The following is a 57,455-nucleotide window of genomic DNA, read 5'->3' as shown; positions in this document are numbered from 1 at the left end:
GCGCCGCATACGAGTGGACGAAGTAGAAACGAGTGCCGGGATCGATCCCGGCGAACAGCGTGCTGTTGCCGGGTGCCTCCACGGTGTTCCAGCCCATGTGGGGCAGCACGTCGGCCTGCAGGCGCTCGACGGTGCCCGGCCACTCGCCGCAGCCCTCCGCCTCGACGCCGAATTCGACTCCGCGTTCGAAGAGGATCTGCATGCCGACGCAGATTCCGAGGACCGGCCGACCGCCGGCCAGGCGCTGACCGATGATCCGTTCGCCGCGGACGGCGCGGAGTCCTTCCATGCAGGCCGCGAACGCGCCGACACCGGGAACGACGAGACCGTCGGCCGCGAGCGCGACCTTGTGGTCGGAAGTGACCTCGACGCGCGCGCCGGTCCGGGCCAGCGCGCGGGTGGCCGAATGCAGGTTGCCGGAGCCGTAGTCGAGGACGGCAATCGTGGAGACGGTCATGGCACAACCTTATCCGGCGGGTGAACGGCGCCCGAGGGCGCGGCCGACGACCGTTCCGGCGGCGGGGACCACCGCGACCGCCGTCGCCGCGACCCCGAAGACCCAGGAATACCCGGCCGCCGAGGCGACGGCTCCGAGCGCGAGGGAACCGAATCCGGTGCCGGCGTCGAACCCAATGTTCCATCCCGCGCTCGCCGAGCCGAATCGGTCCGGTCCCGCGGCGGTGAAGATCATGACGAGCGACTCGTTCTGCACCGCGCCGAAACCGAATCCGAATGCCAGCGCCGCGCACACGAGCAGCGGTGCGGGCGCCGCCGTCGCCGCGGCGACGGCGAACAGGACCAGGCCGAGGCACACGAACGTCAGGGCGGGCACCAGGGCGCGGCCCACCCCGAGCCGGTCGGAGAAGGATCCCGCCGCGTACCGCCCGACCAGCGTCGCACCGCTGGAGACGGCGAGGATCGCCCCGGCGAGCGACGCCCGCTCCGAGATCGCGATCGGCAGCAGGCTGGACAAACCGCCGAATGCGGCCGCCGCGATCGCGATCGCGAGCCACGGTGTCAGCACGGCGGCAAACGGAATACGGCTCGATGCGGTGCGCTCCGCGGGGGCGTGGATGGCCGGCAGCCGCGTGATCGCGAGCACGGCGAGCGCCGGGATGACCGCCCCGATCACGAAGACGGGGGTCGCGGACCAGTGCTGCATGATCGCGAGACCCGCGGGCAGCCCGACCATCTGCGCGGCGGCCACCGCGATTCCCTGCGCGCCCGTCGCCCTGCCGAGCAGCTCCCGGGGGACCAGTTCCGCGACCAGGGCACTACTGGCGACCGTGAGCATGCCGAAGCCCGACCCGCGGACCGACGAGACGGCGAGCACCGGGATCGCGTCGGTGGAGAGCAACAGGAGCAGCGACGGCGGCCCGAGCAGGAGGCAGCCGGCAGCGAGCACCCACCGATGCCCCCACCTGCGCAGGAGCCGGGGCACCCAGAGTTGCGTGATCACGGTGGCGGCCATGAACACGGCCGTCACACTGCCGGCGAGGGTGTCCGAGCCGCCGGACAGTGACACGATCAGCGGCACCACCGGCAGGAGCACTGCCCAGCCGCCGAACGCCGCCGCGCCCATCACCATTGCGGCGACCATGCCCGGTGTGCGGAGCAGGCCCCGGCGAGCCTCCACGGCGACCGGCATTACACCAGCCTGAGAATGCCCGCCACGGCCGCCAGCACCGCCAGCGCCAGCAGTATCCCCGCGGCCAGTTTGTTGAACTTCCACATGGAGTACGCGCCGCCCGCCGCGATGCCCGCCGCGATGAACAGGACGTAGACGAGGACGACGCTCACGGCCGCGCCCGAGTCACAGGCTGCCCTTGGTGGACGGCACGCCCGTGACGCGGGGATCCGGCTCGACGGCCTCGCGCAGTGCCCGGGCGACGGCCTTGAACTCGGCTTCGGTGATGTGATGCTGGTCGCGCCCGTACAGCACGCGCACGTGCAGGGCGATGCGCGCGTTGAGCGCGATCGACTCGAACACGTGGCGGTTGATCACCGTCGCGTACGGCACCCCCGGGTACCCACCGATCACCGAGTGCAGCAGGTGTTCCGGCTCGCCGGTGTGAACACAGTACGGACGGCCGGACACGTCGACGGACGCGTGCGCGAGCGTCTCGTCCATGGGGATGAACGCGTCACCGAACCGTCGGATGCCCTTCTTGTCGCCGAGGGCCTGCCCCAAGGCCTGACCGAGCACGATCGACGTGTCCTCCACCGTGTGGTGCGCCTCGATCTCGATGTCGCCCTTCGCGTGGACGGTGAGGTCGAAACTCGCGTGGGAACCGAGCGCCGTCAGCATGTGATCGAAGAACGGGACACCCGTGGAGACGTCGACGATGCCGGTGCCGTCGAGGTTCAGTTCGACGGTGATGCTGGATTCCCTGGTGGTGCGTTCCACGCGGGCGATGCGGTCGGTCATCCTCGATCTCCTGAGCTGGTGAGTTCGGTCGCGGCGATCTCGTCGCTCGCCACGATGAAGGCGTCGTTCTCGGACGCCAGGCCGACGGTGGCGCGCAGGTATCCGGGGATGCCGACGTCCCGGATCAGCACTCCGCGGTCGAGGTAGGCCTGCCAGGCGTGCGCACTGTCGGTGAACTCACCGAACAGGATGAAGTTGGCATCGCTGGGGATGACACGGAAGCCGGTGTCCTCCAAAGCCTTCGACACCCGAACCCGCTCCGTCGCGAGTGCGTGCACGCTGCCGAGCGTCTCGTTCGCATGCCGCAGCGCCGCGCGGGCGGCGGCCTGCGTGACCACCGACAGGTGATACGGCAACCGGACCAGGAGCAGCGCCTCGATGAATGCCGGTGCCGCCGCGAGGTATCCGAGCCGGCCCCCGGCGAACGCGAACGCCTTGCTCATCGTCCGCGACACGACGAGCTTGGAGGGGTATTCGTCGATCAGCGTCAGGGCGCTGGGTGCATCGGAGAATTCGGCGTACGCCTCGTCGACGATCACGATGCCCGGGGCGGTGTCGAGGACCCGGCGCAGTTCCGCGATACCGACACTGTGCCCGGTCGGGTTGTTGGGGCTGGTGACGAACACGACGTCCGGCCTGCGTTCGGCGATCGCCGCGACCGCGGCGTCCACGTCCAGCGCGAAATCGGCGCGCCGGAAGATCGGCAGCCACTCGGTCTCGGTGCCGTCCGCGATGATCGGATGCATCGAGTACGACGGCACGAAGCCCATCGCGCTGCGACCCGGACCGCCGAACGCCTGCAGCAACTGCTGCAGGATCTCGTTCGACCCGTTGGCCGCCCACACGTTGTCGACCGTCACCGGCACACCCGTCTGGCGGGCGAGGTACGCGGCGAGGTCGGTGCGCAGCGCGACCGCGTCACGGTCCGGGTAGCGGTGCAGTTCCCGCGCCGCCTCCCGGACGGATTCCGCGACGTCGTCGACGAGCGCCTGCGTGGGCGGGTGCGGGTTCTCGTTGGTGTTCAGCTGAACGGGGACGGTGAGTTGCGGGGCGCCGTACGCGGACTTGCCGCGCAGATTGTCCCGGATCGGCAGGGCGTCGACCCCGATCGAGGAACCCGGCACGTTCGACGCGGTCACCGCAGCGCCTCGAACCGCAGCCGCACGGCCTCACCGTGTGCGGGCAGGTCCTCGGCGTTCGCGAGCGTGATGACGTGGCCGGAGACCTCCTTCAGCGCGGACTCGGAGTAGTCGACGACGTGGATGCCGCGCAGGAACGTCTGCACGCTCAGGCCGGACGAGTGCCGGGCACAGCCCGCGGTGGGCAGAACATGGTTGGACCCGGCGCAGTAGTCGCCGAGGCTGACTGGCGCCCACGGTCCGACGAACACCGCGCCCGCGCTGGTCACCTTCGCGGCGACGACCGTGGCGTTCTCGGTCTGGATCTCGAGGTGCTCGGCGGCGTAGGCGTTGACCACCCGCAGCCCGGCATCGACGTCGGAGACCAGGACGGTGCCCGACTGCGTGCCGGACAGTGCAGCGGTGACGCGCTCCTTGTGCTTGGTGATCTCGAGTTGCGCCGCCAGGGCCGTGTCGACGGCGTCGGCGAGTTCGACGCTGCTGGTGACGAGCACGCTCGCGGCCATCACGTCGTGCTCGGCCTGGCTGATCATGTCGGCCGCGACGTGCACGGGGTCGGCCGTGTGGTCGGCGAGGATCGCGATCTCGGTGGGGCCCGCCTCTGCGTCGATACCGACGAGGCCGCGGCAGAGGCGCTTGGCCGCGGTGACGTAGATGTTGCCGGGGCCGGTGATGAGGTCGACGGGGGCGAGTTCGGCGCCAGTCGTGTCGGTGCCGCCGTAGGTGAGCAGGGCGACCGCCTGACCGCCGCCGACGGCCCATACCTCGTCGACGCCGAGCAGGGCTGCCGCGGCGAGGATGGTCGGATGCGGCAGACCACCGAACCCGGACTGCGGCGGCGACGCCACCACGAGGGACCGGACACCGGCGGCCTGCGCGGGGACGACGTTCATCACGACGCTGGACGGGTAGACGGCATTACCGCCGGGCACGTACAGCCCGACCCGGTCGACGGGCACCCACCGCTCGGTGACGGTGCCGCCGGGGACGACCTCGGTGGTGGTGTCGGTGCGGCGCTGGTCGGCGTGCACCTTGCGGGTGCGTTCGATCGCGACCTCGAGGGCCGTGCGCACGGCCGGATCGAGTTCGTGGAGGGCACGGTCCAACTCGGGCTGCGGCACCCGCACCTGCGCGGGACGGACGCCGTCGAACTTCTCGCTGAACTCCAGGGCCGCGGCGGCGCCGCGCTCCCGGACCGCCTCGACGACGGGGCGAACCTGATGCAGGACCGCGTCCACATCCACTCCACCTCGAGGAAGTGCGGCGCGAAGTTCGGCCGTGGAAGGGGTACGACCACGAAGGTCGGTGCGGGCGAGCATGAGAGGTCCTCTCTGCGACTGTCGGGACACGGTGTCTCGGACGAGCGGACTGCTCTGCGGAGAACAGGGCTCGACACCGATTATCCAGGATAGGCGCACCCCATTTTCACCGGTCGGCGGCCGACCGGGTTTCCGTCGCCGCCGGTACCGGCTCGTCCCACACCGGCGCGGGCCGGATCAGCGAGTGGATGAACCGCATCTTCTCCAGCACCGCGGCCGGAAGCACGAACGGATAGAGGTCATGGTGGCCCATCGACCTGTTCATCTGGTTGAGCGCCCACGACAGCGGCAGCCACCAGTCGATGATCTGGTCGAATCCCACGTCGCCACCGAGTTCACTGCTCGTCGTCGCTCCGGAGGGCGCCATAGCGAAGGCCGCCGCGGTGTCCAGGGCGTCGCGGATATGGAGATAGTGCGCGAAGGTCTCCGCCCAGTCCTCGGCGGGGTGCATCGTGGCGTAGGACGACACGTAGAGGCGGCCCCAGCCCTCCGGCGCGCCCTCGCTGTAGTGACGCTTCAGCGCCGCCTGGTAGTCGAGGTCCGGATCCCCGAACAGGTCCTCGAACCGGGCGCGCTCGACGTCGCCCCGGATCAGCATCAACTGGTAGTAGTGCCCGATCTCGTGCCGGAAGTGCCCGACGAGCGTGCGGTAAGGCTCGTCCATCGCGACGCGCAACTGTTCCCGGTGCACGTCGTCGCCCTCGGCGAGGTCCAGGGTGATCACCCCGCCGGCGTGCCCGGTCACCACCGGGGTCCGCGCACTAGACAGGAGGTCGAAGGCCAGCCCGGTTGCCGGGTCCTCGAATTTCGGGACGATCGGGAGTCCGAGCTCGTCGAGTTCGAGTACGACCCGCCTCTTGTTGGTCTCCGCGGTCGCGAACGCGGCCATGCCCTCGTCGTCACCGTCTGCCGGACGCGTCCGCGTCAGCCGGCACGACGTGCACAGGCTCTGGACGTCGTCCTTCCGAACGAGCCAGTTGCACTTCGCCGTGCCGGCATTCGCGCACCGCACCCAGGTCTCGTCGTCCACCTCCGCCCGGTCCGCGCCGTCGAGGACGACGATGGACCGGCTCGGCAGGTGGAACCCCAGAGCGCTGTCACATTTCAGGCAGAGACTGTTCTCGAACGACAGTCGTTGGCCGCATCTGCGACACATGAAGCTGCGCACTAATATTCCCTCGGCTCGTCCCGCCGGTGTCCGAGACACCGGCGGGCGCCACGCTGATGTGCGCGTCTCCTCGGAGAATACCGCCGAGCCGAGGCCCGGGAACCCGACGGCTAGAGGCGGGTGGACTCCAGGAACCTCCTGGCCAGGTTCTCCTCGGTGGACGCACCAGGCGTCCATTCGGTGATCCACGGACCGGTGCCCTCGCTGGGATCGACTACTCCCTGCTCGAGCCACGCGTACCGTCCCTCGAGGATCGAGCGTGCGACCTGCTTGTCCACTTCGTCGGTGTTGTGCCACAACCCGTCGAACAGCTTCTCGACCCGCAGCGCCGCCTGCCGGCAGAACACGTCGGCGAGTTCGTACGCGGCCGCGCCCTCGGCCTCGTTCTCCTCGCGCTGCATCTCCGCCTTGACGCACGTCGCGGACATCGCGAACAGTTCGGCGCCGATGTCCACGACCCGGCCGAGGAATCCCTGCTGCTTCTCCAGCGCCGCCTGCCACCGGGCCATCCCGTAGAACGTCGAACGCGCCAGCTTCCGGGAGTGCCGTTCGACGAACCGCAAGTGCTTGGCGAGGACGCCGAACTCGTTGTACGACGTCGGCACCTGCCCCTTGCCCGCCACGAGTTGCGGCAGCCACTTCGCGTAGAACCCGCTCGCCTTTGCGGCAGCGCGGGCTTTCGCACCGGTGTCGGCATGCGGGTCCGCGAGGTCTCCGGCCGCCGTGAGGTGCGCGTCCACGGCCTCGCGCGCGACCAGCAGACGCATGATCTCGCTGGAGCCCTCGAAGATCCGGTTGATGCGCAGGTCGCGGTCCAGTTGTTCGACCGGCACCGCCCGTTCTCCGCGCGCCGCCAGCGACGCCGCCGTCTCGTATCCGCGACCGCCGCGGACCTGGATCAGTTCGTCGGAGATGACGCAGGCCATCTCGGACGACCACAGCTTGGCGAGCGCCGCTTCGATCCGGATGTCGTTGCGACCCTCGTCGTTCATCTGCGCCGACAGGTCCACGACCGCTTCGAGGGCGTACGTGGTCGCGGCGATGAACGACAACTTGTTCGCGACGGCCGCGTGCTCGCCGACGGGCTTGCCCCACTGCACGCGCACACCCGACCATTCGCGGGCGATCTTCAGCGACCACTTACCCGCCCCGGCGCACATCGCCGGAATCGCCAGCCTGCCCGCGTTGAGCGTGGTGAGCGCGATCTTCAGTCCGTCGCCTTCCCGGCCGATCAGGTTCTCCGGGGGTACCCGGACGTTGTACATCCGGGTGACGCCGTTCTCGATTCCGCGCAGTCCCATGAACGCGTTGCGCCGTTCGACGGTGATGCCGGGTGTGTCGGCCTCGACGACGAAGGCGGAGATGCCGCCGCGGTGGCCTTCGGTCTTCGGTACGCGCGCCATGACGACGAGCAGTTCCGCGACGACGCCGTTGGTCGTCCACAGCTTCACACCGTTCAGTTCGTACGCGGCGCCGTCCTCGATGGGTGTCGCCGACGAAGCCAGCCGCGCGGGGTCCGACCCGACGTCCGGTTCGGTGAGCAGGAAGGCCGAGATGGCGCCGCGCGCACATCGCGGGAGGAATTCGCGCTTCTGCTCGGGAGTGCCGGCGAGCTTGAGCGGCTCGGGGACGCCGATCGACTGATGCGCAGACAGCAGCGCGCCCAGGCTCGGATGCACCGAGGCGACGAGCATCAGCGCCCGGTTGTACGCGACCTGCGAGAGCCCGAGGCCGCCGTACTCCTCGGAGATCTTCAGACCGAAGCATCCCAGGTCGGCGAGGCCGCGGACGTATTCGTCGGGAATACGCGACTGGGATTCGATGACGCTGCCGTCCATCTCCTCGCAGTAGGCGCGGAGTCGGACGAGGAATTCCTCGGCCTTGGCGGCGTCGTCCGCAGCCGGCCGGGGAAACGGATGAACCAGATCCAGCCGGAACCGTCCCAGAAACAGTTCTTTCGCGAAGGAGGGTTTGTCCCAGCCGGATTCCCTCGCCTCCTCTGCGACCGCTCGTGCTTCTTCTTCGGTGACCTTCGGAGCTGAGGTGTCGACCATGACGCGCCTCCTACTGGCGGGTAGTCCTACTCGCCAGTATCCCCCAATCGCCGCGCTCGGGACAGCATTTCCGCTAGTCTTCGGCCGATGCGGACTCCCTCGCGACTCCTGGGTGCCGGCGTGATTCTCCTCTGCCTGCTGGCGCCGTCCGCCGTGGCGCACGCCGCCCCGCTCCCCGACGACTTCCTGTGGGGCGTCGCGACGTCCGGGTTCCAGTCCGAGGGTTCCTCACCCGACAGCAACTGGCGGCGGTACTCCGACTCCGGCCGGACCCACGACGCGATCGGGAACTCCGTCGACTTCCGTCACCGATACGCCGAGGACATCGCCCGCGCCGCGGACCTGGGTGTCGACGTGTTCCGGTTCGGCGTCGAATGGGCGCGGGTGGAGCCGGCCCCCGGTGTGTGGGACGAGACCGCACTGCGGTACTACGACGACGTCGTCCACGAGATCACCCGCCACGGGATGACCCCGATGATCACGCTCGACCACTGGGTGTACCCGGGGTGGGTCGCCGATCAGGGTGGATGGGCCGACCCGGACACCGTCGACGACTGGCTCGCGAACGCGCAGACGGTGGTCGAGCGCTATTCCGGTCTCGGCGCCCTCTGGATCACGATCAACGAACCCACGGTGTACGTGCAGAAGGAACTGACCCTCGGCGGCATCGACCCCGACCGGGCCCCGCAGATGCTCGACCGGCTCGTCGAGGTCCACCGCCGCGCGTACGACCTCATCCACGAGAACGATCCCGGCGCCCGGGTGAGCAGCAACCTCGCGTACATCCCGCCCGCGATGGACGCGCTCGACGCCACCTTCGTCGACCGCGTCCGCGACAAGCTCGACTTCCTCGGCGTCGACTACTACTACGGCCTGTCCCTCGACAACCTCACCGCGGCGAACGCCGTCACCGACGCCTTCTACGACATCAGCCCCCAACCGGACGGCATCTACCACGCCCTGATGCGGTACACCCGCACCTTCCCCGGACTGCCGCTGTACGTCGTCGAGAACGGCATGCCCACCGACGACGCGAAACCCCGACCGGACGGTTACACCCGGTCCGACCACCTCCGCGATCACGTCTACTGGATGGAGCGGGCGCGGGCGGACGGCGCCCCGGTGATCGGATACAACTACTGGTCCATCACAGACAACTACGAATGGGGCACGTTCCGTCCCCGGTTCGGCCTGTTCACCGTCGACGCGCTGATCGATCCGACCCTCACCCGCCGACCGACCGACGCGGTCACGACCTACCGGGACATCGTCGCGAACGGACTCCCCTCCGGCTACGCACCCGCCCGGCGCACCGGTATCTGCTCCCTCGTCGATCCGCCGCTCAGCTGCCTCGATCCCCCGTAGACCGGTCGCCGACGGAACGCGTCGTACCATCACCTGGTGGCGTGGCAGATGTGGTGTGCAGTGCTCGGGGCGTCGTGCGTGATCAGTCTGTCCCCGGGGGCGGGCGCGATCGCGTCGATGGCCACGGGGATGCGGTGCGGGTTGCGACGCGGCTACTGGAACATCGCCGGTCTCCAGCTGGGGCTGCTGCTGCAGATCGCAGTCGTCGCCGCCGGACTCGGCGCGCTGCTCGCCAACTCGACGCTCGCCTTCACCGTGATCAAATGGTTCGGCGTCGCATACCTGGTGTATCTCGGCATTCGGCAGTGGCGGGCGAGCGCGACCGACGTGTCCGGAGTCGACGACGCTGTCGCCGAGACGAGCGGTCCTGCGATGACGCTGCGTGGTTTCCTGGTCAACGCCAGTAACCCGAAGGCCGTCGTCTTCATGCTGGCGGTGCTCCCGCAGTTCATCACCCCGTCGGCACCGCTGCTCCCCCAGTACCTGATCATCGCCGCCACCATGGTCGCGGTCGACGTCGCGGTCATGACCGGCTACACGGGGCTGGCGTCGAAGGTCCTGCGGCTGATGCGCTCACCGCGCCAGCAACGGGCCACGAACCGGACGTTCTCCGGGTTGTTCTTCGTGGCGGCCACGTTCCTCGCGACGATTCGCCGCGCCGTCTGACCCGTGAATACTTGTCGACCGCGCGGGAGGTCGACAAGTACTCATGGGTGAGAATCACATGTCGAGGCCGAGATCCAGCACGGTCACGGAATGGGTGAGCGCACCGACCGCGAGGTAGTCGACACCGGTCCCGGCGTAGTCGGCCGCGACGTCCAGCGTGAGACCACCCGACGATTCCAGCTTGGTGGCGGGCGCGGCGGCGTCGCGGCGTTGCACGGCGATCTGCGTCTGCCACAGCGGGAAGTTGTCGAGCAGCACCAGCTCGACGTTCTCGGCCAGCACCTCGTCGAGCTGCGAGAGGCTGTCGACCTCCACCTCGCATTCGATGTCCGGTGCCGCGGCGCGCACGGCCCGCAGGGCCGCCACCACCGATCCGGCCGCCGCGACGTGGTTGTCCTTGATCAGTGCCGCGTCGCCGAGACCCATCCGGTGGTTGACGCCGCCGCCCACCCGGACGGCGTACTTCTGCAGCGCTCGCAGGCCCGGCAGCGTCTTGCGGCTGTCGCGGATCTTCGCCCCGGTGCCGTCGACCGCATCCACCCACGCGGCGGTCGCGGTGGCGATGCCGGACAGGTGGCACACCAGGTTCAGCATCGTCCGCTCCGCGGTGAGCAGCGCCTGGGTCGGCGCAGACATCGTCAGCACGGCCTGCCCGGGGGCGACGCGGGTGCCGTCGGCGACGCGGTCGAGGACCTCGTAGCGACCCGACCCGATCACCTCGTCGAGCACCAGCAGTCCCACGTCGAGACCGGCGACGGTGCCGTGCGCGCGCGACACCACGGACGCCTTGGCCACCGCATCGGCCGGGACCGTGGACGACGACGTCACGTCCGGTCCGTATCGCAGGTCCTCGTCGAGGGCGAGACGCACGAGGGTGCGCACCTCGTCCGCGTCCAGACCGTCCGGAAGAGCGTGGTCGGCCATCACAGCACTCCTGTCAGTTGGGGTTCGAGAAGCTCGAGTTCGCCGTCGCGCAGGCGCACGTGCGTGCTGCGGCGCCACTCGTCGGACGTCTCGGGGTAGTCGCTGCGGGTGTGACATCCGCGGCTCTCGGTCCGCGCACCTGCGGCGAGCACGAGCGCGGTCGCCGCGAGTGTCAACGCGGCGTCCTCGAGCGCGGTTTCCCCCGCCGGCACCGTGCGGGGAGAGGCCGCCAGGGAGGCGGCTACCGCCCCGAGGCCCGCACCGTCCCGCACGACGGACGCGTTGTCGGTCATCCACTGCTGCATCAGTTCCCGCGGCGCGGTCGGGAGCGCACGCTGCACGGGGTCGGACGCCTCCACGCGGACGCCGGCCCGCTCGACGGCCGCGGCGCCGACACGCTCGCCGACCACCAACCCCTCCAGGAGACTGTTGGAGGCCAACCGGTTGGCGCCGTGCAACCCGGTCCGGGCCACTTCGCCCGCCGCGTAGAGGCCGGCGACCGCGGTGCGTCCGTGGACGTCGGCGACCACTCCGCCGCACGAATAGTGCGCGGCGGGTGCGACCGGAATCAGTTGCTCGCGTGGGTCGATTCCGGCGTCCAGGCAGGACGCGGTCACGGTCGGGAACCGCTCGGCGAACCCGGGCAGGCGACGAGCGTCGAGGTAGACGTGGTCGTGCCCCAGTTCGCGCAGCCGGGACGCGATCGCCCGCGACACCACGTCGCGGGGCGCCAGGTCGCCGCGCGGATGCACCCCGGCGGTGACGGACTCACCGTGTGCGTCGACGAGGATCGCGCCCTCGCCGCGGACGGCCTCGCTGATCAGCGGGCGACGGCCGAGACCGCCGGGCGTGAACAGCACGGTCGGGTGGAACTGCACGAACTCCAGATCGGCGACGGCCGCCCCGGCGTCCAGTGCGAGGGCGATGCCGTCCGCGGTGGCTCCGGGCGGGTTGGTGCTGCAGGCGTACAGCTGCCCGAGACCGCCGGTCGCCAGCAGAACGGCGGGCGCATGGATCACACCGAGTCCGCGCGGGGAGTCCACGAGTACGCCCGTGACCCCGCGCGCATCGGTGAGCACCCGGACAGCGGACGCACCGAACAGGACCGGGAGCCCGGCCGCGCCCAGCGCGCGCTGCACCTCGGCGCCCGTGGCGTCGCCGCCGGCGTGGATGATCCGCCGGGTGCTGTGCCCGCCCTCGCGGGTGCGAGAGACGGTTCCGTCGCGGCCGCGGTCGAACACCGCACCCAGGTCGGTCAACGCGGCCACCGCGTCGCGGCCGCCCGCGACGATCGACCGAACGGCCTCCTCGTCGCACAGACCCACACCGGCCTCACACGTGTCGGCGACGTGCGACTCCACCGAATCGGTGACGGCGTCACCCACCACCGCGATGCCGCCCTGCGCGTACTGCGTCGCGGTGTCCGCCGGCCCTCCCTTGCTGACGGTGAGCACGGTCAGCCCGCGCAGCGAGGCGGTGCGCGCGGCCGTCAGTCCGGCCACACCCCCGCCCACCACGACGAGGTCGGCGTGCTCTTCCCAGGAAATCCCCCGGGCCGGGCTGCTCACTCGCCGCCGCCCGGGTTTCCGATCTCGATCATGCGCTGCACCGACTTACGGGCCCGCTCCGCGGTTTCGAGGTCGACGTGAACCTCGTCCTTGCCTTCGAGCAGGCAGCGGAGGAGGGCAGCGGGGGTGATCATCTTCATGTACGGGCAGGACGCGCGGTCGTTGACGGCCTGGAAGTCGACCTCCGGCGCGGCCTTGCGCAGCTGGTGCAGCATCCCGACCTCGGTGGCCACCAGAACCTGCTTGGCGCCGGTCGCGCGGGCGGCGTCGAGCATGCCGCCGGTCGACAGGATCTTCACCTTGTCCTCGGGCACGAACCCCTCCCCGGCCAGGTAGAGAGCCGAGGTGGCGCATCCGCACTCGGGGTGCACGAACAGTTCGGCGCCGGGGTGCGCCTTGGCCTGCGCGGTGAGCTCATCGCCGTTGATGCCGGCGTGGACGTGGCACTCACCCGCCCAGATCTGCATGTTCTTGCGCCCGGTGACGCGCTTGACGTGGGCGCCGAGGAACTGGTCGGGAAGGAACAGCACCTCGCGGTCGGGGTCGATCGACGCGACCACGTCGACGGCGTTGGATGACGTGCAGCAGATGTCCGTCAGCCCCTTCACCTCGGCGGTGGTGTTGACGTACGACACGACGACGGCGTCGGGGAACTCGGCCTTCCACTCCCGCAACTGGTCGGCGGTGATCGAGTCGGCCAGGGAGCATCCCGCGCGCTCGTCCGGGATCAGCACCGTCTTGGCCGGGCTCAGGATCTTGGCGGTCTCGGCCATGAAGTGCACACCGCAGAACACGATCGTGTCCTCGGGCGCTTCGGCCGCGATGCGCGAGAGCGCCAGGGAGTCGCCCACGTGGTCGGCGACGTCCTGAATTGCGGGCAGCTGATAGTTGTGCGCGAGGAGGGTCGCCCCCCGCTCCCGTGCCAGCCGTTTGATCTCGGCAGCCCACTCTTCGCTCGCCTCGACGCCCGCGTATCCGCCGGGACCGTCCTGAATCTGCGGGTTGGTACCCGCCCACAACGTCGTGGTCGTCATGGCTTGCTCCTTCACCGTGGACTCGGGCGGGCTGGCCCGAATTTCCGAAATCGAGGTTTTCGACTTAGGGTCGAAAACATGCCCAATAGTAACACCACGCATGAAGTGCTCACCGCGGTGTTCCAGGTTCGCCACTTTCCGGACCACATCACCGCAGGTCACGGCGGTGATCTGCGTCACGCGGCCGGCACCGGCGAGCTTGCCGTACTGCTGTGGCAGCGAGCCCTCGACCCCCAGGCCGGAGCGTGGTCGCTGCCCGGCGGACTCCTCCGTGAAGACGAGGACCTCACGACGTCCGCGCGGCGCCAGCTGGCCGAGAAGGTGGACGTGCGGGAGGTCTCCCACCTCGAGCAGCTGTCGGTGTTCAGCGACCCGCGCCGGGTGCCCGGCCCGCGCACCATCGCGTCGACATTCCTCGGGCTCGTCCCCCTCCCCGCCGACCCGACACTGCCCCCGGACACCGCGTGGCACCCGGTGTCCGCACTCCCGGACATGGCGTTCGATCACGGCACCGTCGTCCGGCACGCGCGCACCCGCCTCGCGGCCAAACTGTCGTACACCAACATCGCATTCGGACTGGCCCCCGACGAGTTCTCCATGTCCACACTCCGCGAGATCTACTGCGCGGCACTGGGTTACCAGGTGGATGCCACCAACCTCCAGCGTGTCCTGGGTCGGCGCGGGGTACTGACGCCCACGGGAAACACGGCACCGTCGGGACGCACCGGCGGGCGCCCGGCCGCGCTCTACCGGTTCACCGACTCCACCCTGCGGGTGACGGACGAGTTCGCCGCCCTTCGGCCGCCGAGCTGACCCGCACCATCAGGCCGCCGCGTTCCCCCTGAGATGCGGTGCGGCGCCGCCACGCCGACGCGACGGAGGACTCGGCGCCGAGCACCGAATCGATCCGGCCGAAGCGTGCGAGGACGCGGTCGAGCAGCGTCTCGACCGCGTCCAGGTAAGCGCCGGTACTCGAAACTGCGGCGGGAGCACGCTGTGAGATCGCCGGGAGTGGGCGGCGTCAGGCCGGGGCGAGGCCCCGCCAGAACGTGTCCGATGCGGCGGTGACCACTTCGTCCACCGGCGCGTCGTCGAGCATTCCGCCGGCGGCGAGGGTCGCGATCCCGTGAAAGGTCGCGAACGCGACGAGGGCGATGCGTGACGCGTTTCCGGGCCCGATCTCGCCCGATTCCTGGGCATCGGCGACGATCCGCACCGTCAGGTCCATAGCAGCGTGGCCTGCGTCCACCAATTCGGGGGCCGCCCCGGGTGCATGCTTGCTGCCGTACATGAGCGCCAGCAGCTCGCGGTGGCCGAGCGCAAACGTCACGTACGCGTCGGCGAGCGCGGCGAAGCGGGCGCGGGCGCGGGGTTCGGCCTCGTCGACCGCACGTTCCAGCGCCCGCGTGAGACGAACGAAGCCGGATTCCGCGAGCGCTTCCAGCAACGCCCGGCGGTCCCGGAAATGCTTGCTGGGTGCGGCGTGGCTGACCCCGGCCTCGCGGGCGAGCCGGCGCAGGGAGAGTCCGTCGACGCCGTCCTTCTCGAGCGTGTTCTCGGCGCGAGCGAGCAGCACCTGGCGAAGGCTTCCGTGATGGTAGGGCTGTTCGGCGACGGACATGCCGTCAGCCTAACAAGAAGTTGTCGTTGACTACATAGATGACACTGACTACATTCGGATGCACCCCACCGCTAGGAGCAGACATGTCCTTCGACGTATCCGGAACGACCGTCCTCATCACCGGCGCGAGCGCGGGCCTCGGCGTCGAGTTCGCCCGCCGATTCGCGGAGCGGGGCGCCGACCTCGTCCTCGTCGCCCGTCGCGCCGACCGACTCGAGCGACTCGCGACCGAACTCCGCGACAGGCACGGCGTGTCCGTCACCGTTCTTCCGGTCGACCTCGCCACTCCCGGCGCCGGCGAACGACTGCGCAGCGAACTCACCGCCCGCGGCATCCGCGTCGACTCTCTGATCAACAACGCCGGCTTCGGGACGCACGGAGATTTCGCGTCCGCCGATCTTGCTCGGCTCACCTCCGAGATCCAGCTCAACGTCACCACGCTGGTCGATCTGTCGCACACGTTCCTGCCCGACCTGCTCCGGGGACACGGCGCGCTCGTGAACGTGGCGAGCACCGCCGCGTTCCAGCCGACACCGGGAATGGCCGTCTACGGGGCGACGAAGGCGTTCGTCCTCAATTTCACGGAGGCGTTGTGGGCCGAGGCGAGGGGTACCGGCCTCACTGTGCTCGCCGTCTGCCCGGGCGCCACCCGCACCGAGTTCTTCGACGTGGTCGGTTCCGAGGACGCCGCCGTCGGTCGCATGCAGACGCCGGACCAGGTGGTGACGACGACGTTGCGCGCACTGGATCGACGGAGCACGCCGCCGAGCGTCGTCTCCGGGGTGATGAACTGGGTGTCGTCGATCAGCACGCGATTCGCGACGCGCCGCATCGGCGCCCTCGCCAGCGGGCGACTCCTCGGCGACGTGCGCATGCGCACCTCGATCACGACGTGAGCGTCGCGTCGCGCTCGTCCGGCTCGTCGAGGTCGACCGGGTGATCGCCGACGCCGAGATCGTCGTACGGGTTGAGCGCGGCGAGCACCAATGTCAGCACGCACGCGATCAGGGGCTGGAAGATCAGCACGAGCGGCGTGCCGATCCCCGGCGCGACCGACACCACCACCCCGGGCGCGGAGGTGTCGGGGTGGGGAAAACGCAGCGCCGCCACACCGATTCCCCCGAGCGCCATCGCGCACGCGCCGACCACACTGCCGCCGAGGACGGCCCCGAGCGCCACCGGGCCGCGACTTCTGCGCGCCGTCCACGCCGCGACGGCGGTGAGGACGCCGACCACGAGACCTGCGCACGCGAACATTCCGATGGCGTCGAACCGGTGCACGCTCTCCCCCGTCAGCGTCACCGCGCGGTCGGGGGCGACCACCAAAAGACGTTCGGCCGGTGCGAGCACTCCCCACAGCACTCCCACGAGCGCGCTCGCCACCACCGTCCCGCAGAAGATTCCGGCGGCAGAGCGAAGCCTGAAACGCGGGAGTGTGGTCACCTCCCCGACGCTACCGCCGTCCGGCGGAGATCGAGTCGAACACACCGTGGCGGGAACATTTCGCCCACCAGCCGTCGGGGCTGATCTGCACGACCATCCGGCGGCCGCACGCCTCGCAGAACCGTGGCGGCTCGAGTCCCAGCTGCGCGGCCGTGGGAACGGCGTCGTCCACACCGGCCACCACGCGGCGGCCGGTGTAGGGGTTGTATCGTTCCCCACCCGGAACGGTGTCCACCATGGTGGTCACAGGGTGTCGTTCAGTGCCTTGATCGGCATCTGCAGATCGACGAGCAGGTCGAGGTCCTGTTCGGCCGGGCGACCGAGGGTGGTCAGGTAGTTGCCGACGATGACGGCATTGATGCCGCCGAGGATGCCCTGCTTGGCCCCGAGGTCGCCGAGGGTGATCTCGCGGCCGCCGGCGAAGCGGAGGATGGTGCGGGGCAGTGCGAGGCGGAACGCGGCCACCGATTTGAGGGCCTCGCTCGCGGGCAGGACCTCGAGGTCGCCGAACGGGGTCCCGGGACGGGGGTTGAGGAAGTTGAGCGGGACCTCGTCGGGTTCGAGTTCCGCGAGGTTGGCCGCGAACTCGGCGCGCTGCTCGAGGCTTTCACCCATGCCGAGGATGCCGCCGCAGCACACCTCCATGCCGGCTTCGCGCACCATGCGGAGGGTGTTCCAGCGTTCGTCCCAGGTGTGGGTGGTGACGACGTTCGGGAAGTGCGACTTCGACGTCTCGAGGTTGTGGTTGTAGCGGTGGACGCCCATCGCGGCGAGCTGGTCGACCTGTTCCTGGGTGAGCATGCCGAGCGAGCAGGCGATCTGGATGTCGACCTCGTTGCGGATCGCTTCGATGCCGGCGGCGACCTGCGCGAGCAGGCGCTCGTCGGGGCCGCGGACGGCGGCGACTATGCAGAATTCGCTGGCCCCGGACTTGGCGGTCTGCTTCGCGGCCTCGACGAGCGAGGGGATGTCGAGCCACGCCGCCCGCACGGGTGACTGGAACAGTCCGGACTGGGAGCAGAAGTGGCAGTCCTCGGGGCAGCCGCCGGTCTTGAGGCTGATGATGCCCTCGACCTCGACCTCGGGGCCGCACCACTTCATGCGCACGTCGTGGGCGAGGGCGAGCAGTTCTTCGAGGCGGTCGTCGGGAAGTTGCAGAACTTCGAACACCTGACTCTCGGTCAGCGCTTCGCCGCGCTCGAGAACCTGATCACGCGCGAGTGCGAGGATGTCTGTCTGTACCGGGGCCGAGGTCACACGTATCTCCTGGAAAGCGGGCCGATCACGTGTCGCGGATCGACGGAACCGAAAAATTGAACACCGTACAAGTTGAACGGTGTTCACGTTAGATCCGTGGTGGAATACTGTCAAAGCCGAAGCGGACTTTTCGACGAGATGGGGAGATCACACAGTGCAATTGCGACGAGGCGACGTACTCGACGGCGCAATGGCGATCCTCGACGAGTTCGGCCTCGCCGACCTCACGATGCGCCGACTCGCAACGGCACTCGGGGTTCAGCCGGGCGCCCTGTACTGGCATTTCCCCAACAAGCAGACGTTGCTCGGCGCCCTCGCCGACAAGATCCTCGAAGACGTCGACGCCCCCGTCACGGCCCCGGGCTGGGACGCGGAGTTCACCGAACTCGCCCACCGTCTCCGCACCGCACTGCTCGCCCACCGCGACGGCGCCGAACTGGTCTCCGCCACGTACGCGTCCCGCATGACGAACTCCCGGGTCCGGGAGAGCTTCGCCGCGGTCGGCCTGCGGTCCGGGCTGTCCCGCGAACACGCGGAACTGTCGTCCTACTCGCTGCTGTACTACGTCCTCGGCCACACGGTCGACGAGCAGTCGCGGGCGCAGATGGAGTCGGCAGGCGCTCTCACCCGGGCCGCTCTCTCCCCCGACGCGCCGCAGTCGCCGATCGCGGCGTACGACGACGACCTCCTCGACGGCGATCCGGACGTCCGGTTCGACTTCGGCCTGTCGCTGTTCGTCGACGGAATTCGCGCACGCCTGAAAGACTCCGCCCACCGCCCCTGATCGAGCACAATTGAGTCGACGTCGCGTCGGCCACCTGCGGACCGCGCGGCGCCCCCGACGGCCCAGGGACGGACGCGATGACGTCTTCACTCGGCCGCCGCGCCGGAACGGCTCTCGCGGCGGCACTCGCACTGTCACTTCTCGGCGCGCCCACCCAGGCCGCGGCGCAGCCTGCAGGCGGCGAACCGGGAGCCGTCGTCGTCGCGACGCCGGTGGCGCCGGACGCGAGACCGCCGGGCGTTGCCGAGGCCACGTACGTCACCTATTGGACGACGGGGCCGATGGACGAACCCGCGCTCAGCTCCGGCGCGATCCTGCTGCCACCCGGGGAGACGCCGCCCGGCGGGTGGCCCGTCGTGTCCTGGGCCCACGGAACGGTCGGTATCGCGGACGCGTGCGCGCCGACGGTGACGGGGAAACTCGTCGGACCGTACGTCCAAGCCTGGCTGGATCGGGGATACGCCGTCGCCGCAACGGATTACGTCGGGCTCGGCACTCCCGGTGTGCACCCGTACCTGGACGGGCCCGCGGAGGCGCACAGCGTGATCGACATGGTGCGGGCGGCGCGTGCCGTCACACCGTCCCTGTCGGATCGGTGGGTCGCGATCGGCCAATCCCAGGGTGGCCACGCGGCTCTCGTCGCCGCCTCGTTGGCCACCACGTACGCGCCCGAGCTCGACTTCCGGGGCACCGTCGCCACCGGCGCCCCGTCCAATCTCGAGAACCTGGCGCCGCTCGTCGGCCCGGGCTTCCCTCAGATTCCCCTCACCGGGAGCACGGTGTTCGTGGCGTACGCGCTCGCCGGGCTCCGCGCGTCACGGCCCGACCTCGACATCGACAGCTACCTGACCCCGCTCGGCATCGACGTTCTCGATCGCGTCGAATCGCTCTGCTACGAGGAGGCCGCACCCCAACTCGGCGGCATCTCGATCGGACAGTTGATGTCGCGGCCGCTCGACGACCCGGCCGTCCTGGCGGCGTTGCGCACCACCCTCGGCGTGCCCGTGCGCGGCTACGACCGCCCGCTGTTCATCGGCCAGGGCCTGTTCGACGACGTCGTCCCCATCGCGCTCACCTGGAAGTTCACCGCCGACCTCACGGCGAACGGACAGAGCTTCGTGTTCCGGACGTACCCGACGGGCCACCTCCAGACCATGCCCGCGTCCCTGCCGGACACCAGCGCGTTCGTCCGGAGCCTGTTGGACTGATTCACTGGTAAGACCACTTGACCTCTTACCTGTCTTCGTTCTAGTGTCGGGTCATGATGTTCGAGCCGATCGCGCGGAAATCCGCCTCCACCGAAGTCTTCGACCAGATCACCGCACGGGTGCTGGGCGGCGACCTCACCGCCGGCGAAGCCCTTCCGAGCGAGCGACGCCTCGCCGAGGCGTTCGGGGTGTCGCGGCCCGCGGTCCGGGAAGCGATCCAGAAACTGGCCCAGGCGGGACTCGTCGAGGTCCGGCAGGGGGACGCCACCTCGGTCCGCGACTTCCGGCAGCACGGCGGGCCCGAACTGCTGTCCCAGTTGCTCGTTCGCGGCGGCGAACCCGACTTCGCGGTGGTCCGCAGCGTGCTCGAGGCCCGGCGGATGATCGGCGTGCAGGTTGCCCGGCTCGCCGCGACCCGGGCAACCGACGAGTCGGGAGCGGTCCTCCGGGCTGCGGTCGATCACCTCGCGTCCGCCAGCGACCCCGTCGCGCAGCAGGTCGGCGCCCTGGCCTTCTGGGAGCGCGTGGTCGACACCGCCGATTCCATCGCGTTCCGCCTCATCTTCAACAGCCTTCGCAACGCGTACGAACCGACCATGACGGCCATGGCCGCCGTCATGGTCGCCGAGGTCGGTCGCACCGACCTGTACCGCGGCCTGGCTGAGGCGATCTCCGCGCACGACGACGATCTCGCGGCGCAGACCGCCATCACCCTCCTCGACCTCGGGACGGCGGCCGTGACCGCCGTGATCGACACACTGCAGCACGATTCGGAGAAGGACACATGACCACGACACCTCCCGCAGATCGCCGCCAACGCAGGTCGATCAGCCTCCGCGACGCCGCGGACCAGTTCCGCCGCCACCCGTCCCCGTGGATGATCGGCGGCATGCTGATCGCCGCGGCGACCGCCCGCCTCGCCGTCGGCGACTGGCAGATCACCGACGCCGTCGTTCCCGTGGTGATGCTGGCGGTGTTCCCGTTCGCCGAATGGGTCATCCACGTGTGCATCCTGCACTCGAAGCCCCGGAAAGTCCTGGGCCTGACCGTCGATTCGCTCCTCGCCCGGAAGCACCGCGAGCACCACGTCGATCCCCGCGACGTGCCGCTGATCTTCATCCCGTGGCAGACATTGACGTGGTTGATCCCGGTGCTCGTGGCCACTGCGCTGCTCGCGTTTCCGCGCGTCGGGCTCGGACTGACGTTCCTGGTGGTGCTGAGCATCCTGGGCGTGCTGTACGAATGGACGCACTACCTCATCCACAGCGACTACAAGCCGAACTCACGCCTGTACCGGGCGATCTGGCGCAACCACCGTCACCACCACTACAAGAACGAGCACTACTGGTTCACGGTGACCACCTCGGGCACCGCCGACCGGATCCTCGGCACCGACCCCGACCCCGACTCGGTGGAGAAGTCGCCCACCGCCCGCAACCTCCACTCCGTGCGCTGACGCACCCGTCGGCGCTAACCGCGGCGAAAGAGCTTGTTGCCCAACCAGACGAGCGGGTCGTACCGGCGGTCGACCACCCGCTCCTTCATCGGAATGATCGCGTTGTCGGTGATCTTGATCCCCTCCGGGCACACCTCGGTGCAGCACTTGGTGATATTGCAGAGCCCGAGACCGAAATCTTCCTGCGCCGCGTCACGACGGTCGGCCGTGTCGAGTGGATGCATCTCCAGTTCCGCGACGCGGATGAAGAAGCGGGGACCGGAGAACGCCGGCTTGTTGTCGTCGTGATCACGGACGACATGGCACGTGTTCTGACACAGGAAACACTCGATGCACTTGCGGAACTCCTGCGACCGCTCGACGTCGACCTGCTGCATCCGGTACTCGCCCGGCCCGAGCCCCGGCGGCGGGGTGAACGACGGGATTTCCCGGGCCTTCTCGTAGTTGAACGACACGTCCGTGACGAGGTCCCGGATGACCGGGAACGCCCGCAGCGGCGTCACCGTGACAACCTCGTCCTCCGTGAACGTCGACATCCGCGTCATGCACATCAGCCGTGGCCGCCCGTTGATCTCCGCGGAACACGACCCGCATTTGCCCGCCTTGCAGTTCCACCGCACCGCCAGATCCGGGGCCTGAGTGGCCTGCAACCGGTGGATGATGTCGAGCACCACCTCACCCTCGTTGACGGGAATGGAGTAGTCCTGCAGGGCACCGCCGTCGGCGTCGCCGCGCCACACCCGGAACCGTGCGTCGTAACCCATCTCAGGCCTGCCTTCCCGGATGTTCCGCGAGTTCGGCGTCCGTGTAGTACTTGGCGAGTTCGTCGATGTCGAAGAGTTCCAACAGGTCTGCGCGCATCGGTACCTGAGGCTCGCGGGTCACCGTGACGTCCGGGACCACCGAATCGGGATGTGCGGACATGTCGCCGACCACGCTGCACACCAGCAGCGTGTTGCGCCACTCCGATTCCATGCTCGGGTGGTCGTCCCGGGTGTGCCCGCCGCGACTTTCGGTGCGCAGCAGCGCCGCCTGCGCGACGCATTCGCTGACCAGCACCATGTTCCGCAGGTCGACGGCGAGGTGCCAGCCCGGGTTGAACTGGCGGTGCCCCTCGACCTCGACTCCCCCGATACGGCCCTTGATCTCGGTGAGTTTCTCCACGGCGCGGACGATTTCGTCTTCCTTGCGGATGATGCCGACGAGGTCGTTCATGGTCTGCTGCAGTTCGGTGTGGAGAGTGTAGGGATTCTCGGTGGTGCCACCCTCCCCGACCGCGGGGTCGAAAGGCGACAACAACATCCGGGCCGCCGCGTCCACCGCGTCGGCGGAGACGACCGGACGTTCCTGCAACGACTTCACGTACTCCGCCGCCCCCAGTCCCGCACGGCGACCGAACACGAGTAGGTCGGACAGCGAGTTGCCGCCGAGCCGGTTGGAACCGTGCATCCCGCCGGAGCACTCCCCCGCGGCGAACAGACCGGCGACGCTCGACGACCCGCTGTCGGGGTCGACCTCGATGCCGCCCATCACGTAATGGCAGGTGGGCCCGACCTCCATCTGTTCCTTCGTGATGTCGACGTCGGCGAGTTCCTTGAACTGGTGGTACATCGAGGGCAGCCGCCGCACGATTTCGTCGGCGGGCATCCGCGAGGCGATGTCGAGGTACACGCCGCCGTGCGGTGTCTGCCGGCCTGCCTTGACCTCGGAGTTGATGGCCCGGGCCACCTCGTCGCGGGGAAGCAGATCCGGTGTGCGGCGGTTGTTGTCGGAGTCCTTGTACCAGCCGTCGGCCTCTTCCTCGGTCTCCGCGTACTGGCCTTTGAAGACCGGCGGGATGTACGAGAACATGAACCGGTCGCCTTCGGAGTTCTTCAGCACACCACCGTCACCGCGGACGCCCTCCGTCACGAGGATGCCCTTGACGCTGGGCGGCCACACCATGCCGGTGGGGTGAAACTGGACGAATTCCATGTTGATGAGGTTGGCGCCGGCGCGCAGGGCGAGGGCGTGACCGTCGCCGGTGTACTCCCACGAGTTGGACGTCACCTTGAACGATTTGCCGATCCCGCCGGTGGCCATCACGACGGCCGGCGCCTCGAACAGGACGAAACGTCCACTCTCACGCCAGTATCCGAAGGCACCCGAGATCCGGTCGCCGTCCTTGGTGAGTTCGGAGATCGTGCATTCGGCGAAGATCTTGATCCGGGCCTCGTAGTCGCCACTGGCGGCGAAATCCTCCTGCTGCAGCGACACGATCTTCTGCTGCATGGTGCGGATCAGTTCGAGACCGGTGCGGTCGCCGACGTGCGCGAGCCGCGGATAGGTGTGACCACCGAAGTTGCGCTGGCTGATCCGGCCGTCGGGAGTCCGGTCGAACAGCGCGCCGTACGTCTCGAGTTCCCACACCCGGTCGGGCGCCTCCCGCGCGTGCAGTTCGGCCATCCGCCAGTTGTTGAGGAACTTGCCGCCGCGCATCGTGTCCTGGAAATGGGTCTGCCAGGTGTCCTTCTCGTTGGCGTTTCCCATCGCGGCGGCGCAGCCGCCCTCCGCCATGACCGTGTGCGCCTTGCCGAACAGCGACTTGCAGACGACGGCAACCGACAGGCCCTGTTCCCGGGCCTCGATGACCGCGCGCAGTCCGGCGCCACCGGCACCGATGACCACGACGTCGTACTGGTGGCGTTCGACTTCCGTCATTCCACTCCCTCGTCGGTGAAGTCAGTTGATCAGGCGCAGGTCGGAGATGGTGCCGCTGGACACGAGCATCACGTAGAAGTCGGTGACGATCAGCGTGGCCAGGGTCGTCCAGGCGAGCTGCATGTGGCGGGTGTTCAGCTTGCCGACCCCGGTCCACAGCCGGTACCGGATCGGGTGCTTGGAGAAGTGCGTGAGCCTGCCACCCACGACGTGCCGGCAGGAATGACAGGACACGGTGTACGCCCAGAGCAGGATCACGTTGCAGACCAGGATGAGGGTGCCGAGTCCGATCCCGAAGCCGCCGTCCGCGCCGTGGAACGAGCGGATCGCGTCGTAGGTGTTGATCAGCGAGACGACGAGAGCGACGTAGAAGAAGTACCGGTGAGCGTTCTGCACGATCAGCGGGAGGCGCGTCTCACCGGTATAGGTGCGGTGGGGTTCCGCGACCGCGCAGGCGGGCGGCGACAGCCACACGGACCGGTAGTAGGCCTTGCGGTAGTAGTAGCAAGTGAGCCGGAATCCGAGCAGGAACGGCAGCACCAGGAACCCGAGCGGGATGATCATCGGCAACTCGCCGATGGGTGTCCCGAAGTCGCTCGAACCGGGGACGCACGAATCGCTCAGGCACGGCGAGTAGAACGGGGTCAGATAGTGGTAGTCCTCGACCCAGTACGCGGTGCGAACCCACGACCGGATCGACGCGTACACGACGAACACGGACAGGCCGAGGACAGTCAGCAGCGGGGCCAGCCACCACCGGTCGGTGCGGAGGGTGCGTTCCGCGATCCGGGCACGCGTCGGCGACCCGACGCCGGCACTTTCGGGATTCTTCGGCGGCGCGCTCATCCGCGCTCGTAGTGGAGCCCGCCCAGCCCCTCGTCGTCGACACCGAGCCACATCGACGCGTCGTACGGGGTGTCCGACACCTTGATTCGCTCCACCGGTTCGCGGTGGACGACGTTCGGTGGCGACGAGTCGAGGTCGCGCGCGTCGATCTCGAGGCGCTCCAGATCGTTGCTCAGTCGCCGCACGGATGCGGCGTCGCCGTACATCGTTTGCAACGAACCGACAGCGCGCCGAAGGCGGTCGATGGTGCGATTCAATTCGAGCATTTCGGAGGTCGACATGTGACCCCTCCCAACCCAGCCGGATGACGCCGTGACACGAATCACACTACCGACATGCCGGGTGCCTCGCGCACATTTCGGCCCCCAACTCGCCGCTACGAATTTCGGCGGGCCGCCGCGTGTGTCGATGACGTGCAGAGTCCGACGTGTCGATGACGTGCAGAGTCCGTCGATGACTTTTGGTGGGCCGCCGAGTCGATACCTGTAGGACGACCGCCAACGAACCCACCCGGAGGACATCATGGCCGACGCCACGATCGGAAGCATCCTGCTCGCCAGCACACACCCCGAACGGCTGCGGGACTGGTACACCGCGGCGTTCGCGCCGAAGGTCGAACGGACCCCCGCCGAACCGGGCTACGACGTCCTCGACTTCGACGGCTTCTACATCATGCTCGACCGGCGCGACGACGTAGGTGACACGAATCCCGAACCGGGACGCGTCCTCCTCAACGTGGAGGTCACCGACGCCCGCGCCGCGGCCGGTCGCCTCGACGACCTCGGTGCCACGTGGCTGTCCCCGCTCGAAGACCGCGACGGCAGCTGGTTCGGCACCGCCGTCGATCCCGACGGCAACTACGTCCAGATCATCGAGCTCAGCGCCCGGGCGCGCGCCGAGATGTCCTGACCCTCACGAAAAGAGACCACACATGTTGAATCATGCGAGAGCATTCAGCGGATTCGCCGTCGACGACATCGCCGCGGCCAAATCCTTCTACTCCGACACCCTGGGACTCGAGGTCACCGAGGAGAAGATGGGTCTGCTCGGCCTGCATCTCCCCCAGGGTCCGGTGGTGCTGATCTACCCGAAACCCGATCACACGCCGGCATCGTTCACCATCCTGAACTTCGCCGTGGACGACGTCGACAAGACCGTCGACGCCCTCACCGAGCGCGGAATCCGGTTCCTGCGATACGACGGATTCGACCAGGACGACAAGGGGATCATGCGCGGCCACGGTCCCGATATCGCCTGGTTCACCGACCCCGCGGGCAACGTGCTGTCGGTGCTCAGGGAATCCTGACGCCCGCGGATCGGCGCGCGGTGACCGTCGCCGTCAGCCAGGTCGCGTCGAACCAGGTGGACGCGGCCGCACCGAACGACGCCGCGTCGAGGCGTCCGCTGCCCGCGGGCACCGAGCCGGCGATGTCGATTCCGGTCACCGCGGGCAGGTCCGCGAGATTGCACCGCTCGGCGAGGTCCGGATCGTCCGGCCACGACCCGATCACCGTGCCGGCGCAGACCAGGCCGGCCGCCGACAGCGCCCGGATCGTGAGGTCGGTGTGGTTGAGGGTGCCGAGCCCGGCGGCGGCGACCACGACGGCCGGAGCGTCGAGGGCGAGCGCGAGATCGACGAGAGTGAAACCGTCGGCCCCCAGCCGCACCAGCAGGCCGCCCGCGCCCTCGACGAGCACCAGGTCGTGCCCGGCGTCGAGGGCGCGGACCGTCTCGACGACGTCGGCGCAGCGCAGCATCGGCAGGCCGCTGCGCCGGGCGGCGGTGTCGGGGGCGAGTGGTTCGGGGTAGCGAGCGAGTTCCACGACCGCCGTGACACCGGACAGTCTGGTCACCTCGGCCAGATCGCCCGGTTCGCCGGGAGCGACGCCGGTCTGGGCGGGCTTGCACACCGCCACGGACAGGCCGGCTGCGCGTGCCGCCGCCGCGAGCGCGGCCGTGACCACCGTCTTACCGACGTCGGTCGACGTTCCGGTGATCACCAGGACGCTCATGCCGACGCTCCCGCCAGGACGTCCGTGAGCACGGTCTCGATCCGCGCGAGTTCGTCCTGATCGAGCGTCGCCCGGGCGGTGAGCCGCAGACGCGACGTGCCCTCGGGCACCGACGGGGGCCGGAAGCAGCCGACGTGCAGCCCCTGGTCGCGGCATGCGGCGGCCGCGTCGACGGCACGCTGCGGGTCGCCGAGGATCACGGAGACCACGGCGGACTCGGGGGTTCCGGCACCGGTGAATCGGGCCAGATCCTGCGCGCGGTCCAGGACGGACTGTGCACGGTGGGGTTCGCGCCGCAGCACGCCGAGGGCCGCCCGCGCCGCCCCGACGGCCGCCGGGGCCAGTCCGGTGTCGAAGATGAACGTGCGCGCGGCGTCGACGAGATGCGCGCGGACCTTCTCCGACGCCAGCACCGCGCCGCCCTGGCTGGCCAGCGACTTCGACAGCGTGGCGGTGACGACGATGTCGGGTTCGCCCGCGAGCCCCACCTCGTGCACGAGTCCGCGTCCCCCTGCGCCGCGGACTCCTACTCCGTGCGCCTCGTCCACGACGAGGAACGCGCCGTGCTCGCGGCACACCCGGTGGAGTGCGACGAGCGGTGCCAGATCGCCGTCCGCACTGAACACCGAATCGGTGACGACCAGCGCCCGCTCCTCCGGCCGGGTGGCCAGAGCACTGCGGACGAAGTCGAGATCGGAGTGCGGTGCGACGGCCACCCGGGCCCGGGACAGCCGGCAGGCGTCGACGAGCGAGGCGTGGCTGCCCGCATCGGAGACGATCAGTGACCCGGCGCCGGACAGTGCGGTGACGGCACCGAGATTCGCGGTGTATCCGGAGGAGAACACCAGCCCGGCCTCGGCGCCGACGAACTCGGCGAGTTCCGATTCGAGCAGTTCGTGCTCGGTGGTCGATCCCGTGACCAGACGCGAGCCGGTGGCCCCCGCGCCCCAGCGGCGGAGTGCGGTCATCGCGCCGTGCAGCACCTCCGGGTGCCGAACGAGCCCGAGGTAGTCGTTGGACGCCAGGTCGATGAGCGCGTTGCCGGGCGTGCGGGGACGCAGCTCGCGGCGCAGCCCCGCGGCGCGCCGCCGGTCCTCGACGTCGTCGAGCCAGGTGGTGAAGGTGCGGTTGGTACTCACGTTCGGCACGATACCCGAACTTGAACGGTGTTCAACCCGGGTGGGCCCGCTTTTCATCGGGTGGCTAGGGTCGAGACCGTGACCTCTCCGAGCCTCTCCGCCGACGACATCACGTCCCTCGACGCCTCGCTGCTCTGGCATCCGTACGGCGCGTTCCCCGCCTCGACCACCCCGCTCGTGGTGACCGAGGCGTGCGGGACGCGCCTGACCCTCGCCGACGGTCGCGAACTCGTCGACGGCATGAGTTCGTGGTGGGCCGCCGTCCACGGCTACCGGCATCCCGTCCTCGACGCCGCGGCGACCGCGCAGCTCGGGCGAATGAGTCACGTGATGTTCGGCGGGCTCACCCACGAACCTGCCGCGCGACTGGCCCAGCTGCTCGTGGAGATCACCCCGGACGGCCTGGACACGGTGTTCCTCGCCGATTCCGGTTCGGTGTCCGTCGAGGTCGCCGTGAAGATGTGCCTGCAGTACTGGCGCAGTCGCGGCAGACCGGAGCGGCATCGGCTGCTCACCTGGCGCGGCGGCTACCACGGCGACACGTTCGCGCCGATGAGCGTCTGCGACCCGGACGGCGGCATGCACTCCCTGTGGACGGACGTCCTGGCCCGGCAGGTCTTCGCGGGACCGCCGCCGCGCGACTTCGACGCGCAGTACGTCGCGGAGTTCGAGCGCCTGGTGGCAGCGCATGCCGGCGAACTGGCGGCGGTCATCGTGGAGCCGGTGGTGCAGGGCGCCGGCGGCATGCGGTTCCACGACCCCCGGTACCTGTCGGAGCTGCGGCGGATCTGCGACGAGCACGAACTTCTGCTGGTGTTCGACGAGATCGCGACCGGTTTCGGCCGCACCGGCGAGCTGTTCGCCGCGGACCACGCCGGCGTCGGCCCCGACATCATGTGCGTCGGCAAAGCCCTCACCGGCGGTTACATGACGCTCGCGGCGACACTCTGCTCCACCGACGTGGCGGAGACCATCAGCGCCGGCGAGGCGGGTGGTCTGATGCACGGGCCCACGTTCATGGCCAATCCGCTCGCCTGCGCGGTCGCGGTGGCGTCGATCGAACTCCTGCTGTCGCGCGACTGGCGAGGCGAGGTCGCGAACGTGCGCCGCGAACTCGAATCGGGTCTCGCACCGGCGCGGGAACTCCCCGGCGTCCGGGACGTCCGGGTGCTCGGCGCGATCGGGGTGATCGAACTCGCCGAACCCGTCGACATGCGGTTCGCGACCGACGCCGCGGTGGCGGCCGGCGTCTGGTTGCGGCCGTTCCGGAATCTGATCTACGCGATGCCGCCGTATGTGTGCACCAGCGAGGACGTGCGGAAGATCACAACCGGAATGCTTGCTGCCGCACGGACCTCCACCCAGAGCTGACGGTGCGCTCTCGTCGGGCTGAGAGCGACGCGAACGCGGGCTAGTGTTCTCGATATGGAAGCGAGCGAGTCGACCGGCACCACTCACATTCCCGTGTGGCCCGGCAGCGCCTACCCGCTGGGCGCCACCTACGACGGAGCCGGGACTAACTTCTCATTGTTCTCCGAGGTCGCCGAGGCGGTCGATCTGTGCCTGATCGCGAAGGACGGCACCGAGACGCGGGTGCGGCTCGACGAGGTCGACGGCTACGTGTGGCATGCGTACCTGCCGACCGTCGTGCCCGGGCAGCGGTACGGGTACCGGATCCACGGCCCGTGGGACCCCGCCGCCGGGCACCGCTGCGACCCGAGCAAGCTTCTCCTCGACCCCTACGGCAAGGCGTTCGACGGAGACTTCGACGGAGACCGCTCCCTGTTCTCCTACGACATCGAGGCGCCCGCCGATGCCGCCCCTGAGGAACCGGAGGAGACCGCCCCGATCGTCGACACCGACGACGACATCGAGGCGGAGGACGCGGAGGAGCCCGCCGCGGAACCCGAGGAGAACTCCGCGCCGGGGCTGCCGGGACACGACTCGCTCGGTCACACGATGACGACGGTCGTGATCAACCCGTTCTTCGACTGGGCCGCGGACCGCGCGCCGAAACATCCGTACCACGACACCGTGATCTACGAAGCCCACGTCAAGGGCATGACGGCGACGCATCCCGGGGTACCGGAGGAGCTCCGCGGCACGTACGCGGGTCTGGCGCATCCGGTGATCATCGATCACCTCGTCGACCTCGGGGTCACCGCGATCGAACTGATGCCGGTGCACCAATTCATGCACGACCAGACCCTCCTCGACAAGGGGCTGCGGAACTACTGGGGCTACAACACGTTCGGCTTCCTCGCCCCGCACACCGGGTATTCGTCGGCGGAGAAGCCGGGCGCCGCGGTGTCCGAGTTCAAGGCGATGGTGCGCTCGTTCCACGAGGCGGGTATCGAGGTGATCCTCGACGTGGTCTACAACCACACCGCCGAGGGCAATCATCTCGGCCCGACCATCTCGTTCCGCGGCATCGACAACGCCGCCTACTACCGGTTGGTCGACGGCGACGCCGAGCACTACATGGACTACACCGGCACCGGGAACAGCCTCAACGCCCGGCACCCGCACACGCTGCAGCTGATCATGGATTCACTGCGATACTGGGTCACCGAGATGCACGTCGACGGATTCCGGTTCGACCTGGCGTCCACGCTTGCCCGCGAACTGCACGACGTCGACCGGCTGTCCGCGTTCTTCGACCTCGTCCAGCAGGACCCGATCGTCAGCCAGGTCAAGCTCATCGCCGAACCGTGGGACATCGGCGAGGGCGGCTACCAGGTGGGCAACTTCCCCGGCCTGTGGACGGAGTGGAACGGCAAATACCGCGACACGGTCCGCGACTACTGGCGGGGCGAACCGGCGACGCTCGGCGAATTCGCGTCCCGGCTCACCGGCTCGTCCGACCTCTACGAGGCGACCGGTCGCCGCCCCGGCGCGAGCATCAACTTCGTCATCGCCCACGACGGCTTCACCCTGCACGACCTGGTGTCGTACAACGAGAAGCACAACGAGGCCAACGGCGAGGGCAACAACGACGGCGAGAGCCACAACCGGTCCTGGAACTGCGGCGTCGAGGGGCCGACGGACGATCCGGACATCCTCGATCTGCGCGGGCGGCAGAGCCGCAACATCCTGGCCACCCTGCTGCTCAGTCAGGGGACGCCGATGCTGGCGCACGGCGACGAGATGGGCCGCACCCAGCAAGGCAACAACAACGTCTACTGCCAGGACTCGGAACTGTCCTGGATGGACTGGTCGCTGGCCGACTCCAACGCAGACCTGGTGGAATTCACCAAACGGGTGATCGCACTGCGGATGAAGAATCCGGTGTTCCGTCGCCGCCGGTTCTTCGAGGGCACCCCCATCCGCAGCGGTGACCAGACCCGCGACATCGCCTGGCTCACCCCGGGCGGCGAGGAGATGACCCCCGAGGACTGGGACAGCGGTTTCGGGAAGTCGCTGGCGGTGTTCCTGAACGGCGAGGGCATTCCGGAACCCAATCACCGTGGCGAGCGGGTGGTCGGCGACTCGTTCCTGCTGTGTTTCAACGCCCACGACGAGGAGATCGAATTCTCCACGCCCAACTCCGATTACGCCGACGAATGGGCGGTCGTGCTCGACACCGCCGTCCCGACCGGAGCGAAGGAGGCGGTGATCAAGGCCGGCGATCCGCTGCAGGTCGAGGCCCGGTCGCTGGTCGTGCTGCGCCGGACCGCGTGAGCCGGGGACGAGGAATGTCGATCACGGCAACGTACCGGGTCCAGCTGCGTGGTGACTGCTTCACCCTGGCGGAGGCCGCCGCGGTCGCCGGCTATCTCGACGACCTGGGGATCTCGCACGTCTACCTGTCGCCGATCCTGACGGCCACCACCGGATCGACCCACGGCTACGACGTCACCGACGTCACCCGGGTGTCCCCCGCCCTCGGCGGCCGGGAGGCGCTCGTCGCACTGTCGCGGGCGGTGCGAGAACGCGGCATGGGGATCGTCGTCGACCTCGTCCCCAATCATGTGGGCGTCGCACAGCCGCGTGAGAACGCCTGGTGGTGGGACGTTCTCACCCACGGTCGCCGCTCCGAATACGCCGACTTCTTCGACATCGACTGGAGCGCGGACAACGGGGCCGACGCTCGGCTCGCGCTGCCGGTTCTCGGATCGGGCGCCGACCTCGCGTCGCTGACCGTCGACCGCTCGGGTCCCGAGCCGCTGCTCGCGTTCTACGAGCACCGGTTCCCGATCGCCCCCGGCACCGATGCCGCCGAACCGGTAGCGGTGCACGACGCTCAGTCGTACCGGCTGGTCCCGTGGGACTCCGGGCTCATCGGGTACCGCCGGTTCTTCGCGGTCAGCGAACTGGCCGGTATCCGGCAGGAAGATCCCCGCGTATTCGAGGCCTCGCACCGCGAGCTGCGGAGCTGGGTGGCGGACGGGTTGATCGACGGAGTGCGCATCGACCATCCCGACGGATTGTCCGATCCGGCCGAGTATCTCGACCGGCTGCGGAATGTGATCGGTGCGGACCGGTGGCTCGTCGTCGAAAAGATCCTGGGTCACTCGGAACCCCTCGACGACCACCTGCCGATCGAGGGCACCACCGGCTACGACGCACTGGCCGAACTCGGCGGCGTCTTCGTCGACCCGTCGGGAGCACCCGCGCTCACCGCGCTGTCGGCGTCCCGCACGGGCGAACGGGGTGACGCGGCCTGGATCCACGCACACGAAACCGCCATCAAGAAGGACGTCGCCCGCACCATCCTCGCGCCGGAGGTCCGGCGTCTCGTGCGGGCGATCCGCGCGGAGACCGGCACCGACTGCGACAGCGAGGACGTCCGCGACGCTGTCGTCGACGTCGTCGCGGCCATGCCCGTGTACCGGTCCGACTACAGCCCACTCGCCGGGCTCGCGGCCCGCGTGATCGGTGACGCCGCTCGGCGCGAACCGCAGCGGTCCGACGCACTGTCCGCCCTCGGCGCCGCCCTGATCGCCGGAGGCGAGGCAGCGACCCGCTTCCAGCAGGTGTGCGGCGCCGTGATGGCGAAATCCGTGGAGGACTGCCTGTTCTACCGCACCGCCCGGCTGGTGTCACTGCAGGAAGTGGGCGGCAACCCGGCGAACGTCGGGGTCTCCCCCGCCGAATTCCACCTCGCGGCAGCCGAGCGGGCCTCCCGGTGGCCGCGGGCGATGACGACCCTGTCGACGCACGACACCAAACGCGGGGAGGACGTCCGCGCCCGGATCGGCATCCTGTCTCAGGTGCCGGACCTGTGGGCCGAATGCGTCGACCAGTGGGAGCGCATCGCCCCCAGCCCGGATCCCGCCACCGGGCTGTTCCTGTGGCAGAACCTGTTCGGGGTATGGCCGGTCGACGGCCGGGCCGCCGCCGACGTGCCCGACTTCCGCGACCGCATCCACGCGTACGCGGAGAAGGCCGTCCGCGAAGCCGGAACCCGGACGTCGTGGAACGCCGTGAACGACGACTTCGAACGGGACCTCCACCGCTGGCTCGACACCGTGATCGACGGAACCGTCGGGAAGGCGCTCGGTTCGCTGTGCGCCCAGCTGGCGCCGCACGCCTGGTCGGACGCACTCGGCCAGAAGCTTCTCCAGCTGTGCGGACCGGGTATCCCGGACGTGTACCAGGGCACCGAGCTGTGGGAAGACTCCCTCGTCGACCCGGACAATCGGCGTCCAGTCGACTACGACGTGCGGCGGGACCTGCTCGCCGGACTCGACACTCCGCCGGTCGACGCGACGGGCGCGGCGAAGATGCACGTCGTCCGGACGGCGCTGCGCCTGCGGCGGGACCGTCCGGACAGCTTCGCCGGCGGGACCTACGCGCCGATCTTCGCGTCGGGCGCGGCGGCGGAGCATCTGATCGGGTTCCTGCGCGGACGCGCGGACGCGGCTCCGGACGTGGTGGCGCTGGCCACCCGTCACAGCGTCGACGTGGAGCAATGCGGGTGGGGAGACACCACCGTCACCCTCCCCGCCGGCACCTGGACCGACCTGCTCACCTCCCGGGCGTACCCCGGCGGCCCCGTCGACGTCGCCGCACTGTTCTCCCGATATCCCGTTGCCCTCCTGGCCCTGTGAGTACTTGTCGACCGCCCGCCCGCGGTTGAGAAGTACTCACACGGGTACTGGCTCTTGTATGTCGCGACGAGTGGTTGCCCGGGCGTACGGAGGGCCGGAGGTCCTCGCGGTCGTGGAAGCGGAGCCGGTCGATCCCGCCCCCGGCGAGGTGGTGCTCGAGGTTCGCGCCATCGGCGTCAACCCGTTCGACTACAAGCTCTACAGCGGATCCTTCGGCGCCGACCCGGCCGCCCTCCCTCTGGGCCTCGGCAGTGAGGCCGCGGGAGTCGTCGCCCAGGTGGGCGCCGGCGCGGCCGGGCCGATGGGATCCCTCTCGGTGGGGGACGAGGTGATCGCCTATCCGCTGTCCGAGGCGTACGCCGATCGGCTTGTCGTGTCCGGTGATTCGGTCGTCCCGAAACCGGCGTCGTTGCCGTGGAACGAGGCTGCCGGACTTCTCGCGGTCGGGGCCACCGCGGTCGACACTCTCGACACGGGCAACGTCGGCAGCGGCGACCTGCTGCTCGTGCACGCGGCGGCGGGCGGCGTGGGGTCGATGGTCGTGCAGTTGGCGCGGGCTCGCGGCGCCACGATCATCGGCACGGCGCGTCCGGAGAACCACGACTACGTCCGGTCTCTGGGTGCCACCCCGGTGTCGTACGGCGACGGGCTCGGCGACCGGATCCGCGTGCTGGCACCGGACGGGGTGGACGTCGTCATCGACACCGCGGGTGGCGACGAGGCGATCGACGTGTCCGTGGCCCTGGTGCGGGACCGTTCACGGTTGGTGACGACGGTCCCCGGACGTCGACACGCCGAGTTCGGGTTCCGGATCGTCGGTGCGATGGGGCCGGACGGCATGGAGCCCAGGAAGCGGGCACGCACCGCTCTGGTCGATCTCGCGGGCGCCGGGGACATCCGGGTGCGCGTCGCACGCACGTACGCGATGTCCGACGCGGCGACTGCGCACTCCGATCTCCGGAAGCCGCACGCCGCGGGCAAATTCATTCTGCTGCCGTAGCCGTGATCCAACCTTCGGTCAGTGGAGCAGGCTCGCCCTGATCGTTGCTTTCACCCAGTTCCGGTATTCGTCGACGTCCCATCCGCACTGCCGGCGCAGCATCGAATACACCTGCGGGGACACGACGGTGAACAGGACGTCCGCGGCCCGCTGGACAGAGATCTCGGGACGGAGGAGTTCGTGGGCAGCGAGGCCCTCGGCGAGGGTCATCGCGTTCTCGGCGGACGCCCGCGCTCCGTCCTCGGCGAACCTCCGCATGTCCGGGTCCGCTCCCGAGGATTCGATCGACGTCACCATCAGCGTTCCGGCCCGCTCGAGGATCCCGGTGCTGTACCCGACCATCTGATCGAGGATCCGTTCGACCGGGTCGCCGTCCCGGGGTGTGCGCGGGCGCGGCGCGCCGAAGTCGCCGTCGATCGCCGCGTGCAGTGCCTCGTGGAACAGTTCCGCCTTGCCGCCGGGGAATGCGGTGAAGACAGTGCGGGTCGACACCCCGGCGGCCTCGGCCACGTTCCGCACCGTGGTGCTGACGAATCCGCGCTCGGTGAACAGCCGGGCCGCGGCATCGCGGACGAGGAGACGGGTCCGGCGCGCCGATTGCGCACGCAGCGGCGAACTGTACGTCCTCTTGGCGATTTCGGGCACGGTCTCACGATAGATGCATTCGATGCATCGGCCGTGCAATCGATACGGCACGGCGATGCGCCACGCATCGACCAGGCGAAACGCCCCGGTACCTACGACTTCGGGTGTTCCACCCAGGCATCGGATCCGGGAAACACGAGCGCCTCGTGGCCGTCGTCGTACCGGACGAGATAGGGCGGTTCGCCGTTCGCTCCGTGAACCTCCACGACCTCGGCGGTGGTCTCGTGCACTCCGACCACCCGGCCCTGAACGTGTAACCGGTCTCCCACTGCTACGTGCATGACTGCTCCTCGCGACGTTCGAGTCCGTACTCTCAGCTTGCTACTTCCGGAGTCGACGCGAAAGGGCCGACTCGCCGCCGCCTTCGCGCGGGTGTGCCAGGGTGGGAACATGGCCACGTACCGATACCTCGACAAGGACCGCAACGTGCTCGAGGAGCACGACTTCGGCACCGTGCAGGACGCCGAGGAGCACCGGTTGTCCGTTCTCGGCGCCGAGATCATCGAGGAGGCCGACGACTCCGGCGCGTCCGACAGCTGACTGTCCTGCGCGGGCCGCCGGGTACGGGCATGCTGATCGGGTGCACACATTCGAGGTATGGGCCCCGATTCCGACGTCCGTTCGCGTAGAGGTCGACGGTGAACGCCACGACATGATCCGGTCATCGGACGGGTGGTGGCGAGTGGACGCCCCGGCGTCGCCGAATTCCCGGTACGGATTCCTCCTCGACGACGGCGACACCGTGCTGCCCGACCCCCGGTCCCCGCGCCAGCCCGACGGAGTGCACAGCCCCTCCCAACTCCACATTGTCGACGAGAGCGCCTGGACCGACTCGCACTGGACCGGGCGGCAACTCGCGGGGTCGGTCGTCTACGAACTGCACGTGGGCACGTTCACGACCGAGGGGACGTTCGCCGCCGCCGTCGACAGACTCGACCATCTCGTCGACCTCGGTGTCGACTTCGTGGAACTGATGCCCGTCAACGGTTTCAACGGAACACACAACTGGGGTTACGACGGCGTCCTCTGGTACACGGTGCACGAGGGGTACGGCGGGCCGGACGGTCTGCAGACGCTCGTCGACGCGTGCCACGCCCGCGGTCTCGGCGTTGTCCTGGACGCCGTGTACAACCATCTCGGACCGTCCGGGAACTACCTCGACCGGTACGGCCCCTACCTGGCGCAGGGCGCGAACACCTGGGGCCGGAGCATCAACCTCGACGGCCCCGGCAGCGGCGAGGTGCGCCGCTACATCATCGACAACGCGTTGCGTTGGTTTCGCGAGTTCCACATCGACGCGCTGCGCCTGGACGCCGTGCACGCGCTCGTGGACCACACCGCCACCCACCTGCTCGAGGATCTCGCGGTCGCGACCCGCCGGCTGTCGGCGCATCTGAGGCGGCCGCTGACACTGGTCGCCGAGAGCGACCTCAACGATCCCCGCCTGATCACGTCGCGGTCCGCGGGCGGCTTCGGCCTCGACGCGCAGTGGGACGACGACGTGCACCATGCGATCCACGCCGCCGTCTCGGGCGAGAGGCAGGGCTATTACGGCGATTTCGGTTCGATGGCCTGCCTCGCCGCGACGCTGCGTCAGGGCTGGTTCCACGCCGGGACCTACTCGACGTTCCGTGGCCGCACCCACGGCAGGCCTCTGGACACGAGGCGGACACCCGCCAGTTCCCTGGTCACGTACACATGTACTCACGATCAGATCGGGAACCGTGCGATCGGAGACCGCCCCGGCGCCTATCTCGACCCGGGGCAGCTCGCGGTGAAGGCCGCGCTGGTCCTCTGCTCGCCGTTCACGCCGATGCTGTTCATGGGCGAGGAGTGGGGCGCGAGCACCCCGTTCCAGTTCTTCACCTCGCATCCGGAGCCGGAACTCGCGAAGGCCACGGCGGAGGGGCGCAAGGCGGAGTTCGCGGAGCACGGCTGGAGCACGGACGACGTCCCCGATCCGCAGGATCCGGAGACGTTCGAACGGTCCAAGCTCGACTGGGACGAGGCGGCCCGTGAGCCGCACGCCCGGCTGCTGGACTGCTACCGCTCGTTGCTGCGCCTGCGACGGGATCGCGCGGAGCTGACGGATCCGTGGCTCGCGAACCTGTCCGTCGACTACGACGAGGCGTTGCAGTGGATCGTGATCCACCGCGGCGCGCTCCGGATCGCCTGCAACCTGAGTGCCGAACCGGTGACCGTCCCGGTCGGCGGCTCCCCTCTGCTCTGGTGGGAGCCGCCGACGCAGGACGAGACGGCGTCGGCGACGGTGCTACCGGGTCACTCGTTCGTGGTGCTCGACAGCTCGCCCTGACGGTCGCGCAGCATCCGCAGGACGAGGATCGCGGTCGCGAACATGATCACGGCGGTCGCGCCGGCGGCCACGTGCATGCCGTCGACGAACGACGCCTGCGCGGACTCGAGGAACACCGTCCGCGCCGTGTCGGGGAGGTGCTGAGCCTCCGCGACCGCGGCGCCGAGGGTGCCCTGCGCAGCCTCGACCTGGTCCGGGGCCAGCATCGACGTGTCGAGTCCGGATCGGAAGATCGCCATGACGACGCTGCCCAGCACCGCGACGCCGAGCGCGATGCCGAGTTCGTACGCCGTCTCGGACACCGCCGAAGCGGCGCCTGCCCGTTCGGGTTCGACGGCGCTGACCACGAGGTCGGACGTCAGGGTCAGCGCGATACCGACACCGGTGCCGGCGAGACCGAAGCCGACGACGAACATGGTCGGGGCACCGTCGACGCCGAGCGTGAGCATCAGCGCGGCACCCGCGCCGGCGACCGCGAGTCCGCCGCCGAGCACGTGCGAGGTGGCCCACCGGCGCACCAGCCAGGCCGCCGCGAGCGCCGTGATCGCGCTCATCAGCATGCCGGGCAGCATCAGCACCCCCGATTCGAATGCGCTGTTGCCCAGCACCAACTGCAGGTACTGCGATCCGAAGAACAGCACACCGGCGAGCGCGAAGATGGACAGCAGGTTGGTGAGGACGGCGGTCGAGAATGCCGGCTTGGCGAACAGGCCGATGTCGATCATCGGGTCCTCCATCGACCTCTGCCTGCGCACGAACACCGCACCCGACACGACGCCGACGAGACCGACGGCGAGGAGGACGGGGTCGACGCCGTGCACCACGGTCTCCTTGACCGCGTACACCAGCGGCAGCATCGTCGTCATCGACAGCGCCGCGCTGATCAGGTCGAAGCGTCCCGGCGCGGGATCCTTGGACTCGGGGATCACCAGCGGCCCGACGGCGATCAGCACCAGCATCACGGGGAGGTTGATCAGGAAGACCGAGCCCCACCAGAAGTGCTCGAGCAGCCAGCCGCCGATCAGCGGGCCCGCCGCGGTGCCGCCGCCGGCCATCGCACCCCACACGCCGATGGCGAGGGTCCGCTGGCGCGGGTCGACGAAGATGGTGCGGATCAGGCCGAGGGTCGCGGGCATCAGCGTCGCGCCCGAGATTCCCTGCAGCACACGCGCGGCGATCAGCATCTCGGGCGTGGGCGCCCAGGCCGCGATCAGCGATGCGATACCGAATCCGGCGGCACCGATGAGCAGCAGCCGGCGCCGTCCGATCCGGTCGCCGAGCGTGCCCATCGTGATGAGCAGACCCGCGAGGACGAACGAGTAGACGTCGATGATCCAGAGCAACTGCGTGCTGCTCGGTTCGAGGTCGGCGCTGATGAACGGCAGTGCAAGGTCGAGCACCGTGCCGTCGACGGCGATCAGGAGGACGGCGAATGCCAGGACGACGAGTCCGAGCCAGTCTCGGCGCGATGCGGAGGACTGATCTGGTGCGCCGTGGGCGCCGTTGATCCCGCGATCCGTGGAGACAGACATGTTTATCTTCCTGCAACTTTCCGATTCGAGAGCGGACACGGTACATGAACCGTCCAGCCGGTACAGTTTCGTTACCATACCGTGAACCGTCCGGACGGTAAAGTTATTTCCGGGGTACAGTCCCTCTCCATGGCTGCCGGTACGCGCGATCGAATACTCGACGCACTCGAGAAGCTGCTACTCGACGTGGGGATAGCCCAGGTGACCCTCGAAGCCGTCGCGGCGGAGGCAGGGGTGTCCAAGGGCGGACTGCTCTATCACTTCCCCAGCAAGGAAGCACTTCTCGCCGCCATGGTGCGCCGGCTCGGCGAGCGGGCCGACGCCCAGCTCGCCGACGCCGTCTCCGGCGGCACCTCGATGTCCGAGTGGTATCTGCAGGTCCCCGACGCGAGCACCACCGAGGAACTTGCCCTCTACCGTTCGACCATCGCCGCCCTGCGGAGCGTCGACGGTCAGCACGACGAGATCCAGAAGGCCGTCACCGACGTCATGCGCAGTTGGGACGAGGGCCTGCAGGGCGAGATCGACGATCCCGTGCAGGCCGAGATCGTGCGCCTCGTCGGCGACGGCATCTACCTGGCGGCGCTGCTCAGGCTTCCCATGCCCGAGCCCGAGCTGTACAAGAAGGTCGTCGCGCGGCTGCTGCAGAAGTAGCGGCTCAGGTGAGGTAGCGGTACGCGGGACTTCCCGGCTCCAGACGTTCCACCTGCATCCGCGACTGCTCCATCCGCTCGAGCAGCTCGCCGAGCCCCTCCGCCTTACCGAGTTCGATCCCCACCAGGGCGGCGCCGGTCTCCCGGTTGTTCCGCTTCACGTACTCGAACAAGGTGATGTCGTCCTCGGGGCCGAGCACCTCGTCCAGGAATCGGCGCAGCGCCCCCGGCTCCTGCGGAAAGTCGACCAGGAAGTAGTGCTTGAGACCGAGATTCACCAGCGAGCGTTCCAGGATCTCGCCGTACCGGGAGACGTCGTTGTTGCCGCCCGAGATCAGGCACACCACCGTGGAACCCGGCTCGAACGTGATGTTCCCGAGCGCCGCCACCGACAGGGCGCCCGCCGGCTCGGCGATGATGCCCTCGTTCTGGTACAGCTCGAGCATCGTGGTGCAGAGCGCACCCTCGTCGAGATTGGTCATCACGAAGCTCTCCGCGTCGAGCCGGATCGTGGACGACTGATCGGCCTGGCCCAGCGACGTGTGCGTCACCACCTCGGCGCCCAGTGCGGACACCACGGCGTAGGGCAGATCGCCGACCCGCTTCACGGAGGCGCCGTCGACGAACGGATCGATCTCCGTCAGCGTCACCGGACCGCCGGCCACCAGCGCTGCCGTCATCGACGCGGCCCCCGTCGGCTCCACCCCGACGATGGCCGCGCGGGGCGCGTGGGCACGCAGATACGTGGCGACACCGGCGATGCACCCGCCGCCACCGACCGGGACCAGGACGGAGTCGGGGGCCGCACCGAGCTGCGCGAGGATCTCGGCGGCGATGGTGCCCTGTCCGGCCGCTGTGCGGGCGTCGTCGAACGGCGCCACCATCGTCGCGCCCGTTCGCTGCACGTCCGCGGCGGCCGCGGCGGCGGCGGCGTCGTACGTCTCGCCCGTCAGGATCAGCTCGACGAACTCGCCGCCGTGCGCGCGAATGCGATCGCGCTTCTGCTTGGGGGTGTTCGACGGGACGTAGATGCGACCGGTGATTTCCATTGTGCGGCAAGCGAACGCAACACCCTGCGCGTGATTGCCGGCGCTGGCCGTCACCACTCCGGCCGCACGCTCCGCAGCGTCGAGCTGCGCCATGAGGTTGTAGGCGCCGCGTAGTTTGTACGAGCGGACGACCTGCAGATCTTCACGCTTGAGGTAGACGTTCGCGCCCGTCAGCGCCGACAGGCGCTCACTCCACTGCAGCGGGGTCGCGTCGATCACGTGCGAAATTCGCTCGATGGCCGCGTCGATCTCGCCCACGGTGAGGGGCGAGGTGATGTTCTGGGCTGCGGTATCGGGCGATGTGGACACCCGGATATATTCCCACTCTCCAGCCATGGGATACCAGTCGGGTTCAGCCGCGCGGATCGAACTGGGACGGTCGTGGCACGTTCCGGACATTCGACTTCGCCATTTTCACGGCCTCGGCGACACCACCGTTCATCACCATCTTCGACAACGCCAGGGCGAAACCGGTGACCTGCCCGCCCGTGATGGTCGGCGGCAGCGACAGCGCCAACGGGTCGGTGACCAGATCGACGAGCGCCGGGCCGTCGTGGTCGAACGCCGCCCGCAGACCCGATTCGATGTCGGCGGGATCCTCGATCCGGCGGGCGAAGATGCCCAGCGCCGACGCCACCGCCGCGTAGTCGACGGGCGCGACGTCGACGCCGAAGTCCGGCAGCCCGTCCACCAGCATTTCGAGCTTGACCATGCCCAGAGTGGAATTGTCGAACACCACGATCTTGACCGGAAGCCGGTACATCGCGACCGTCACGAGTTCCCCGAGCAGCATCGACAAACCGCCGTCGCCGGACACGGACACCACCTGCCTGCCGGGTGCGCAGAACTGGGCTCCGATCGCGTGTGGCAGGGCGTTCGCCATCGATCCGTGCAGGGCCGAGGACAGGAAGCGGCGCGCACCGTTCGGCGTCAGGTAACGCGCGGTCCACACGTTCGACATTCCCGTGTCCGTGGTGAAGATCGCATCCTCGGCGGCGAGGTCGTCGAGTATCGACGCCGCGTATTCGGGATGGATCGGGACGCGCTGCTTGGCCGGTTTCGTGTACGCGCCGACCACCTTGTTCATCAGTGTCCGGTGCTTCGCGAGCATGTCGTCGAGGAATCGACGGTCGTCCTTCCGGTGAATCAGCGGGGCGAGCGCACGCAACGTACTCGCCACGTCGCCGTGCACGGCCAGGTCGACGCTCGTCCGCCGGCCGATTCGCTGTGCGGCCCAGTCGATCTGGGCGGTGCGGACGTCATCGGGCAGGAACTGGTTGTACGGGAAGTCCGTTCCGACGAGCAGGAGAAGGTCGGCCCCGTGCATCCCGTCGTGCGCCGCACCGTACCCGAGAAGACCCGTCATTCCGACGTCGAACGGGTTGTCGTACTGGATCCATTCCTTGCCGCGGAGCGTGTGCCCGATCGGCGCCCCGACCGTATCGGCCAGGCTCAGCAACTCGTCGCGGGCCGCACGGACACCCTCACCGGCGAAGATCGCGACCTTCCCGGCCGCGTTCACCGCGTCGGCGAGCGCCTGCACGTCGGACTGGTCAGGCACGATCGCCGGCGCACCGGTGCGCGGCACCGACGGCGCCCGCCCCTCGGCGGGGCGGTCCGCGATGTCGCCCGGCAGGGTAATCACCGCGACGCCGGACAGCGCGGTCGCGTGCGCGATGGCCGACGCCATGACGCGCGGGGCCTGGGCGGGAGTTCCGATCAGCTCCGCGTACCGGGAGCACTCGACGAACAGCCGATCCGGGTGGGTCTCCTGGAAGAAGCCCAGTCCGATCTGCTCACTCGGGATCTGCGCCGCGATCGCCAGCACCGGCGCCCCCGACCGGTCGGCGTCGTAGAGACCGTTGATCAGATGCAGGTTGCCCGGGCCGCACGAGCCGGCGCACACCGCCAGTTGCCCGGTCACCTGCGCCTCGGCGGCAGCGGCGAACGCGGCCGCCTCCTCGTGGCGCACGTGGATCCAGTCGATTCCGCCCTTCTCCGCGCCGCCCGACCGCCGGACCGCGTCGACGATCGGGTTGAGACTGTCTCCGACGATTCCGTAGATCCGCCGGACTCCGGCATCCTGCAGCTGACGCACCAATTGGTCGGCAACGGTTTTCGCTCTCATCGGGCCTCCGGTCGGGGACGGTCGAACGGCGAAGCGACGTATCGTGCGGTCGGGCGTCAGGCAGATTCGAGCACGAACACCGGGATCTCCCGATCGGTCTTCTTCTGGTACTCCGCATAATCCGGGAAGGCCGCGACCGCGCGCTCCCACCAGGTGGCCTTCTCGTCGCCTGTCACCTCCCGGGCCACCATGTCCTGCTTGTTGGGGCCGTCGCGGAGTTCGACGTGCGGATCGGCTTTCACGTTGTAGTACCAGACCGGGTTCTTGGGGGCACCGCCGAGCGAGGCGACCACCGCATACGTTCCGTCGTGTTCGACGCGCATCAACGGCGTCTTGCGAAGCTTGCCGGATTTCGCGCCCCGGGTGGTCAGGAGCACGACGGGCCTGCCGCCCAGCGTCGTGCCCTCGGCCCCGTCGGTGGATTCCATCAACTCCGCCTGGTCTGCGGCCCACGTGGACGGACTGGGTTCATATTCACCTGTGAGTGGCATGGGTCCAGTCAACACCTGATCCGCGAGAACGCGCCACCGATTCCGCCGAACGACCACGCATACGAAACACCGCATTCGTTTGTTCGTTGCGCCGAACTCCGGGTTCCGAGTACCCTCATCCCACGCGGGGACGGCGTTCGCTCCCCCACCCTGCACCAGTGAGGTGACCTGCGATGACGACACACGAAGCGCACGTGCGTCGCGATCCGCGCCGCAACGACACCACACGGACCGTCGACCTGGCCGGCACCGAGTGGCCCCTCTACAAGCTGGAGGCCCTGGCCGTCGCGCTCCTGGTCTTCACCACGATTCTCGTCATCACCCAGGCAGTGCAGGCGGCCGTCCTCACCGCCGCCGCGGTTGCCGTCGTGGTGTGGTGGGCGCGACGGATCTTCCCGCCGCGCCCCTGACAATCACACGGACAGGCAGCTCGGTCCGAGCAGAGCCTTCAGGTCGCCCATCAACGCAGACGACGGTTCCACCCGGAGCACGTCGTCGACCTTCCACAGGGTGACCTCGGTGCCTCCGATCAACCGCACGTGGACGTCCGAGGTTCCGGGGTGCCGGGTGAGCACCTGCCGCAGCGCGCCGAGTTTGTCCTTGGTGCACTGACGCAGCGGCAGACTGACCGCGAGCGGCTTTGCGACACCCACCGCCGAGAGGTCCGGCACCGCAAGGTCGTTGGCGATCAGCGAGATCCGGTCGTCACGGATCGACACCCTCGCCTTGACGAGCACGACGGAATCCTCGGTGACGTCCATGCCGTAAACCGAGTAGGCCTGCGGGAAGAACAGCACCTCGATGCCACCGGTCAGATCCTCGAGCTGCGCGGACGCCCAGGTGAGACCGTTCTTGTTGATCCGCCGGTTCACCGACGCGAGGATACCGCCGACGGTCACCTGGGTGCCGTCCTTGATATCACCCTCGAGGATGGTCGGGATCGCGGTGTCGGACTGCGCCGACAGCACGTGTTCGACGCCGTTGAGCGGGTGCCCGGAGACGTACAGCCCCAGCATTTCCCGTTCCAGCGCCAACCGGTGCTTCGAGTCCCACTCCTCGTCGGGAATCTTCACGTTGAACACCGAGGAGATCGACTCGTCGGCGTCGTCGCCGCCGAACAGGTCGAACTGTCCGATCGCCTCCGCCTTCTTGGTTCCCATCACCGCGTCGATGGCGTCGGCGTGGACGAGCATGAGTCCCTTGCGCGGGTGGCCCAGCGAGTCGAATCCGCCCGCCTTGATCAGCGATTCGGTGACCTTCTTGGAGCAGGCGGCGGCGTCGATCTTGTTGAGGTAATCGGAGAAATCGACGAACTTGGACTTCTCCTTGCGCGCCTTGATGATCGAGCCCACGACGTTGGCGCCGACGTTGCGGACGGCGCCCATGCCGAACCGGATGTCCTCACCGACGGAGGCGAAGTTGACCTCCGATTCGTTGACATCCGGGGGCAGGACGGTGATGCCCATCTTGCGGCAGTCCGCGAGGTAGATGGCGGCCTTGTCCTTGTCGTCGCCGACCGAAGTGAGCAGACCGGCCATGTATTCGGCCGGGTAGTTGGCCTTGAGGTACCCGGTCCAGAACGACACCAGGCCGTATCCGGCGGCGTGCGATTTGTTGAACGCGTATCCGGCGAACGGGAGGATGGTGTCCCACAACGCCTTGATGGCGGGCTCGGAGAATTCGTTGGCGAGCATGCCCTCGCGGAAACCGGCGTACGCCTCCTCCAGCACCGAGAGCTTCTTCTTACCCATGGCGCGGCGGAGAATGTCGGCCTGCCCGAGCGAATACCCGGCGACCTTCTGCGCGATCTGCATGATCTGCTCCTGATAGACGATCAGGCCGTACGTGTCGGCCAGGATCTCCTTCAGGGGTTCCTCGAGCTCGGGGTGGATGGGTTTGACCTCTTGCCGCCCGTTCTTGCGGTCGGCATAGTCGTTGTGCGCGTTCATGCCCATCGGGCCGGGGCGGTACAGCGCGAGCACCGCGACGATGTCCTCGAAGCCGGTGGGCTGCATGCGGCGCAGCAGGTCGCGCATCGCGCTGCCGTCGAGCTGGAACACGCCGAGAGTGTCTCCGCGCGAGAGCAGTTCGTACGTGGCGGTGTCGTCGAGCGGGAGGGTGTCGAGGTCGAGATCGATACCCCGGTTCGCCTTGATGTTGTCGATGGCGTCACCGATGACGGTGAGGTTCCGCAGTCCGAGGAAGTCCATCTTCAGCAGGCCGATGGCCTCGCACGACGGGTAGTCCCACCCGGTGATGATGGCGCCGTCCTGGGCGCGTTTCCACACCGGGATCGCGTCCATCAGCGGCTCGGACGACATGATCACCGCGCAGGCGTGGACGCCGGCGTTGCGGATCAGACCCTCGAGCCCCTTGGCCGTCTGGTAGATCTTCGCGACGTCCGGATTGGAGTCGATGAGGGCGCGAACCTCCACCGCTTCCTTGTACCGCTCGTGATTCGGGTCGGTGATGCCGGACACCGAGATGTCCTTGGCCATGATCGGCGGCGGCAGCGCCTTCGTGATCTGGTCGGCGATCGCGAAACCGGGCTGCCCGAACTGGACTCGCGCGGAGTCCTTGATGGCCGCTTTCGTCTTGATGGTGCCGAACGTGATGACCTGCGCGACGCGGTCGCTTCCCCATTTGTCCGTCGCGTAGCGCACCATCTCGCCGCGACGGCGGTCGTCGAAGTCGATGTCGATATCGGGCATGGAGACGCGCTCGGGGTTGAGGAACCGCTCGAACAGCAGGCCGTGCGGGATGGGGTCGATGTTGGTGATGCCCATCGCGTAGGCGACGAGCGAACCGGCCGCCGAGCCTCGGCCGGGGCCCACCCGGATGCCGACCTCCCGCGCGTGGTTGATGAGGTCGCCGACGACGAGGAAGTAGGCCGGGAAACCCATTTCGAGGATGACGCCGATCTCGTAGTCGGCGCGGGCGAGGTACTCCTCGGGCGGTCCGTCGGGGAACCGGCGGTCCAGTCCGCGCATGACCTCCTTGCGCAGCCAGGTGCCCTGTGTCTCACCCTCCGGCACCGGGAAGATCGGCATCCGGTCGTGGTGTGCCCACACGTCGTCGTAGGACTGGACACGCTCGGCGATCAGCAAAGTGTTGTCGCACGCGCCGGGCACCTGGTCGTCCCACAGGGCCCGCATCTCCGCGGCGGACTTGAGGAAGTAGCCGTCGCCGTCGAACTTGAACCGGGTGGGGTCGGACAGCGTCTTACCGGTCTGGATGCAGAGGAGAGCCTCGTGGTTCTCCGCGGCCTCCTTGGTGACGTAGTGGCAGTCGTTGGTGGCGAGCGGCGGGATCCCGAGCGTCTTGCTGATCTCGAGCAGACCCTCGCGGACCCGGCGCTCGATCGACAGTCCGTGGTCCATCAGTTCGAGGAAGAAGTTGTCCTTGCCCCAGATCTCCTGCCACTTGGCGGCAGCCTCGAGCGCCTCGCGGTCGTGGCCGAGCCGGAGCCGGGTCTGGATCTCCCCGGACGGGCAGCCCGTGGTCGCGATGATGCCCTCGTGGTAGGTGGCGATGAGATCTTCGTCCATGCGCGCCCACTTGCCGAGCTGACCCTCGATCGACGCGAGGGAGGACAGCTTGAACAGGTTCCGCAGGCCGGTCGCGTTCTCCGCGACCATCGTCATGTGGGTGTACGCACCGCTACCGGAGACATCGTCGGACTTCTGGCTGCGGTCACCCCACAGCACGCGTTTGGTGTTGAAGCGGGACTCCGGCGCGACGTACGCCTCGATGCCGATGATCGGCTTGATGCCCTGCTTCTTCGCCACGTTGTAGAACTCGCTGGCGCCGTACATGTTGCCGTGGTCGGTCATGCCCACCGCCGACATACCCAGCCGCTCGGCCTCTTCGAACAGGGGGCCGACCTTGGCCGCACCGTCGAGCATCGAGTACTCGGTGTGATTGTGCAGATGTACGAACGAGTCAGCCACGTGCGCCTCTCTGAAGGTCTGGGAGCCTCACGAGTGTAGGCCCTCGGACCGACAGCACCGGCCGCCGACGGCGGGTGTCGGCGAAGTCGTGACGGGAGTTACCGGACGGACGCCTGGGACGGTTCGGTCTTTCGCCGCTCACGCCGGACCCGTACCAGCGCATCGGTACTGAAGATCGCCAGTGCCACCCAGATCAGGGCGAACCCGATCCACCGCGACGCCGGCATGTCCTCGTGGAGAACGGCGACGCCCCACGCCATCTGCAGCGCGGGCGTCAGGTACTGCAGCATGCCCAGTGTGCGCAGCGGCACCCGCTGCGCCGCCGCCCCGAACAGCAGCAACGGGAGGGCGGTCACCGGTCCCGCGGCCATCAGCAGCAGCGTGTGCCCGACTCCGAATCCGAGGAACGTTCCTGCCCCGGTGAGGGCGAGGAACACGAGGTAACCGATCGCGATGGGCGCGGCCACGATTCCCTCGGCAGTCAGGCTCGTCCGCGGATCGAGAGGCATCACCTTCTTGCACAGGCCGTACAGCGCGAACGATGCGGCCAGGGTGAGCGCGATGTACGGCGGATGGCCGTAGTCGACGGTGATCACGATCACGGCGACGGCTGCGAGCGCGAGGGCGACGATCTGGGCGGGGACGAGTCGCTCCCGGAAGATCACCACCCCGAGCAGCACGCTCACCAACGGGTTGATGAAATAGCCGAGCGCGGTCTCGACCACCCGGTCCGAGGTGACCCCGTAGATGTAGGTTCCCCAGTTCACCGCGATGGCCGTCGACGCGGCGGCGACCAGCAGCCACGTGCGCACGGTCAGCCCGCGCAGCGAGCGGAGCCGGCCCGACAGCGCGAGGACCAGGAACATGAGCGCGAGCGTCCACACCACCCGGTGGGCGAGGATCTCCACCGGTCCCGCGGGCCCCAGCAGACCGAAGAACGCCGGGAACGCGCCCCACAGCACGTAGGCGCCGACACCGCACGCGGCGCCCACGGTCTCCGCCTTCCGTGCCGTCACGACCCGCTCCCCGGGACGACACCGTCGTCGGGGCCGGGCACGACGGTCTCGGTCTGTTCCGGGAGCAGCGGTCGCACGGCGAACCGGCCGAAGACGGCGTCGGCGCCGAGCGCCTCGACCGCCCGGACGTCCGGAGCCGACTGCAGCGCGGACAGCGCGTCGTGGTCGCCGCGGACGACGACACCGATCACACAGGCGCAGTTGCGGGCGAGGTCCGCCGAGGACACCGCCGCGATCTGCGCCTGCCGGGCCGTCTCGCCCGTCATCGCCTGGATACGCCCGGCGGCCAGGACATTCGCTCGCGCGAGCGCCGCGTCACCTGCCGCCACGGAGACGGGCACGAGAGGTGTCTGCACCCGGTCGAGAGGCACGCGGAACAGGACCTGCGACACCCGGGTGCCGGACGCGGCGTCCCGGACGGCCTCCGTGGTCACCGGATGCGTGAACGAGACCAGCGCCCAGTGCTCGTGGCGACCGTCGGCCTCGTCGAGCGACCGGTCCGCCCGGGCCAGGTAGTCGGCCACCAGTTCCCCGTTGTCCGGGCCCAGCGTGTCCGTCGACACGGGTGCGCGCCGAATGGGATGGAGTGCCCCGAGCACGACCGTCACCGCGATCAGGACGACGGCGGCGAGCACTGCCCGCACCGCGGTACCGCTGGGGCGTGGGCTCCGCACCTCAGCTCGCCCGCAGAACCGCGAGAGCGTCCTCGAGATCCTTCGGGTACTTGGACGTGATCTCGACCCACCGCCCGTCGGCGGGGTGCGCGAAGCCGAGCGACCGGGCGTGCAGCCACTGGCGCTCCAGCCCGAGACGCTCCGCGAGTCGCGGATCGGCGCCGTAGGTGAGGTCACCGCAGCACGGGTGCCGCAGGGCGGCGAAGTGGACGCGGATCTGGTGGGTCCGGCCCGTTTCGAGGTGGATGTCGAGCAGGCTCGCCGCCTGGAACGCCTCCACCGTGTCGTAGTGGGTGATGCTGGGTTTGCCGTCGGCCGTGACGGCGAACTTCCAGTCGTTGCTGCGGTGCCTGCCAATGGGCGCGTCGATGGTCCCGCTGCTGGGATCCGGGTGACCCTGCACCAGCGCGTGGTACCGCTTGTCGATGGTCCGCTGCTTGAAGGCGCGCTTGAGCAGCGTGTACGCACGCTCCGACGTGGCCACCACCATCACCCCGGACGTGCCGACGTCGAGGCGGTGCACGATGCCCTGGCGTTCGTGCGCGCCGGACGTCGAGATCCGGAAGCCGGCGGCCGCGAGACCGCCGATGACCGTCGGGCCGGTCCACCCGACGCTGGCGTGGGCGGCGACACCGACCGGTTTGTCGACGGCGACCACGTCGTCGTCGGCGTACAGGATCTCCATGCCCTCGACGGGCTCGGCCTCGATGGTCAGCGGCCGCGGCGGTTCCGGTAGTTCCACCTCGAGCCAGGTTCCGGCGGACAGCCGATCGGACTTGCCGACGGGTGCGCCGTCGACCAGGACCGAGCCTTCCTCGGTGAGCTGGGCGACCGCGGTGCGCGACAGACCGAGCAGTCGCGCCAGGCCGGCGTCGACGCGCATCGCCTCGAGCCCGTCGGGGACCGGCATCGACCGTGTTTCCCTCACTTGTCTACCCCCTTGCGTGTTCCGTCCGGTTCCAGCCCGATCAGCGTGAGCACGACGAGCAGGATCGCTCCGCACACGATGCCGGAGTCGGCCACGTTGAACACCGGCCACCAGCCGACTGACACGAAATCGACGACGTGCCCCTGCATCACTCCCGGCGCCCGGAAGAACCGGTCGACGAGGTTTCCGAGGGCGCCGCCGAGTACCAGCCCCAGCCCGAGAGCCCACCACGGCGACCGCAGCGTGCGACCGATGCGGACGACCCCGATCACCACACCGACGGCGACGAGCGTCAGCAGCCACGTCATGCCGGTGGCCATCGAGAACGCGGCACCGGGATTGCGGACGAGCCGCAGCGAGACGATGTCCCCGATCAGCCAGACCGGACGTCCCGGTTCGATGTAGGCGACCGCGACGATCTTCGTCAGCAGGTCCGTCGCGAGGACGACGCCCGCGATCGCGAACAGCAGCAGCCTGCGCTGATGCCGCGCCGGCCGGGGCGTCGCGGTGCCTTGTGTGTCACCGTCCTGCCGGTCGTCGGCGTCGGTCTCGTTCTCTGCCGTGGGGTCTTGACTCACCCGTTCATCATCCACTACGGAGGCAAGCGCCCGTTCACGCGCTCCCGGGCGCACTAGCCTGGGGGCGTGCCACTGTTCTCGAAAGCTCTGCGACCCGGATTCTGCCTACTCGCCGTAACCCTCTCCCTGGTCGCTCTGACCGCCGGATGCGGAGGTGACGGTGACTCCTCGGATGCGGACACGGCGGGTTCCACATCCACTCCCGCCGAGGTGACCGTTCCGATTTCCGCCACCACCGTCGAACTCGTCCACCCCGGCGACGACCCGCGGGAGGTGATCCAGCGCAGACCGCCGGAGGGAGTGACGCAGCAGGTGCAGTTGACCACCGGCGCGCAGGTGTTCCAGCAGATCGACGATCAGCCCGCCCAGGACTTCTCCTCACCGGAGATCACCCTTCCTCTCACCGCCGTCGTCGCGCAGGCCACCGGCGACACGAAGGGCGGCACCACCGTCGACCTCACGCTCGGTGACGTCACCAGCCCCGAGGCGCGGCTCGGCAGCGCCCTCGAAGCCAGCGCCGGTTCGGGGGCCGGATTCACGGTCGCACCCTCGGGCGCGATCACCGCGCTGCGACTGCGGCCGGACGCCGACGCCCAGGACATCGCGCGTTCCGCCATCGAGCAGGCGTTCTACCAGGCCGTGTACCGCACGGTCCCGTTCCCGGCGGAACCCGTCGGCGTGGGCGCCCAGTGGACGATCCGCCAGCAGGTGATGAGCGGCATCGCCCTCGACCAGACCACCGTCGCCACCCTGACGGGCCGGGACGGCAACCGTTTGACGGTCGACTACACGATCGACCAGAAGCCGAAGTCCCCCGTCTGGGACCTGCCCGGGGAGGCGGGCACGCTGAACGTCGACCAGTACGTGATGCAGGGATCGGGCACCATGACCGTCGATCTCGGCCTGCCGCTGCCGGTGGACGGAACCGTGACCGTGGGCGGTGACCAGCAGTACAGCGACCCCGACGGCGCCACCCGCCTGCACCAGACCACGTCGAACTCGGTCCGGTGGGGTTCCTGATGCGGCGCGGATCCGTCGCCGCCTCCTGCTCCCTGTTCGCTGTGCTGGCGCTGTCGGCGTGCTCGTCGGACGGGTCCGGCGACGCCGGTGCCACCGCGTCGCTCGCGCCGCTCGGTCCTGCGGTGACCGCAGCGCCGAATGCGGTCGGCGCACCCTTCGCCGACCGGGCCGCACTGAAGGCGGCGCTCCTGGGCGTCGGCGACCTTCCCGTCGGGTTCACCCCGGTGCCCGATCCCGAGGACGACCTGGGGCTGCCGCCGGCGTCGGAGTCGGCGGACTCCGACAAGTCGAGCACGGATCCCGCGAAATGCGGCGCGGTGTTGTCGCCCGTCGCGGACCAGCGAACGGGTGCGACGGCGGCCGCCTCCGGCTGGTTCACCGGCCCCGACTTCGCGACCATCGACCAGGACGCGGCGAGCTACGGCACCGGCGCCGACGCGTCCCAGGCGTTCGCGGCAGTACAGGACGCTCTCGCGGGATGCACCGAGTATTCCGGTACCGACGCGGACGGGGTGCAGGTGCAGTACCGGGTCGGTGGCCGCGAGCAACAGCCCGCCGGCGACGCCTCGCTGGCGTTCCGACTCGTCACCACCAGCGAAGGCGTCAGCCTCGTCTCGGACGTGGTGGTGGTCCTCGTCGGGAGCACCGTCACCCAGTTGGTCGCGACGGGCCAGGAGCCGATCGACGCCGGCGTCCTGAACGACCTCACCAGCACCGCCGTGACGAAGCTCGCGCCCGCACCGGCCGGCTGAACCGAGCGCCCCGAACGACGGATGCCGGCGCCCCCGAGGGGACGCCGGCATCCGTGTGAGAACAGTGCGGCCGGTCAGGACCGCGTTGTTCGGCCCGTTATCAGGCCGGGCACGCAGGCGAGGTCAGCTGCGCGAGCGACACGATCTGGCATGCGGTGATCTTCGACAGCTTCCACGTTCCGTTCTCGCCGGGAACGAAGATGGCCGGAACGCCACCCTGCTGGACCTGGCCGTTCACGGTCAGCTGCAGCTGTCCGCTGGCGGTGCCGTCACCGTTGTCGATGACCGGGTCCAGAACGGTGACCTCGGCGTTGTTGGCCTTGGCGGCAGCGGCGACCTGGTTGATGAGTTCCGGATCCTGCTCCGAGCCCTCGACCATCGCGGACTTGACCTCGAGCGGGGTGGCCGGGTCGAGGCCCTGCATCAGAAGCGCGTTGAGATCGGCCGCGGTGGGCACCTCGATGGCTTCCGAGGTCTCGGCAGCCGCGGAAGTCGTCGTCGTGGTCTTGGTCGCCGTGTCGCTGTCGTCCGAGCCACACGCGGACATCGTGAGGGCTGCGGCGATTGCTACTCCGGCAACCGTGATCTTACGAAGCTTCAACTCAATAACCTCTTCATTCTCGGTGTTCGTTCTCGGACGATCTGAGCATCTATGGCTACCCGGGCCAACATTACCCAAGGGTAGGCACCAGCGCCCGAGGCTACCTTCTCGTGGACCCGGTCTCCACTCCCTCGTCCGGGCGGGGGTCCGGTTACTCGAGCGAGCCTTCCACATCGGCCCGCTCGAGGTCTGCGTCGTCCTCCTTGAAGGTCCGCGCCTTCCCCGGACCCGTTGTGCGCGTTTCGAATCGGACGGTCACGACACCGTGCCCGGCCCCCTGCACCCAGCCGTGGCCGAACTCCGGGTGCGCCACGTCGAGACCGGGATGCCACCGGAGGTCGAGCGCCCGGGCCGGCGTCGGGCCGGACATCGACAGGCCGTCGTCGGCGCCCGCCGCCGTGATCTTCGACTCCTGATAGCCCGGGACGTCCAGGTCCAGTTCGGGGAACAGCGAGCCCTGACGCACCGTCGACAGTCCGGCGTATCCCACCCCCACCAGGCGCACGGGGCCCAGTTCGAGCGGATCGATCGCCTGACGCTGCGCCGCCGCGACCAGGATCTGACGGTCGAGCGTCGCGTAGGGCAGGGTGACCGAGCGCGTCACGATGCTCATGTCCGCCTTCTTCAGCTTCAGCACCACCGTCCGCGCGGCGCGGCCGTCCTTCTGCAGGCGCGCGAACGCGGACGCCGCGCTCGATTCGACGGCACCCCGCAGTTCGGCCATCGTGACGATGTCGGTCGCGAAAGTCGTCTCGGCACTGACCTGTTTGGACTCCGCACGCTCGGCCACCGGCCGGTTGTCGATGCCCTGCGCCAGCCTGTGCAGGCCCGGTCCGATCGTGGTGCCCAGAATGGACGCCACCTCCGATTCGGGTGTCCGCGCGAAACCGCCGATGGTCTCGATCCCGAGCCGTTTCAGTTTCTCCTCCGCGACCGGGCCGATGCCCCACAGCTTCCGCACCGGAAGCTCGTCCAGCACCGCGTGCTGCTCGTCGGGCGGAATCACCGTGATCCCGTCGGGTTTGGCGAGACCGGACGCGATCTTGGCCACCTGCTTTCCCGACCCGGCGCCGATGGACGCGACCAGTCCCGTCCGTTCGAGCACGAGGGTGCGCAGGCCTTCGCAATAGCGTTGCACCATGGCCGCATCCGCCCCGGCCAGTTCGGCGGGTTCGCCGAACGCCTCGTCCATGGACAGCTGCTCGAGCACCGGCATCGGGCCGCGGAGGGAGTCGAACACGGACTTGCTCAGCATGCCGTAGAGGCGGCCCCGCGGCGGCAGCACCACCGCGCCGGGACCGACCAGCCTGCGGGCCTGATGCATCGGCATCGCCGACCGCGCGCCGTACACCCGCGCCTCGTAACTGGCCCCGGCGACGACACCGCGTCCGCCGAGACCACCGACGAGAACCGGGCGGCCACGGAGGGTCGGACGGGTGAGCTGCTCGACCGACGCGAAGAACGCGTCCATGTCGAGGTGCAACACCCACCGACGGCTCACCCCGTGCAAAATACCCGCCCGGTCCGACAGGTCATGCCTTGGCGATCGCCGCCCGCACACCCTCACCGAGTTCGACGGCGTCGCCCGGCGCATCGGCCAGTTCCAGCTCGACGGCGAGGATTTCGCCCGCGATCAGCTCGCGGTGCGCGAGTGCCCAGTCCCGGCGCTCGGCCGGAACGTCGAGGACGACCGTGATGCGATCCGACACCTCCAGCCCGGCGGCGCGGCGCGCGTCCTGCAACTCGCGGATCCGGTCCTTCGCCCACCCCTCGGCCTCGAGTTCCTCCGTCACGGCCGAGTCGAGGACGACCAGACCGGCACCCTCGGGCAGGGCCGCCGTCGACTCCGGTTCGGCGGCCACGAGCCGCTGCGTGTACTCCTCCGGCAGCAACTCGATTCCGGCCGCGACGACGACGCCCTCCGCATTCTCCGACCAGTCCCCGGCCTTGACGGCCTTGATAACGGTCTGCACGTCCTTGCCGAGGCGCGGCCCCGCGGCCCGCGCGTTGACGACGAGTTCGAACCGCCCGTGCGCGTCCACGTCCGTGGTCAGGTCGACCTTCTTGACGTTGACCTCGTCGGCGATGAGGCCGAGGTACGGCCGCAACCGCTCCGCGTCCTCGGATGCGACGGTCACCTCGGGCAGCGGCAGCCGCACCCGGAGATTCTGCGCCTTGCGCAATCCCAGGACGGTCGAACACACCGACCGGACCTCGTCCATCGCCGACACCAACTCCGCATCCGCCGGCAGTTCACCCGCAGCTACTCCTGCTCGCTCGGCAGACTCGGCGCCCGCCGGCCAGTCCGCGAGATGCACGGACCGTCCGCCGGTCAGGCCCCGCCAGATCACCTCGCTGATCAGCGGCAGCAGCGGAGCGGCGAGCCGGGTGACCACCTCGAGCACCGTGTGCAGCGTGTCGACGGCGTCCTTGTCCTCGTCCCAGAAGCGCGAACGCGACCGTCGCACATACCAGTTCGTCAACGCGTCGCAGAACGCGCGCAATTCGTCGCAGGCTCCGGCGATGTCGGTGGTCTCCAGCGCCTCGGTGATGACGTCCCGCGTTCCGGCCAGCTTCGCGAGGATGTACCGGTCCAGGACGTTCGTCGAATCCGTGCGCCACTCGCCGGGCGTCGGCGCGTACAACTGCAGGAAGCTCCACGCGTTCCACAGCGGCAGGATCGCCTGCCGCACACCGTCGCGGATGCCCTGCTCGGTGACGACCAGGTTGCCGCCCCGCAGGATCGGCGAGGACATGAGGAACCACCGCATCGCGTCCGAACCGTCACGGTCGAACACCTCGTTGACATCCGGGTAGTTGCCCTTGGACTTACTCATCTTCAGTCCGTCGTCACCCAGCACGATGCCGTGGGCCGCCACCGTCTTGAACGCCGGCCGGTCGAACAACGCCGTCGCGAGTACGTGCAGGTTGTAGAACCAGCCGCGGGTTTGCCCGTTGTACTCGACGATGAAATCGCCCGGGAAGTGCGTCTCGAACCAGTCCTGGTTCTCGAACGGATAATGCACCTGGGCAAACGGCATCGACCCCGACTCGAACCAGCAGTCGAGCACCTCGGGCACGCGCCGCATCATCGACCGGCCGGTCGGGTCGTCCGGGTTGGGACGCACCAGGTCGTCGATCACCGGGCGGTGCAGATCGGTCGGGCGCACGCCGAAGTCACGCTCGAGTTCGTCGAGCGACCCGTACACGTCGGTGCGCGGGTAGGCCGGGTCGTCGGACACCCACACCGGAATCGGGCTGCCCCAGTACCGGTTGCGGCTGATGTTCCAGTCGCGGGCACCCTCGAGCCACTTGCCGAACTGGCCGTCGCGGATGTGCTCGGGCACCCACGTGATGTCCTTGTTCAGTTCCACCATGCGGTCGCGGAATTCGGTGACCGCGACGAACCACGACGGGACCGCCATGTAGATCAGCGGCTGACCGCTGCGCCAGCTGTGCGGGTACGAGTGCTCGATCGTCTCGTGCCGCAGCAACTTTCCAGCAGCCTTGAGGTCCTTGATGATGACCGGGTTCGCGTCGAACACCTGGAGACCCTCGTACGGCGGGACCATCGCGGTGAACTTGCCGCCCGCGTCGAGCGGCAGCACGATCTCGATCCCGTTCGCGGCGCAGTACTCCATGTCCTCCTCACCGAAAGCCGGTGCGAGGTGGACGATTCCGGTGCCGGACTCGGTGGTGACGTAGTCGGCGGAGATGACGCGGTGCGCATTCTCGTGACCGACGAAGAAATCGAACGGCGGGTCGTAGCGCAGGCCGACGAGATCCGCGCCCTTGTGCTCGGACAGCACCTCGGGCGATTCGCCGAGCTCGCGAGCGTAGTGCCCCAACCGATCCTTCGCGAGCACGTAACGCTTCCCGTCCGCGGCCGCCACCTGGACGTAGTCGATGTCCGGGTGCACGGCGACGGCGAGGTTGGACG

The 57,455-nt window shown here is 68.9% G+C and carries 55 protein-coding genes (2 of these 55 only partly in view); 20 read left to right on the top strand and 35 right to left on the bottom strand.

Annotation, left to right across the window (positions count from 1 at the left end; genetic code table 11):
* The 8 genes from hisH to H0B43_RS31395 all read right to left on the bottom strand — a co-directional run.
* Positions 1–457, bottom strand: partial view of an imidazole glycerol phosphate synthase subunit HisH gene (gene hisH, locus H0B43_RS31430; protein ID WP_185724367.1) — the 5' portion only. Its footprint begins 179 nt before the window's first position; 457 of the gene's 636 nt are visible here — the first part of the coding sequence; the start codon lies at positions 455–457; its stop codon lies off the left edge, out of view.
* 9 nt (positions 458–466) lie between these two features.
* Positions 467–1,648: an MFS transporter gene (locus tag H0B43_RS31425; RefSeq protein ID WP_185724368.1), complete on the bottom strand. Its 1,182-nt coding sequence runs from the start codon at positions 1,646–1,648 to the stop codon at positions 467–469.
* Entirely contained in the window at positions 1,648–1,800 is a 153-nt protein-coding gene (locus H0B43_RS31420) for a hypothetical protein (protein WP_185724369.1), read from the bottom strand. The genes H0B43_RS31425 and H0B43_RS31420 overlap by 1 nt, the downstream gene beginning before the upstream one ends.
* 13 nt (positions 1,801–1,813) lie before the next feature.
* Positions 1,814–2,428: an imidazoleglycerol-phosphate dehydratase HisB gene (gene hisB / locus H0B43_RS31415; protein ID WP_185724370.1), complete on the bottom strand. Its 615-nt coding sequence runs from the start codon at positions 2,426–2,428 to the stop codon at positions 1,814–1,816.
* Positions 2,425–3,567 carry a histidinol-phosphate transaminase gene (locus H0B43_RS31410; RefSeq protein WP_185724371.1) on the bottom strand — a complete coding sequence of 381 codons (1,143 nt, stop codon included), beginning with the start codon at positions 3,565–3,567 and terminating at the stop codon, positions 2,425–2,427. Before H0B43_RS31410 ends, hisB begins: the two co-directional genes overlap by 4 nt.
* Positions 3,564–4,886 carry a histidinol dehydrogenase gene (gene hisD / locus H0B43_RS31405; protein ID WP_185724372.1) on the bottom strand — a complete coding sequence of 441 codons (1,323 nt, stop codon included), beginning with the start codon at positions 4,884–4,886 and terminating at the stop codon, positions 3,564–3,566. The genes H0B43_RS31410 and hisD overlap by 4 nt, the downstream gene beginning before the upstream one ends.
* Before the next feature lie 106 nt (positions 4,887–4,992).
* Positions 4,993–6,054 (bottom strand): putative zinc-binding metallopeptidase, encoded by a 1,062-nt coding sequence (locus H0B43_RS31400; protein ID WP_185724373.1) that lies wholly within the window; start codon positions 6,052–6,054, stop codon positions 4,993–4,995.
* A 110-nt stretch (positions 6,055–6,164) separates the two neighbouring features.
* Complete coding sequence (locus H0B43_RS31395) at positions 6,165–8,108, bottom strand: acyl-CoA dehydrogenase family protein (protein ID WP_185724374.1); 1,944 nt, start codon at positions 8,106–8,108, stop codon at positions 6,165–6,167.
* 87 nt (positions 8,109–8,195) lie between these two features.
* On the opposite strand from H0B43_RS31395, the gene H0B43_RS31390 reads away from it, so the two are divergent.
* Positions 8,196–9,473, top strand: coding sequence for a glycoside hydrolase family 1 protein (locus H0B43_RS31390; RefSeq protein WP_185724375.1), 1,278 nt, complete (start codon positions 8,196–8,198; stop codon positions 9,471–9,473).
* 36 nt (positions 9,474–9,509) lie between these two features.
* Positions 9,510–10,139: a LysE family transporter gene (locus H0B43_RS31385; RefSeq protein WP_185724376.1), complete on the top strand. Its 630-nt coding sequence runs from the start codon at positions 9,510–9,512 to the stop codon at positions 10,137–10,139.
* A 54-nt stretch (positions 10,140–10,193) separates the two neighbouring features.
* Here H0B43_RS31385 and nadC read toward each other — a convergent pair whose 3' ends face one another.
* Genes nadC through nadA form a run of 3 tightly spaced genes read right to left on the bottom strand, consistent with a single transcriptional unit; the run spans position 10,194 to position 13,665 of the window.
* Positions 10,194–11,063 (bottom strand): carboxylating nicotinate-nucleotide diphosphorylase, encoded by an 870-nt coding sequence (nadC, locus tag H0B43_RS31380; RefSeq protein ID WP_185724377.1) that lies wholly within the window; start codon positions 11,061–11,063, stop codon positions 10,194–10,196.
* Positions 11,063–12,631, bottom strand: a complete 1,569-nt coding sequence (locus H0B43_RS31375; RefSeq protein ID WP_185724378.1) for an L-aspartate oxidase — start codon at positions 12,629–12,631, stop codon at positions 11,063–11,065. Before H0B43_RS31375 ends, nadC begins: the two co-directional genes overlap by 1 nt.
* A complete protein-coding gene (gene nadA, locus H0B43_RS31370; protein WP_185724379.1) occupies positions 12,628–13,665 on the bottom strand; it encodes a quinolinate synthase NadA in 1,038 nt (345 codons plus the stop codon). Before nadA ends, H0B43_RS31375 begins: the two co-directional genes overlap by 4 nt.
* 78 nt (positions 13,666–13,743) lie before the next feature.
* Between nadA and H0B43_RS31365 the strand changes: the two genes are divergently transcribed.
* The gene (locus H0B43_RS31365) at positions 13,744–14,478 is read left to right on the top strand and encodes an NUDIX domain-containing protein (RefSeq protein ID WP_252189676.1); all 735 of its coding nucleotides are present in this window, start codon (positions 13,744–13,746) and stop codon (positions 14,476–14,478) included.
* A 208-nt stretch (positions 14,479–14,686) separates the two neighbouring features.
* Here the strand turns inward: H0B43_RS31365 and H0B43_RS31360 are convergent, their stop codons facing one another.
* A complete protein-coding gene (locus tag H0B43_RS31360; RefSeq protein ID WP_185724380.1) occupies positions 14,687–15,286 on the bottom strand; it encodes a TetR/AcrR family transcriptional regulator in 600 nt (199 codons plus the stop codon).
* A gap of 83 nt (positions 15,287–15,369) precedes the next feature.
* Between H0B43_RS31360 and H0B43_RS31355 the strand changes: the two genes are divergently transcribed.
* Positions 15,370–16,182, top strand: coding sequence for an SDR family oxidoreductase (locus tag H0B43_RS31355; RefSeq protein ID WP_185724381.1), 813 nt, complete (start codon positions 15,370–15,372; stop codon positions 16,180–16,182).
* On the opposite strand, the gene H0B43_RS31350 is transcribed toward H0B43_RS31355, so the two are convergent.
* The 3 genes from H0B43_RS31350 to bioB are packed head-to-tail and all read right to left on the bottom strand — an operon-like array spanning position 16,172 to position 17,986.
* Entirely contained in the window at positions 16,172–16,729 is a 558-nt protein-coding gene (locus H0B43_RS31350; protein WP_185724382.1) for a DUF2567 domain-containing protein, read from the bottom strand. The genes H0B43_RS31355 and H0B43_RS31350 overlap by 11 nt on opposite strands.
* A 10-nt stretch (positions 16,730–16,739) precedes the next feature.
* A complete protein-coding gene (locus H0B43_RS31345; RefSeq protein ID WP_185729734.1) occupies positions 16,740–16,967 on the bottom strand; it encodes a hypothetical protein in 228 nt (75 codons plus the stop codon).
* 5 nt (positions 16,968–16,972) lie between these two features.
* On the bottom strand, positions 16,973–17,986 hold the full coding sequence (gene bioB / locus H0B43_RS31340; protein ID WP_185724383.1) for a biotin synthase BioB: 1,014 nt from the start codon (positions 17,984–17,986) through the stop codon (positions 16,973–16,975).
* A 154-nt stretch (positions 17,987–18,140) separates the two neighbouring features.
* Between bioB and H0B43_RS31335 the strand changes: the two genes are divergently transcribed.
* From H0B43_RS31335 to H0B43_RS31320, 4 genes are all read left to right on the top strand, one after another.
* The gene (locus tag H0B43_RS31335) at positions 18,141–18,770 is read left to right on the top strand and encodes a TetR/AcrR family transcriptional regulator C-terminal domain-containing protein (protein WP_185724384.1); all 630 of its coding nucleotides are present in this window, start codon (positions 18,141–18,143) and stop codon (positions 18,768–18,770) included.
* Between the two features lie 77 nt (positions 18,771–18,847).
* Positions 18,848–19,978 (top strand): lipase family protein, encoded by a 1,131-nt coding sequence (locus H0B43_RS31330; protein ID WP_185724385.1) that lies wholly within the window; start codon positions 18,848–18,850, stop codon positions 19,976–19,978.
* Positions 19,979–20,031: 53 nt separating this feature from the next.
* The gene (locus H0B43_RS31325; protein ID WP_185724386.1) at positions 20,032–20,766 is read left to right on the top strand and encodes a FadR/GntR family transcriptional regulator; all 735 of its coding nucleotides are present in this window, start codon (positions 20,032–20,034) and stop codon (positions 20,764–20,766) included.
* A complete protein-coding gene (locus tag H0B43_RS31320) occupies positions 20,763–21,434 on the top strand; it encodes a sterol desaturase family protein (RefSeq protein WP_185724387.1) in 672 nt (223 codons plus the stop codon). The genes H0B43_RS31325 and H0B43_RS31320 overlap by 4 nt, the downstream gene beginning before the upstream one ends.
* Positions 21,435–21,448: 14 nt before the next feature.
* On the opposite strand, the gene H0B43_RS31315 is transcribed toward H0B43_RS31320, so the two are convergent.
* The 4 genes from H0B43_RS31315 to H0B43_RS31300 are packed head-to-tail and all read right to left on the bottom strand — an operon-like array spanning position 21,449 to position 25,261.
* Positions 21,449–22,198 (bottom strand): succinate dehydrogenase/fumarate reductase iron-sulfur subunit, encoded by a 750-nt coding sequence (locus H0B43_RS31315; RefSeq protein ID WP_185724388.1) that lies wholly within the window; start codon positions 22,196–22,198, stop codon positions 21,449–21,451.
* Between the two features lies 1 nt (position 22,199).
* Positions 22,200–24,134 carry a fumarate reductase/succinate dehydrogenase flavoprotein subunit gene (locus H0B43_RS31310; protein ID WP_185724389.1) on the bottom strand — a complete coding sequence of 645 codons (1,935 nt, stop codon included), beginning with the start codon at positions 24,132–24,134 and terminating at the stop codon, positions 22,200–22,202.
* Positions 24,135–24,155: 21 nt separating this feature from the next.
* Positions 24,156–24,980: a hypothetical protein gene (locus H0B43_RS31305; protein ID WP_185724390.1), complete on the bottom strand. Its 825-nt coding sequence runs from the start codon at positions 24,978–24,980 to the stop codon at positions 24,156–24,158.
* On the bottom strand, positions 24,977–25,261 hold the full coding sequence (locus H0B43_RS31300) for a hypothetical protein (protein WP_185724391.1): 285 nt from the start codon (positions 25,259–25,261) through the stop codon (positions 24,977–24,979). The genes H0B43_RS31305 and H0B43_RS31300 overlap by 4 nt, the downstream gene beginning before the upstream one ends.
* A gap of 241 nt (positions 25,262–25,502) precedes the next feature.
* On the opposite strand from H0B43_RS31300, the gene H0B43_RS31295 reads away from it, so the two are divergent.
* Together H0B43_RS31295 and H0B43_RS31290 are read left to right on the top strand one after the other, a co-directional pair.
* Entirely contained in the window at positions 25,503–25,889 is a 387-nt protein-coding gene (locus H0B43_RS31295) for a VOC family protein (RefSeq protein ID WP_185724392.1), read from the top strand.
* Between the two features lie 22 nt (positions 25,890–25,911).
* The gene (locus H0B43_RS31290) at positions 25,912–26,286 is read left to right on the top strand and encodes a VOC family protein (RefSeq protein ID WP_185724393.1); all 375 of its coding nucleotides are present in this window, start codon (positions 25,912–25,914) and stop codon (positions 26,284–26,286) included.
* On the opposite strand, the gene bioD is transcribed toward H0B43_RS31290, so the two are convergent.
* Both bioD and H0B43_RS31280 read right to left on the bottom strand, forming a co-directional pair.
* Entirely contained in the window at positions 26,273–26,992 is a 720-nt protein-coding gene (gene bioD, locus H0B43_RS31285; RefSeq protein WP_185724394.1) for a dethiobiotin synthase, read from the bottom strand. The two genes, H0B43_RS31290 and bioD, sit on opposite strands and share 14 nt — an antisense overlap.
* A complete protein-coding gene (locus H0B43_RS31280; protein WP_185724395.1) occupies positions 26,989–28,131 on the bottom strand; it encodes an 8-amino-7-oxononanoate synthase in 1,143 nt (380 codons plus the stop codon). The genes bioD and H0B43_RS31280 overlap by 4 nt, the downstream gene beginning before the upstream one ends.
* 78 nt (positions 28,132–28,209) lie before the next feature.
* On the opposite strand from H0B43_RS31280, the gene H0B43_RS31275 reads away from it, so the two are divergent.
* The 4 genes from H0B43_RS31275 to H0B43_RS31260 are packed head-to-tail and all read left to right on the top strand — an operon-like array spanning position 28,210 to position 35,184.
* Positions 28,210–29,502, top strand: a complete 1,293-nt coding sequence (locus H0B43_RS31275) for an adenosylmethionine--8-amino-7-oxononanoate transaminase (RefSeq protein WP_185724396.1) — start codon at positions 28,210–28,212, stop codon at positions 29,500–29,502.
* Positions 29,503–29,556: 54 nt separating this feature from the next.
* Entirely contained in the window at positions 29,557–31,812 is a 2,256-nt protein-coding gene (gene glgX / locus H0B43_RS31270; RefSeq protein WP_185724397.1) for a glycogen debranching protein GlgX, read from the top strand.
* Positions 31,813–31,826: 14 nt separating this feature from the next.
* Positions 31,827–34,184 carry a malto-oligosyltrehalose synthase gene (gene treY / locus H0B43_RS31265; RefSeq protein WP_185724398.1) on the top strand — a complete coding sequence of 786 codons (2,358 nt, stop codon included), beginning with the start codon at positions 31,827–31,829 and terminating at the stop codon, positions 34,182–34,184.
* Between the two features lie 58 nt (positions 34,185–34,242).
* Complete coding sequence (locus H0B43_RS31260; RefSeq protein ID WP_185724399.1) at positions 34,243–35,184, top strand: NADP-dependent oxidoreductase; 942 nt, start codon at positions 34,243–34,245, stop codon at positions 35,182–35,184.
* A gap of 18 nt (positions 35,185–35,202) precedes the next feature.
* On the opposite strand, the gene H0B43_RS31255 is transcribed toward H0B43_RS31260, so the two are convergent.
* Entirely contained in the window at positions 35,203–35,829 is a 627-nt protein-coding gene (locus tag H0B43_RS31255; RefSeq protein WP_185724400.1) for a TetR/AcrR family transcriptional regulator, read from the bottom strand.
* Between the two features lie 92 nt (positions 35,830–35,921).
* A complete protein-coding gene (locus H0B43_RS31250; RefSeq protein WP_185724401.1) occupies positions 35,922–36,110 on the bottom strand; it encodes a DUF1918 domain-containing protein in 189 nt (62 codons plus the stop codon).
* A 109-nt stretch (positions 36,111–36,219) separates the two neighbouring features.
* Between H0B43_RS31250 and H0B43_RS31245 the strand changes: the two genes are divergently transcribed.
* Together H0B43_RS31245 and treZ are read left to right on the top strand one after the other, a co-directional pair.
* Positions 36,220–36,369, top strand: a complete 150-nt coding sequence (locus H0B43_RS31245) for a hypothetical protein (RefSeq protein ID WP_185724402.1) — start codon at positions 36,220–36,222, stop codon at positions 36,367–36,369.
* A 40-nt stretch (positions 36,370–36,409) separates the two neighbouring features.
* Positions 36,410–38,143, top strand: coding sequence for a malto-oligosyltrehalose trehalohydrolase (treZ, locus tag H0B43_RS31240; RefSeq protein ID WP_185724403.1), 1,734 nt, complete (start codon positions 36,410–36,412; stop codon positions 38,141–38,143).
* On the opposite strand, the gene H0B43_RS31235 is transcribed toward treZ, so the two are convergent.
* Entirely contained in the window at positions 38,110–39,675 is a 1,566-nt protein-coding gene (locus H0B43_RS31235; RefSeq protein ID WP_185724404.1) for an MFS transporter, read from the bottom strand. The genes treZ and H0B43_RS31235 overlap by 34 nt on opposite strands.
* Positions 39,676–39,804: 129 nt before the next feature.
* On the opposite strand from H0B43_RS31235, the gene H0B43_RS31230 reads away from it, so the two are divergent.
* Complete coding sequence (locus H0B43_RS31230) at positions 39,805–40,329, top strand: TetR/AcrR family transcriptional regulator (RefSeq protein WP_185724405.1); 525 nt, start codon at positions 39,805–39,807, stop codon at positions 40,327–40,329.
* A 4-nt stretch (positions 40,330–40,333) separates the two neighbouring features.
* Here the strand turns inward: H0B43_RS31230 and ilvA are convergent, their stop codons facing one another.
* From ilvA to H0B43_RS31215, 3 genes are read right to left on the bottom strand one after another with little or no spacing between them, the layout of a single operon-like run.
* Entirely contained in the window at positions 40,334–41,686 is a 1,353-nt protein-coding gene (gene ilvA, locus H0B43_RS31225; RefSeq protein WP_185724406.1) for a threonine ammonia-lyase IlvA, read from the bottom strand.
* A gap of 43 nt (positions 41,687–41,729) precedes the next feature.
* Positions 41,730–43,505: a pyruvate dehydrogenase gene (locus H0B43_RS31220; RefSeq protein WP_185724407.1), complete on the bottom strand. Its 1,776-nt coding sequence runs from the start codon at positions 43,503–43,505 to the stop codon at positions 41,730–41,732.
* Positions 43,506–43,561: 56 nt separating this feature from the next.
* Positions 43,562–43,996 carry a nitroreductase family deazaflavin-dependent oxidoreductase gene (locus H0B43_RS31215; RefSeq protein ID WP_185724408.1) on the bottom strand — a complete coding sequence of 145 codons (435 nt, stop codon included), beginning with the start codon at positions 43,994–43,996 and terminating at the stop codon, positions 43,562–43,564.
* A 173-nt stretch (positions 43,997–44,169) separates the two neighbouring features.
* Here H0B43_RS31215 and H0B43_RS31210 point away from each other — a divergent pair, with 173 nt between their 5' ends.
* Positions 44,170–44,406: a hypothetical protein gene (locus H0B43_RS31210; RefSeq protein ID WP_185724409.1), complete on the top strand. Its 237-nt coding sequence runs from the start codon at positions 44,170–44,172 to the stop codon at positions 44,404–44,406.
* 3 nt (positions 44,407–44,409) lie between these two features.
* On the opposite strand, the gene dnaE is transcribed toward H0B43_RS31210, so the two are convergent.
* The 5 genes from dnaE to lspA form a co-directional block, all read right to left on the bottom strand.
* Complete coding sequence (dnaE, locus tag H0B43_RS31205; protein WP_185724410.1) at positions 44,410–47,946, bottom strand: DNA polymerase III subunit alpha; 3,537 nt, start codon at positions 47,944–47,946, stop codon at positions 44,410–44,412.
* A gap of 98 nt (positions 47,947–48,044) precedes the next feature.
* Complete coding sequence (gene rarD / locus H0B43_RS31200) at positions 48,045–48,962, bottom strand: EamA family transporter RarD (protein WP_185724411.1); 918 nt, start codon at positions 48,960–48,962, stop codon at positions 48,045–48,047.
* Positions 48,959–49,636: a hypothetical protein gene (locus H0B43_RS31195; RefSeq protein WP_185724412.1), complete on the bottom strand. Its 678-nt coding sequence runs from the start codon at positions 49,634–49,636 to the stop codon at positions 48,959–48,961. The genes rarD and H0B43_RS31195 overlap by 4 nt, the downstream gene beginning before the upstream one ends.
* Before the next feature lies 1 nt (position 49,637).
* Positions 49,638–50,546, bottom strand: coding sequence for an RluA family pseudouridine synthase (locus H0B43_RS31190; RefSeq protein ID WP_185724413.1), 909 nt, complete (start codon positions 50,544–50,546; stop codon positions 49,638–49,640).
* Between the two features lie 14 nt (positions 50,547–50,560).
* The gene (lspA, locus tag H0B43_RS31185; RefSeq protein ID WP_185724414.1) at positions 50,561–51,157 is read right to left on the bottom strand and encodes a signal peptidase II; all 597 of its coding nucleotides are present in this window, start codon (positions 51,155–51,157) and stop codon (positions 50,561–50,563) included.
* A gap of 51 nt (positions 51,158–51,208) precedes the next feature.
* Here lspA and H0B43_RS31180 point away from each other — a divergent pair, with 51 nt between their 5' ends.
* Positions 51,209–52,162: a hypothetical protein gene (locus H0B43_RS31180; RefSeq protein ID WP_185724415.1), complete on the top strand. Its 954-nt coding sequence runs from the start codon at positions 51,209–51,211 to the stop codon at positions 52,160–52,162.
* The gene (locus H0B43_RS31175; RefSeq protein ID WP_185724416.1) at positions 52,162–52,914 is read left to right on the top strand and encodes a sensor domain-containing protein; all 753 of its coding nucleotides are present in this window, start codon (positions 52,162–52,164) and stop codon (positions 52,912–52,914) included. The genes H0B43_RS31180 and H0B43_RS31175 overlap by 1 nt, the downstream gene beginning before the upstream one ends.
* A gap of 100 nt (positions 52,915–53,014) precedes the next feature.
* Here the strand turns inward: H0B43_RS31175 and H0B43_RS31170 are convergent, their stop codons facing one another.
* From H0B43_RS31170 to ileS, 3 genes are all read right to left on the bottom strand, one after another.
* A complete protein-coding gene (locus tag H0B43_RS31170; RefSeq protein ID WP_185724417.1) occupies positions 53,015–53,515 on the bottom strand; it encodes a hypothetical protein in 501 nt (166 codons plus the stop codon).
* Positions 53,516–53,666: 151 nt separating this feature from the next.
* A complete protein-coding gene (locus tag H0B43_RS31165) occupies positions 53,667–55,001 on the bottom strand; it encodes a DNA polymerase IV (RefSeq protein WP_185729735.1) in 1,335 nt (444 codons plus the stop codon).
* 46 nt (positions 55,002–55,047) lie between these two features.
* On the bottom strand, positions 55,048–57,455 hold the 3' portion of the coding sequence (gene ileS / locus H0B43_RS31160; RefSeq protein ID WP_185724418.1) for an isoleucine--tRNA ligase. It continues 757 nt past the right edge of the window; only the last 2,408 of its 3,165 coding nucleotides appear in the window; the start codon falls outside the window, past its right edge; it ends in the stop codon at positions 55,048–55,050.

The sequence above is a fragment of the Rhodococcus sp. 4CII genome (assembly GCF_014256275.1).
Classification (GTDB): Bacteria; Actinomycetota; Actinomycetes; order Mycobacteriales; family Mycobacteriaceae; genus Rhodococcus_F; species Rhodococcus_F wratislaviensis_A.
This window is presented reverse-complemented; position numbering and strand designations above follow the sequence as displayed.

Coding starts and splice junctions, on each gene's coding strand:
- H0B43_RS31425 (WP_185724368.1), bottom strand. CDS start 1,648: ATGCCGGTCGCCGTGGAGGCTCGCCGGGGCCTGCTCCGCACACCGGGC.
- hisB (WP_185724370.1), bottom strand. CDS start 2,428: ATGACCGACCGCATCGCCCGCGTGGAACGCACCACCAGGGAATCCAGC.
- hisD (WP_185724372.1), bottom strand. CDS start 4,886: ATGCTCGCCCGCACCGACCTTCGTGGTCGTACCCCTTCCACGGCCGAA.
- H0B43_RS31395 (WP_185724374.1), bottom strand. CDS start 8,108: ATGGTCGACACCTCAGCTCCGAAGGTCACCGAAGAAGAAGCACGAGCG.
- H0B43_RS31390 (WP_185724375.1), top strand. CDS start 8,196: ATGCGGACTCCCTCGCGACTCCTGGGTGCCGGCGTGATTCTCCTCTGC.
- nadC (WP_185724377.1), bottom strand. CDS start 11,063: ATGGCCGACCACGCTCTTCCGGACGGTCTGGACGCGGACGAGGTGCGC.
- nadA (WP_185724379.1), bottom strand. CDS start 13,665: ATGACGACCACGACGTTGTGGGCGGGTACCAACCCGCAGATTCAGGAC.
- H0B43_RS31365 (WP_252189676.1), top strand. CDS start 13,744: ATGCCCAATAGTAACACCACGCATGAAGTGCTCACCGCGGTGTTCCAG.
- H0B43_RS31360 (WP_185724380.1), bottom strand. CDS start 15,286: ATGTCCGTCGCCGAACAGCCCTACCATCACGGAAGCCTTCGCCAGGTG.
- H0B43_RS31355 (WP_185724381.1), top strand. CDS start 15,370: ATGTCCTTCGACGTATCCGGAACGACCGTCCTCATCACCGGCGCGAGC.
- H0B43_RS31345 (WP_185729734.1), bottom strand. CDS start 16,967: ATGGTGGACACCGTTCCGGGTGGGGAACGATACAACCCCTACACCGGC.
- H0B43_RS31330 (WP_185724385.1), top strand. CDS start 18,848: ATGACGTCTTCACTCGGCCGCCGCGCCGGAACGGCTCTCGCGGCGGCA.
- H0B43_RS31325 (WP_185724386.1), top strand. CDS start 20,032: ATGATGTTCGAGCCGATCGCGCGGAAATCCGCCTCCACCGAAGTCTTC.
- H0B43_RS31320 (WP_185724387.1), top strand. CDS start 20,763: ATGACCACGACACCTCCCGCAGATCGCCGCCAACGCAGGTCGATCAGC.
- H0B43_RS31315 (WP_185724388.1), bottom strand. CDS start 22,198: ATGGGTTACGACGCACGGTTCCGGGTGTGGCGCGGCGACGCCGACGGC.
- H0B43_RS31310 (WP_185724389.1), bottom strand. CDS start 24,134: ATGACGGAAGTCGAACGCCACCAGTACGACGTCGTGGTCATCGGTGCC.
- H0B43_RS31305 (WP_185724390.1), bottom strand. CDS start 24,980: ATGAGCGCGCCGCCGAAGAATCCCGAAAGTGCCGGCGTCGGGTCGCCG.
- H0B43_RS31300 (WP_185724391.1), bottom strand. CDS start 25,261: ATGTCGACCTCCGAAATGCTCGAATTGAATCGCACCATCGACCGCCTT.
- H0B43_RS31295 (WP_185724392.1), top strand. CDS start 25,503: ATGGCCGACGCCACGATCGGAAGCATCCTGCTCGCCAGCACACACCCC.
- H0B43_RS31290 (WP_185724393.1), top strand. CDS start 25,912: ATGTTGAATCATGCGAGAGCATTCAGCGGATTCGCCGTCGACGACATC.
- bioD (WP_185724394.1), bottom strand. CDS start 26,992: ATGAGCGTCCTGGTGATCACCGGAACGTCGACCGACGTCGGTAAGACG.
- glgX (WP_185724397.1), top strand. CDS start 29,557: ATGGAAGCGAGCGAGTCGACCGGCACCACTCACATTCCCGTGTGGCCC.
- treY (WP_185724398.1), top strand. CDS start 31,827: ATGTCGATCACGGCAACGTACCGGGTCCAGCTGCGTGGTGACTGCTTC.
- H0B43_RS31260 (WP_185724399.1), top strand. CDS start 34,243: ATGTCGCGACGAGTGGTTGCCCGGGCGTACGGAGGGCCGGAGGTCCTC.
- H0B43_RS31250 (WP_185724401.1), bottom strand. CDS start 36,110: ATGCACGTAGCAGTGGGAGACCGGTTACACGTTCAGGGCCGGGTGGTC.
- H0B43_RS31245 (WP_185724402.1), top strand. CDS start 36,220: ATGGCCACGTACCGATACCTCGACAAGGACCGCAACGTGCTCGAGGAG.
- H0B43_RS31235 (WP_185724404.1), bottom strand. CDS start 39,675: ATGTCTGTCTCCACGGATCGCGGGATCAACGGCGCCCACGGCGCACCA.
- H0B43_RS31230 (WP_185724405.1), top strand. CDS start 39,805: ATGGCTGCCGGTACGCGCGATCGAATACTCGACGCACTCGAGAAGCTG.
- H0B43_RS31220 (WP_185724407.1), bottom strand. CDS start 43,505: ATGAGAGCGAAAACCGTTGCCGACCAATTGGTGCGTCAGCTGCAGGAT.
- H0B43_RS31215 (WP_185724408.1), bottom strand. CDS start 43,996: ATGCCACTCACAGGTGAATATGAACCCAGTCCGTCCACGTGGGCCGCA.
- H0B43_RS31210 (WP_185724409.1), top strand. CDS start 44,170: ATGACGACACACGAAGCGCACGTGCGTCGCGATCCGCGCCGCAACGAC.
- H0B43_RS31190 (WP_185724413.1), bottom strand. CDS start 50,546: ATGCCGGTCCCCGACGGGCTCGAGGCGATGCGCGTCGACGCCGGCCTG.
- H0B43_RS31175 (WP_185724416.1), top strand. CDS start 52,162: ATGCGGCGCGGATCCGTCGCCGCCTCCTGCTCCCTGTTCGCTGTGCTG.